Here is a 57,671-nt window from a genome sequence, read left to right on the forward strand (position 1 = left end):
AAAAATTACCATGCACCACTACCCTAATAACAAAGAACAAATAACCAAGAAAATTTAACACAAGAATAATTAAGCACAGCTAGTAAAGTGGGTTAGGTGAGAATAATTCTACAGTTATACACATTGACATACTCTCCGGTCTGAAGACACGGAGATTCCATTCATTTAATTGTTAATATCTGTACTTTATGTACTTGGAATCTGCTCTATGAAGCGATCACTCAACTAACAAATCACCTCACTCAAATCTCATTGTGTGAAGCTCTAGAAAAAAGGTGGAATGTGGTGTTGCATCCCCAAAAAAATTGGGATAAGATGTAATCATTGGCAGTTGTTCGCCCCTGCGCATGACTTTTTATTCAACTAAAAATCAGCAGGATTAACCTATAGATATATCGAAGCGGTCACTCAACTGACAAATCACCTCACCAAAATCTCATTGCGTGAAGCTCTAGAAAAAAGGTGGAATGTGGTGTTGCATCTCAAAAAAAATTGGGATAAGATGTAATCATTGGTAGTTGTTCGCCCCTGCGCATGACTTTTTATTCAACTAAACAGCATTTCCACTCAGGGCAAACGCATCTAATTTGCTGACCCCTATATATAGTGTTTTAAAAATTAAATAAATACCATATATGGAAAGTATATTGTCAACAAGCGCAATAAACCATAGTTTATTGATAATTACCCCTAGTTTATTGACAAGATGCGTTTGCCGTGGCATTTCCACTCAATGATTATATATATGAAGTGATCGCTCAACTGACAAATCACCTCACCAAAATCTCATTGTGTGAAGCTCTAGAAAAAAAGGTGGGATTTGGTGTTGCATCTCAAAAAAAATTGGGATAAGATGTAAGCATTGGGAGTTGTTCGCCCCTGCGCATGACTTTTTATTCAACTAAACAGCATTTCCACTCAATGATTATATATATGAAGCGATCGCTCAACTAACAAATCACCTCACTCAAATCTCATTGTGTAAAGCTCTAGAAAAAAAGGTGGGATTTGGTGTTGCATCTCCAAAAAAATTGGGATAAGATGTAATCATTGGGAGTTGTTCGCCCCTACACATGACTTTTTATTCAACCAAAAATCAGCAGGATTAACCTATAGATATATCGAAGCGATCGCTCAACTAACAAATCTCATTGTGTGAAGCTCTAGAAAAAAAGGTGGGATTTGGTGTTGCATCCCCAAAAAAATTGGGATAAGATGTAATCATTGGGAGTTGTTCGCCCCTGCGCATGACTTTTTATTCAACTAAACAGCATTTCCACTCAATAGTTATATATATAAAGCGATCGCTCAACTGACAAATCACCTCACCCAAATCTCATTGTGTAAAGCTCTAGAAAAAAAGGTGGGATTTGGTGTTGCATCCCCAAAAAAATTGGGATAAGATGTAATCATTAGGAGTTGTTCGCCCCTACACATGACTTTTTATTCAACTAAACAGCATTTCCGATAAATATGCAATTTATTGACCAAGCAGAAATTCAAGTAGAAGCTGGTAAAGGTGGTGATGGTATGGTTGCCTTTCGCCGAGAAAAATATGTGCCTGCCGGAGGCCCATCTGGTGGTAATGGTGGCCGTGGAGGCTCTGTGATTTTAGTGGCGGTTGAAAATCTTCAAACTTTGCTCGATTTTAGATTTCAGCGTATTTTTAAAGCAGAAAATGGTAAGCGTGGCGGTCCAAAAAATATGACTGGCGCTTCAGGGAGCGATCGCTTAATTGAAGTACCCCCTGGTACGATGGTTTATGATGCGGAAACTGAGGAATTATTGGGAGATTTGGTTAAACCCGGACAAAGTTTTTGTGTTGCAAAAGGTGGCAAAGGTGGGTTAGGAAATAAACATTTTCTCAGCAATAGTAACCGTGCTCCTGAATATGCTTTGCCTGGGTTGGAGGGTGAAACGCGAATGTTAAGATTGGAGTTGAAACTGTTAGCTGAAGTGGGAATTATTGGGTTACCAAATGCGGGAAAATCTACTTTAATTGCTGCTCTTTCTGCTGCCCGTCCGAAAATTGCTGATTATCCTTTTACTACTTTAGTACCAAATTTAGGTGTTGTGAGAAAACCGACGGGAGATGGTACTGTTTTTGCTGATATTCCAGGATTAATAGAAGGTGCTTCTGCTGGTTTGGGTTTGGGGCATGAATTTTTAAGGCATATTGAACGAACTAAATTATTGTTGCATTTGGTCGATCTTACAGATATTAATCCGGTGGAAAATTATCAGACTATTCAAAATGAGTTGAAAGTTTATGGGCGAAATTTGGAAGATAAAAAGCAAATTTTAGCTTTGAATAAGGTTGATGCTGTAGATTTAGAAAGTTTAGAAATGCAGGAGTTGGTGAGTAGGTTTAGGGAGATTAGTAGGGGAAAAGTTTTCTTGATTTCTGCTGTTGCGGGTGTTGGTTTGAAAGAGTTGATGGAAGAAGTTTGGCAGGTTTTGGAATTGGAGGAAAGTTTTGTTCAATAATTAATAATTAATCATTATATCTTCTGAAAATAGCTAATGTAGGTTGAGTTGAGCGACAGTGTTAGCGCAGCTTATCCGTTAATACCAATTTCATAAAATATTGCTACAGTCTCAACACGGGCAACAGGCAACAGCTCCGGAAAGCAACAGGGAAAGAAAAACTGGATAAAAAAGGGGAAAAAATGCTTAACTTTGAAATTTGATGGATATATACAATTTTTAATTGTAGCAATAAATCACAAATTAAGATGTAACTACCTTTTTTGAATTTGGTAAAGATCAACCCAACTTGATACGGTCTCGGGGTCTCCCGTTATAATCTGCGATTTAACGGGAGGGGAATTGCCGAGCTGTAAATTAAAAGGGTTTCGATTGCTGTTCAAATGCAGCACTAAAAAATAGTCATTAATCATTGTTTAAAAAATTCTATTGGTACAATAGTTTTTGGTTGGAATCAAGGTCAGAAAAATCAAACAGTTTCTGTACCTAAATTTTATAGAAAATCACAATCTAATTTAGCAAGAAAGCAAAAAAAAGTATCTAGAAAAGAAATTGGATCAAACAACTGGAGGGCAGCACAAAATAGAATAGCTAGATTACATCAACATATTGCTAGACAAAGAGAAGATTTCCATGTGCATTACTGCTCATAAATTAGTTAAAGAATATGACTTAATTGCTGTGGAAGACCTAAACATTAGAGATTTAGCAAAAAATACTAAACTATCAAAATCAATTTATGATGCAGGTAAATAATGAATAATGAATAATTAATAATTAATAATTAATAATTAATAATATCAAAGTCAGTTGGCTTCACAGTAGTATAGTTTTGTCAATCGTCATACAGTCGGTAAGAGCAAAAGGCCATTTACCCCTACAATATAGACTCTTATCTTTAAAGATTAAATGACACCGATACTACCGGATTTGATATGATTCTTTAATTATTAATTATTAACTATTAATTATTAATTATTTAAGGTGTTCATGTAAGTAGGGGCGAATGGCCATTCGCCCCTACATCCTCACAATACATCACATGCATTGTAGTAATTGTGGTCAAAAAGTATCTAAAACTTTATCAGTTAGAATTAATTCTTGCCCTAAATGTCAAACAGTTTTGGATAGGGACGAGAATGCAGCAATTAACATTTTAAATAAAGCATTAAACGAGGTGGGTATCATCTTGTCTGCTTGTGGAGGCTATGAGATTAATCAGCCTGTGTTCGCGCAGCGTTGCGCCAGCACTCGCAAGAAACTTCTTTGTTTGAGAAACTCCCGTTATAATCGCTCTTATTTAACGGGAGAGAACTTCACTCTATAGCATATTACAGTTATATTGTTTCTGTATTATTGCGTATAGGGAAATAGTAGTTTATAGAATTTTATTTTTTGATTGACAATTAAATCAACTGGTTTGTGCCAGTTGACTTTTCAGAATGGTTTGATGCGATCGCGAAACCGGAGGAAAAATTTTAATGGCAGTATTTTCCGTCTAAAGCTTTGGTTTGGTCTTTTCCAGTTCGCACTACACCTAACAAAGTGGAAATAATTACGCATCTTTTGGGTTTGTCTAGGTTTTCATGCTTTATAGCAATACGCCCTTTTGCTTGGATGCTAGTTTGTGTACATTGGTTAGTTGGTTTATAAACTGGGCAACCTTTGTAATTGAAAAGGGCACGGTAGATGGGGTCTGTTTTGTTGGTAGTAACTGTATTGGTGTCAGGTTTAACTATCCGGAGGGTAGTTTCATATTTGCCTTTGTCATTCTTCTCGTTGTCGTCTATCTCAATACCAAGTTCTAGATATTTCCAACTTGAGGTTGGCAGGTCATTGGGAGCGATCGCTGGTTTATGTAGCGCATACCTAATGACGGGTTGCCCAATAATATTGGTGGTTTCTTGGAAACTTGCCTGCCAAGCAGTTTTATCTCGTATGGCATTGCGACGAGCTGCAAACATAGCTTGATATATTCTGTCAGTGGAGGTGCGGAGACGGTAGTTATTGATGAATGCTAGCCATCCGGGAGCAGCGATCGCGGCAATAATACCAATAATTAGTACGACTAATGTTAATTCTGTGAGGCTATATCCTGCTTCTTTTTGCTTAAGTGATTTTTCTGATGAATTTTTTGCAGCAATTTTAGTAATAGTTGATTTTACGGAGTTTAATGTTTTTACGTTCATTTCAACCCTTATTTACTGTTTTTAAATATTTTTATCTCTATTTACCATTTTAACAATTTACAATTTAACGTCAAACATGATGATATTTTTTTGCATAAAAAAATTGCCCTGTCGTTAACCTGGGGTTGCTTTGACAGAGCAGTTATTTTATGGTAAGCATAGGCTTAAATTAGATTATGGGCAATCATCTCCTTCTGCTGTTCTCATTCCACCTAAGAGGGTTTGTACAATTACGCATCGTTTGAGTCCATCATCTGGTGTGGAAACTTTGACAATGAAAGGCACATTATTTTGACTCACTGTACCTAAATAGTCAAATGTAACGTTTGGGGTGGCATTAAACGCAGTACAATTTTCATCTGTACATACACCCGAAACTAACGCGACCATTCCTGATTTAATTTCCCCATTGGCAGTTAAGTTATATTCAATGCCATCTACTTCTGGTGGATCTAGCGCTGGATCTATAGGAGGAGTTGTACTAGGATCGTAAAATATTACCTCAACACTTTGCTTTTTCAACTTGGCTTGATTTTGTGCTTTCTGTAAAGCTTGCAATACCTGACTATTCACAGTACGAGTACGTTGTCTAGTAATAAAAGCTTCCCAGGAAGGAGCAGCGATCGCAGATAAAATACCTATTATTAACATGACAATTATTACTTCTAAAATAGTAAATCCTTTATTTGATTTATTATTCTGAGTGCCTACTTGTCTTAAATAAGCTTGCTTAATTTTTAACCCTATAGGAATTTTCATAATTAACAACCTGCTTTTATTTAAACAGTTAAAGTTTACGTTTTTTATTTTTAGTACAATAACCTTAAATGATATTATTCTCCTAAACCACTCTGTTTTCCTACCTGAGCAGTTATTTCTGGACAATAAGGTGATACATCATTGCAATCTACGGTATCAAATTGTCCAGACAGGCGACGCTTTGCATTACCTTCTACTGTTATTTGTGCTAAATCATTGTTGTTACTTACTGAATCTACCGTAAAATTTTCAATGTAGTTAACTAAAACTTCTGGGTTTTTAGTAATAGCTCCATTAGGTGTCCATGCCAGGTAATTTGATGAATCAAACTGAACAAAGCCGTTATCTGGAACACCATCATCACCAGCAACATAACTTCCAGAAATATCTTTTACCCCATCCTGTATTTGAAGTCTAGTGATTCTTGTTGGGCAACCTGTTCCTGCTTTTTGAGCTGGTTGACACCAGATAGAAGTAGGGTCAGTTTCTGTTCTTTCATAGTATGCGACCAATGCTAAAACATAACCATCATCTGCACCATCAGCACAGTCACCTGTTGAGCAAATTGCATCTTCAACTAATTCTCGTTTCCAAAATACAAGTACAGGAAATTGACCATTAGATACAAGATTACTAGCAAAAGCTGCGAAGTCTCCATCAGTTGGGTCATAAATATAGATTGCCTGACTTATATCTTCTTCTATATAACTAATTGCTGCTTGCATATCTTGCTCAGAATTAGTTTTTGCTTCTTCTCGAACATCAGTATTGAGTATATTGACGACAAAACTCAATAAAGGAACGGTAATTATTACTGCCATAATTGTTCCTATTAATAGCTCGATCATAGTAAAGCCACTAATAGTTTTTTCAGCAGACGAATTACGCCTTAACTCACTTTTTAGTAGTAATTTGAGTAAAATTTTCATGCTCACATTTTTCCTTATTATTCACCATGTTTGATTTGTTCATTTTTTTTATCAGAGATTATTCACACGGGTTGTTTGTCGCTCCTGACTCACTAGCTATACGATCGCACAAATTTTGAAATGAGCTTTGTGTAGGAGAGATTTCTGTTGTCAACTGTAAAACTGGTAACCTACGATTACCAATAGCGTTAGTAATAGTTGATTGTTGAGTTCTAGTAGGGCATAATGCCGTTGGATTTTCAAGTGCCGGACCACAAAGGGTTATTTCCTGAAAAGCATCTGCTCTATAAACTCTGACACCTAAAGCATAACCTAATGAAGCATCATTGGAATTTGGATGTCTTCGCATTCCTTGAACTACCATATCAGTCAAACTATCATTAGTACAATTTCCATCTCCATCTCCATCTACACAATATAAATCGTTATATATGGCAGGAGCTGGAATAGTACAGTATTGATTGTCGTTGCAAGTCAAACCTCCACTATTTGGAGCAGGAGCGTCTTCAAGCTCGACTACAATCAAATTAGGTGTATTACTTGCTATATCGTTTCTTACCCAATCAATATAACTTTTGGCTGCTTGAGTCGCTAGCTCCACTCGTCGTGCTTGAACGCGAGTCCCAACGGATAAAGCAATAACGGGGGCAACTGCACTCATTAACACAGCTACCACAATCATTGCCACCAAGGATTCTATAATGGTGTAGCCACTTTGGTCAGACTCTTGCAATATGACTTTTGTAACTGCATCGTCTATTTTGTGCTTCAAGCTTTTATTGTGCATCATCTGTATTACCTCACTACTAAACTTAGTTAAATATTAGGATTTGCTGGATAGTTTGCAGTTGTATCATTTTCACACCATGTACCTTGACGTTGGCTTTGATCTAACGCAAAATTTGTGTAAGTTTCATTGGGTCCACCTCCTGTATTATTTGTATCACCTGCTTGGGCAGCACATAATAATGTTTGAATCCATAAATCATCACGACTAACTTCTCGGAAAAATTCATCCGGGTCGCTTACTGGTGGGGAAGTAAACCTTTGAGCAAATAGGTCAGGACTTTGGGATAGAATGCCTACATCAAAACCCCAAGCACGATTAGCAAATCTGTAGAATGGTGCCCTTCCAGCAGCATTGTTTGTTCTGTAAACCCATGTTCCTGCTTGAGATGTGCCGTTTAAGTAATCGTTAGTGTTATATAAGAACCCAATATCTTGATTAGGGTCAGCCGCTTGGAATGGTGCAGTAGCATATTTACTGTCTCCACTTTGAATGAAGTTGCCAGCAATACTAATTGTTTTTCCACCTCCATCTCGCCATTGTTCTATTAAACGGACAAAGTTGTGTAAACCCGCTCCACTTTCTGCTGGGTTTGGTCTGGAGGGAGTTATTCCGGAGACAAACCCCACGTTATAGGTTGTGGTATTGGCAGTAACATTTTGTAACCATTCATCGTAAATGTATCCAGCATTGCCATTGAACGGGTTATTGCCTGGATTATTCCTTGGTAGGTGAATCTGCAACATTGGTGACAGCATTGGTTGTCCCAGAGGATTTACATTCCCTGTTGCCGGGTCTATGGGCATTTCTTTGATGAATAGTCGTTGATTATTAGTATATCTGACATCAGTGGTGGGATTGGTGTTATTGTTAGTTGTGTGAAACCATAACGCACCATTTACACCTGCTGGTACATTACCACTGCTGTAGGGAAGTTTTTGAATAGTGGTACCTCCTGAAATCACCAGAGGCACTAACTCATTTGCTGTAGTTACTGGTGTCGTATCATCATCTTGTAGTAATTCATTAGAACCGTTGCGCCAGAAAGCTACACGACGTGCATATCTTTCTAACCCTGGAGCAGCAGCTTGAGCTGTTGTACCCGACAAAAGGTTCACAGTAGATGATATACTTGATGCCTTATCTCTTGCGTCGTCACTATCTCTGAATATTCCATCCGCGTTACCATCAATCATTACGTCCCAATCACCATCTCCACATTCCGAAACAGGTAACTTAGTACAAACCTCCATCAAATATTCAGGAAAATTATTTGCCCGTCGCTGAATAGGAGTAACACCATTAGTTAGATAAGAATTCCGGTCTGCAACTGCCGGAAATTGAGTACCCCAATCTGCGCTTGTAACAAAGTTGTTATACCAGAAACCATTATTCAAACGTAATTCCACCAGTTTCCTTTCTGTTGGTTGTCCAGGTTCCCAAATAATATTACCCGCATTATTTCTGAGGTCAAAATCTCCTTGATTACGGAAGCCATCCTTAAAATCATTGGAAATAACAGTCATAGCATCAGCAATTACAGTTGCAGTTCTCCATCTGTCACCACCACCACAACCAGGTTCGCTGTTACGGCAAGCAAAATTATTATTAAGACCTGAAGCACCGCGAGTGTAGAAGTTGTTCCAAAAAATTCCAGGATCGGTATTCAGCGCAGCATTAAATTCCTCGCCTCCAGTATGCAAATTGAAACCACCATTTCCGTCTGCTCTCAAATAAGCAGGTAGGTTTGTCACCAGAATCAATCCCTTTTCTACATACCGATAATCGTTACCACTGCCACGGTCTAAGTAAGAGCCATTAATTAATCTAATCCCATTAGGTTTAGCAGAAGGGTCGAGAATAAAATCAGTCGGACTTGTAGACTCATTTGTACTCGTGGGATTATTTGGGTCCATGGCATCACTTAGATCCGGCAAAGCATCATCCCGCGTTGCATAGATAATGCCACTGTTAGGCAGCAGATATTCTTGATCGTTATCAGGACCAGCACCTGTTCCCGTGCCAACAGTTAGCGTCCTCATCAATTCTAAGTCCAAGTCTGTGACCCGAAGTTCCTGCGGTTGGCGGTGTTCTAATGGCAAAGTATAAGTACCTGTGTTTACCTTATCATTACCGCTAGGAGTGTAAGTTCCTCGTAAATCTGCTATTGTATCGGCTGCATATATTTGACTCTCATCAACAGTAGCAGTATCAGGATCATCTTCAAGTCGGTTGAGAGACTTAACTTCTCGCCCATCTAGAAATGTTGTTTCCTTAATAGTTCCATGAGTGATGCTGAAACCACCTGAATTCTCGTTTGGTGGACCGATAGTTCCATCCAAAATTGCTAAGGAACAAACAGCACTATCAATTGCTCCATAATCAGCGAAAGTAAGGTCTTCACCTCCATCGATATGTTCTAGGGCTGTCCGCAAAGGCTGATTTACTAAGCGACCATTAGGAAAAACCATACTTGCTTGTCTGTCGAGAATGTCTCTATCAATAGTTCTTCCAGGGAAAGGATAAACAACACCATTGTTTGACAGACCATCATTTGAACCTATGACTGGAGTTGGTGTTGTACCGTCAGCTAGGATATTGATAATCCCATCACCATCAGTATCAATTCCCCCGCTAACGTCTGGTAAACCAGTTTGATTTCTTGCTGTGAGTGGGGTACTTGGGTCGTAATAGCTACTAACACAGTGACTAGGCTCCTGATCCACCTGTAATTCACCAGGTTCTGCATCTGAATTTAGATAGTGATAGACAACAGTTGCCCGCATTTGTAGGTCGCCTTTTAAGTCAGTATTAGCAGGATCTGCTGTATCAAAGTTAGGAACACCATCTTCATTTGTATCTTCCCACATTGGCATAGAATCAGGCCACACAACTTGTTCCGTTGCGGTTCCTATCGCTGCAGGAATAGTCAAACCTTGAGCAGTTAAGTTTGCCACTGTAGGGGGGGCAGGTAAGAATGACTTTTCATCTGCAGTTACAGTACCATTATCATCTTCACGTTGACCTGTACCACTTGCTAATGGTTCGCCATCTATATATATTCCAGCACCAGTGATGATTCTTACCCCACCGGTAGCAGAGCCAGTACTAGGTTGTTTGGCTGCTTCTTTTTCCCAGAAACCATCCCTATTTGTAGAACCTAAGTCTGGTAAATTTGTTACTTGACTTTGACGAGTACGAATTGTACCTGAGTCACTACCATCAGGGTTTAACCAGTTAACATTAGGTACGATAGTTTGTTCATCGTCCTGAGTTTGGAAGTTGCTTCCATCAAACCATCTTTCTGGTAGACCATTACCAACAACTACGCGATCGCCTATAAAATTTTCTTCACCATCTAATTGCTCTGGGTCTGTTGCAGCAAGTTGCTGTAGAGTGAAATTATCCTCATAAACTTCCATCCAACTATCATCATTTGGTGTGAACGAAGAAGTATCTAAAACAGGAGGAGTTCCAAGAGGATCGGCTCCAAAAGCAACTTCTGCGTATGGTACTTTACGAATTCTCTCTTTAAAGTATAGTTCTATCTCTTCCTTCAAAATATCCTCTGGAGATGCTGTTTCTGATGGGTCACTAATACGACTTGTGTAATTATCTGCCACTTGTTGCGGAGCATTGACAACACTTCCACTAAGAAAAGTCTCGGCCTCATCCACCAGTGTACCTATCCGGCGATTATAAGCATCTACATTGTTGCCTACGTCCCTACCCCCTGTAGAATTGGTACTCTTGTTTGTGCCATTAATTCCATCATTAGCATTACCTTGACCTGCAGGAGCTGCGTCTTCTAGAAATCTGTGAACTTCTACTTTTCCACCATCTGTATCATTAACAATATCGTTGTTAGCAACGTTACCAGCCACAATAATCTTGCTATTTTCTTCCAAATAATAACAAGATTGAGGATCGCTAACTTGGTAGAATTTAATATTACCAGTGGTAAAACCAGGTCCCGCCACCAATAAATTACTATTTGTAAATACCCTACCGTTCAAGTTAAAGTTACTAACGTTACTTAACTCTATATCTCCTTCAAACCATACAGCATTGTTATTTAAAGGAATTCGGTTCCTATCTTGTTGCAGTTCTAAAGCAGAAAAGCCAGACCTACCAACTTCATAGTTTAGCCCTAAAGCTGTAGCTTGCTGTGCAGTCAGAGGAACATTAACAGTGTAGACAAAAAAGCTTTTTTTAATTACCCCTTCACCAGTATACTTATACCAGTCGCCACTAGCTTCTGGAGCTGCTGCACAAGCAGGGTTAATTCCTCCATCCAATGTTTGAGGTAAGGATCTTGCTTCTAGGGGGTTTCTTATCCGTGATTGCTGAACACCTTGAGTTGGTGGGTTCCGAAATAAAATAGCATATAGAGTAAAGGTGTCATATTGACCATCATTGTCTGTATCTACAGGAAATCGCCATGCTGTTCTGACATCTTCATTATCGTCAATTATCGCATCACTAGATTCCTCTGCTGTAAAACCTGCTGTGCCATCAAAATCATAAGCAAGTTTGAGACGTGTTTCATCGGCAAAATTGTATCTTGTTTGCTTCAGAGCGTTATACAAGTCTAAATCTTCTGGAGTTGTCCTTGGCAGTGTAGAGTCAGCAAATAAAGCATCTATTTTAGCCCGCGCTCTGTCAATTGCAGGTAAAGCTGCCTCCAAAGTAGTTCTGTTGACAACATTAGTCCGAGCGACTTCTGCACGGTCAAAAGACCGAAGCAAGATTGCAATACTTAGTAGAACTACTACTAACAGCACCATTGTTACTGTAGGTAATACAAATCCTCCTACACCAGATAATTGAGACTGAGTAGGATGGCTTCGAGCCTTAGATTTTCGCAATAATATAAGTCTAATTAATTCTCTAGTAATAGTTTTAGAGTATTGACTAATTCGTTTAAATAAACGAATGACTGCCCTGAATAATTTATTACTTAACATAATATTTATACCTTCCAACACCAATAAAAAAGGAGTTGTAGACTATGGGGGTAGAGATTTTTCTTTCCCACGTCCATCATAACAGACCAAACAAAATCACTAATGTCTTAAATTAAAAGTCAATCGTCTTGAATAACTTTTTCAAAAGCTTACCATTATTTAGTATTCCCAATATTTCCAGAAGATTAATCAGATTAGTCAAATTTTCTACAAGGTATTTTCAAATCAATATTTATACTGACCAAAACAAACAGTGGTTATTTGCTATAAACGGCCTTGTGACCATAGTAAAAATCCCAATAATGCTTTACGGCTTGAGAGTTCAGCACTAGAGTAATAATTAACTCGTTCTACTGGTAAATTTGGTGGTGGAAGTATTTGATTAAAAACTTGTTCATCAAACAACTCTTTTACCAGAAAACGGTTTGGTTCAACTTGTTTTCTAATTTCTCTATGACCGGCATTTTCAATATCAAAAATTCTTTGGAAATAGCGTCTTTCATATCCTAGTTTATACTGGAATCTTCTCCATTTTTTTTGTAACTTAAATAGTAAGGATAACTGTTGACGAATTGAACTTGTTAAAAGTGGCTCAGTGTCATAATATGTACCCCGGTCTAGAGGTAATTTAGCCAGTTCAGGAAAGCGAGTACATAAAAGTTGATTTTGAGCGCGTCGCTTAATAATTGTTGAAGGAGGAAAAGCTGCAGTAGTTTCAATCAGTTCTTTATCTAAAATTGGCAGAATAGGCCATGCACCAAAGCAAGCTTGCCATCCTGTTGAGCCAACATGAAATCTTTGTCGGTTGTAGAAATCAAAAAATAATGCCTGTTTAAACTTTTGTGTTGAATAACCTTGGTATTTTTCTTTGACTGCATCTAATATTTCATCTACTAAATTACCAAATATTTCTGGTCGTAATAACTTTTTCAAAGTTTCTGGTAGAAAACCCCAACTATTAACTCCGCGTTGAAAGAATTTTTCAAAAGAAATGTTGGGGTCATCAATTTTGTATGAAGCTTTAGCCCCCATTAATAATTCTATAGAATTACCAATAACTACCCTAGAGCCGTAATTATTTAAGTAGGGATAAATATCCCAATTCATTACCCAGTTACAACCATTTGCTAGGTGTTCCCACTTGACTATTTTTTCAAAACCACCAGGATACTTTTCTAGAGGAATAGTAACAGGATGATGTTCAAAAATAAGATGACGAGCAACAGCTTTTGCACATTGCATTTCTAAATCACCAACAACTCCTAGAGTGAGGGCAACGGTATCAACTTTTTGTCGATGGAGAAACCCGGCCAAAATTCGTGAATCAAGTCCCCCAGAAAGCAGAATATTATGTTTAGCCCCATCTAAGCTTTGAGTATGAAGCGCTCGATCAATAACATTTTCTAAAAGTTCAAGGTGTTCTGGGAATGAAAGTTCACTGTAGGGATAGTCTTTACTGCAATCTCCTATTTGATGCTGTTTAATTTCTTGAGCAGCAGAGTCTACTTGCCAACTTAATAAATGACCTGCACTTAGCCGTCTAACATTTTGCCACAAAGTCTGTCCATCAAAAATATTGTTCAGTAGCAAAATACCCACCAACCCAGCAGGATTAAATTTTGCTTCAAATAGAGGATGGTATCTAAAAAGTTCCTGGCTAGACCCTACAAGGGCAACATCTCCATGAGTAAAATAATAAACTGGGAAAACTCCCTGCAAATCAGCTCCTACTCTCATGCCAAGACCGGGCTCATAAACTATAGCTGCATAAAATCCATCGAAAATGGGAGGTTGGGTTGGAAGACTTGTCCATTGGTTTCTCAGCTGTTTAGCATCAATTATCGTTGATGAATCTTGAGGAATAGCTTGCCCCCAAATAATCCCTGCACCTTCTTCATCGCTAACAACACTTATAGGAGCTTTAGCATTAGCAGCCCAAATGGCATGGAAGTTTTCTGTGCTACAAGAGTTAGTAATTAAACCTTCGACCGGAGGTATGAGTGTTTCTACAGTTTTGATAAACAGCGATCGCCTTTCTGGATCTGGATCTACGACAACTAAAAAATTAGCCATATTAGTTACTTTATTACTTTCATCAAATTTCGTTTAATTGGAAATTATCCCAGGGTTTTTGGAGCAACCAACGCCACACTTGCCAGTAAAACAAAAGTTCCTGCTCATAAGAAAACTTGCCTGGGTTACTGTTAGTAAAATCTTGAATAAGTCTAACTTGGTCAGAGTTAAGATCGGGATGACCAATATCTACCCGACCAATAACCTGACCCAAAAACTGAGAAGGCTGAAAAAAACTTTGGTGGGGTGGCACTCCTAAAATTTTCAGCAACCCACGTCCTATTTTCCCTTTTCCTAAAGCTAACTGAAGTTTGTAGGCGTTCATAAATATTTCATGCCACAGAGAAAAAGCTTGAGGAGATACTAATTTACCCCCAGAAACAAATGGTACGGTTAACATTTTTGGGAAGTGTTGCTGAAATATCTGCTTATATAGTCTAAACTCGGTCTTAACTTCAAAGGGTAAAGCAGCAGCGATCGCCCAGAAATCTTTTGTTAGTCCAGGGGTAAAAGTTGGGACAATATTGAAATATATTTGTAGAGGGTTTGGTGCAATACGGTTACGAGTACGGTTGCGGATAATAAATTCAGACACTCCAAAACCATCATCACTATACTGAGACTTTTCTGCCTCTAACTTCTCTAAAAATTCTGTCTGGATCTGCTTTGCCAAGGATGGGGCAAAAATTTTATGAATTGCCTGCCATTGAGGAGAATTAGGTGGCATTGCCAGAGTAGCCAAGTATTCAGAAAAACCTCCTCTTGGTTGTTTTCCCACAGGTACAAGTATTGCTCCGGGATAACACCCCTCCCACACAGCACCCATATTAGGCTCCAAATGCTGCAATACCTGAGAAATAAATAAAAACAAGCTTGGTGTCGCCACCTCATTCATCACTAGATAATCCAAATAAGCCTGAGACGAGAAAAAATCTGGGTCTGAAGATATCCTCTTGACCGACGCTCTCACCTTCTTCGCCACCCACTCCGCATAAATACCATCAGCACCAAAAAATTCGTCCTCATGGGTCAGAATAACTGTCCGAGCATCAATACCCATCTTATAGAGTAAGGCCAACAATAACCGAGAATCAAATCCACCACTCAATAATATTGTGCCTGGTTGCTGATAAGCCAGATAACCTTTGATATTCTGTTCCAATAGCTCAATTATCTGTCCCGTATCTACATCGGCCAAAGTTTTTTCGGGTTGGGGTTGAGGCCAATGCCAATAATTCTTTTCTTCCAGGCGATCGCTACTATGGTCATAAATCAAAATCGCACCGGGAGGCACACGCTTAACTTTATCAAGAGTAGTATCATTGCCCAGAGTATGACCAAAGGTGACAAAAGCACCCCAGGCACCAGGGTTCATTTCTAAATCTATTAATCCACTAGCAGCGATCGCTTTAATTTCACTGGCCACTAACAATTTGCCAGAGACCCTGGCCATATACAAAGGCTGCATCCCCAGAATATCTGTGACGATGGCTAATTTACTTGCTTTTTGGTCCCAATATAAAGCTACAAAAGCTCCATCAAATTCTGTCAATGCTTCAGCAGCAGTCTGATAATCTAACTCGACAATTTGATTTAATTTTTGTTCTAAATTCCCATTAGTAATAATAGGTATTCCGGCAATAATTAATTGATTATTAGTAGTACTTGTTCGGTGTAGATAAATATTACCAGTAGTTCCTGTGGCAGTGGTGATTTTTGCCATAAAACCACCAGAAACTTTGAATATTTCTGACTTATTTAACTGCGCCCTGATTTGAGCATCAGCCATCGATTTTATTGTCTGTTGCTGACAATTTTCTCCAAAAATTCCTGCTAGTTTCATTGATTAAAGTTCTACCAAACTACGAGTATAAAGTAGTTTACCTTGGGGTGTTCTAGGTACTTCCTCTACCTGATGCCATTTTATCTCACATTTTTCACCCATAACCTGTTTAACTTTATCACAAATTTCTGCCATTTCACTCTCTACAGGCTGACCGATAGGCACATAATAAATGTCTATTTTTTCAAAGTCTGTTTGTAATACTTGAAATTCATCTATCCAGTTTCTGAAATAAAATTGACGAGTAAAATATCCCCCATCTACTAGGGTTCCTTCTCTGGTAATAAAATGGTCTTTAATTCTACCAGTAATTTTTTCTAAAGTAGGTAATTTACTACCACAATTACAAGGTTTACCTAAAATTCCTGTATCGCCAATTTCATAACGAATTAAAGGCATAGAATAATTATGTAAAGTTGTGATTAAAATTCTGCCTTCTTCCCCTGGTTGTACGGGTTTATTATTTTTATCAACAACTTCTAAGTGATTATTAAAATTAAAAATGTGGATTTTTCCTTTTGCACATTCACCAGCGATCGCTCCTACTTCTCTAGAACCATAAAAATCGTAAATTTTGCAGTTAAAAACATCTTCTATTAGTTCTCGCATGAATTGTCGTAAAGTTTCAGCAGAAGTATGTATTCTTTTTGGGCTGTGAATTGATAAATTATTTTCTTTAACAAATTTGGCTAACTGATATAGGGAACCTGCATAGGATTTAATTAATTTTGGTTTTTTCTGATTAATTACCTCTACATATTCATGCAAGTCCTCTTTTGTCATCTTGAAAGAATTTAAAAATGTTGTCTGAGGCTGAATTATAGTTAATAATTTTTGTCTAGTTGTCAAATTCTTTTTCTGAGTTTGCTGCTGAATATCTGTTTGAGAACCCCACAAAATAACTTGAGAAGTAACCACTGCTTCAATATCTAAAAATTGGCGATAAAAAAATAGTTCTGTAGCTTCTCGCCATTCCTCATATTCAGCATCTTGAATTACTTGTAATGGTTTTCCTGTTGAGCCACCGGAACTATTAAAATAATAACCACGACTTGCCAATTCATCTGACTTGAGATTGTCAAAATTTTCCCGAATAATTGATTTAGTTAAAATCGGCAATTCAGAAAAGTTAGAACTATTGTAGCTGTGACTAGAGATTAAATTTTTGTAGTAGGGAATATGTGCTGTGGCATATTCTAGTAATGCAGATAAATAACTATTTGTTCTTGCTGGAGAATCATTAATTATTTGCTCATACAAAACTTCCCTTAAACTTAGATTTTTAGAGGTTAATTTTCTATAAATTTTGCGTGCCGAAACATAGACTTGACTAGGAATATCCATCATAAAAAAAGAATATTTAAAAAACAGAAAAATTTCCGCAAAATATAGTGTTTCTCAAGTCAGAGATTGAATGTATCAGTCGAAGGAAAGGTTAAGACAGATCGACAGCTTAAAACTCAGACAACGTAAGATTTTTCCTTCTTCCTTCTTCCTTCTTCCTTCTTCCTTCTTCCTTCTTCCTTCTTCCTTCTTCCTTCTTCCTTCTGCTATATAGCCTAAGTTAAGCCTAAAAATTCGAGATATTGTTGAGCAACATTTTCTACTTTAAATTGTTCCAGCCAAGCTGAATTGACTTGCCGAGAATTACCTGATAGTATTTCTAAAATCGCCTTTGCTATGGCCTCATCATCTCCAACTTGTACAAGGGAACCATATTTACCACCATCGAGAATTTCTTCAGGGCCACAAGGACAATTAGTAGAAACTACAGGAGTTCCTAAAGCTAATGCTTCTATCAATACATTTGGTAAGCCTTCCCAGAGAGAAGATAGTACAAATACTGCTGCTTTTTTGAGGTAGGGATAAGGGTTATCAGCAAATCCTGGTAAAGCCACATCATTTTCTATATCTAGTTCCTTAATTAAGGCTTGAAGTTGTACTTTTTCACGACCCTTACCCAAAATCATCAAGCGACATGGCTTTGTCTGACGCACTTTAGCAAAAGCTTTGATTAGAGTTGAAAAGTTTTTTTGTGGATCTAATCTCCCGACCCCAAGCACTACAGGTGGCTGTCCTAGCTGAAACCAAGGATGGTCTAAAGTTTGTTGCGATTTTTCAAATATAGCAGGAGTAATAGTGGGGTTGTAAATAACTTTGATGCGTTTTGGAGAAATACCAGTAATATTAGCTAAATCTTGAGCTACGCCGTTAGAGTTTGCGAGAATGCCATCTGCCAGAGGGTATAAAAGTTTTGTACTAATAGTTGACCACTTTTCACTACTGGGTTCATTTCCAGCGTGCATAGATAAAGCATTACGTTCTGAAACTATTACTCGCGTATTTACAAAAGCCAGACGTTTTGCCAAAATAGCTATTTCATTGGGATAATGCAAAAAGGAAAGCAAAACTTTTGGGCGCTCCTGCCGTAGATAACGCACTAACTTGGGAAGACCTGCTAAAGTTTTTTTAGTCTTAAGGTCAATAGTACTCACTTCTGGCGGTACTTCTGATAAATATGGCCCTTCTGCCATATTCATCACTAAATCTACTTTTACCCCTTGTTTAATAAAAGCTGGCATTAAATTTACGAGTACACGCTCTGCACCACCACCATATAAGAAGCGGATATGTATAGCTAAATGGGTTTGAGTTGTGGACATACTTGAGCCTCTACTGCTGAGAGAACGATTTGTATTTTTTCATCATAACTTGCTTGCTTCTTGTCACCCTTTTTAAATAATAAAAAGGACTAAGCAAACTTCCCCATAAAAATTCAAATTTGAATGCTGCAATTAAGTTTTTTTTCACCTGAAACCTGTACTCAATTAAAAGTAATAAAATTCGCTTAATATTTCCTAGTATAGTCTTCAGAAAAATCAAGGGTTTCTCCCAATTTGTAGCATTAATCATTCGTAGTTGAAAAGTTGCTAAACCTATCCCTTTTGCTAAAGGAATTAGATATTCTTTTTCTAGGCGGTACTTGGGAATTTTATGGTGAATACACATAGTTGGATTGTAGCAAATTTTCCACCCTCCTTTATGTAAATAAAGTAAAGCCTCATAGTCTTCACCCGCAACGATTGAATTTCCAACTCTTCCTATCAAAGCTAACCGAGTAGGGACATTTTCAGACCATGCTTGCTTTCTAACTACTAATCCGGCACCAGGAGGAAGTCTTAATTTTTCTGCTTCAAATAAAAAGGTTTCAGAACCATGTTCTCTAATAGCTAAAAAAGCTTGAATCGTATCAAATTTTTCTGGTGGATTGACTTCAAAATCCCCTATTATTCTACCACTATATGCACCTGCTGTTTGATGTTCTTGACCAAATTTAACAACTTCAATCACCCAATCTGGTTCTGGCAAGTTATCATCGTCAAGAAAACCGATAAAATTACCATTAGCTTCTTCAATTGCTTTTTGTCTAGCAAATGCTAACCCTTGCTCTGGTTCAAAACAATATCTCAGTGGTATGTTATCTGGCCACTCAGAACGAAAACTATTAACAACTTGAGTAAGACTATCGCTGCTATTATTATCAACGACAATTACTTCCCAAGAAATATTCTCTGTATTAATTTGCGATCGTAACTTCTCTAATACTAAAGGCAGTCTATTCGCCCCATTATAGGTTGGTATAGCAACAGTAAAATCTAGCATTATTTTTCCTAGTATACTATTTCTATTTAAACCTAATCCACCATTGAATATAGGTATCAATATCCTTATAACTATACCAAATATCGGGATGTTGGTGATTACTTCAAAAAGTGAGGTTACCACATCAGTACTATTACGAATAAAGTGAATAAACCTTGCATCTTTGAAATAGGTATTTTTTCAGTAAATTATATCAAAATCAGGCCTAGATTAAGGATCAAGCAAAATCTTAAATATTTTGAATAACTTTCTTTTTGAGAATGGTGGATAGGTACAGTACTAGCAAAAAATGAATTAGAATATTTTGGTTATTCCCTCAAGTGCTATTAACAATTAAAGATAATATTTCATAACTTTAGACTAATGTAAATATAACCTTGATATTACCTAGTCTTTTTCCCTTTGTTTGGAAAAATGGTATATATAATTATAGCAAAGTTTTAAATTGAGTGATTTATGGCTATTAACAAGTCACTAATAGCAGATCCTTTTCTGCTTGTGTACGATTCTAGATCCGGTTCCACTTTCCTCTCCAATTTACTCGTTAAGTCTGCACCGATTGCTATAGCACCAGAAAGTGATTTTATCAGCACTATTATCCAGAATTACCGTAAGAAAATAATTACAGACAAACAAGATTTAGAAAACATTTTAGAAATTACATTTAGCGACAGGAAATTTAGTGATTGGCATCTGGAGCGTGATGAAATATCTAAGTATATTCAGCTTGATTCTCCTACATCAATACGCGATTTTATTTTACTAATTTGTACCTTATATAAGGAGAAAAATTTTCCAGACTCTGAAGTATTTGGTCTTAAGAAATCAACTTATTTAAAACTACATCGAACAATAAATGAATTCTTTCCTCAGTTTAAGTTTATTAGTATTGTTAGAGATGGTAGAGCTGTCTTTAACTCCAAAAAAAATAGTATATACTCTGTAACTGGTAAACCTTTTGAAACCAACCCCTACTCAGCAGCATTAGAATGGTCGAAAATTCTCAAATTAATTAGAGAAGTCGATCAGAATTATCCTGGACGGATGGCTATTGTCCAATATGAACAGATGATTCAGGAACCAGAAGCAACTATAAACACCTTATGTCAATTTATAGGAGTCAAAAGTTCTGAAACTAATAATCAATATTCTATTCCCGATCGCTATGGCAAAGATTTGCATAAAAATGTCAATCAAGAACCTTTGACTTCTCGTATTGAGGCATGGCAGCAAGATTTATCAGATAGAGAAATTTTGGCTTTTGAAGTAGTTTCTCATCAAGATTTACTTCTGGAAAGCTACGATCTGCTCCATTCCAGAGTAGTTGTTACTACGGTAGGTTTCTTCTGGAAAATAGTTCATACTATAAAAGTTCGTCTCAAAAGGTTTTTAATTTGGACAGGCGTTAGGCAATATTAATTATACAACTTGGAGAAATTAATATGACTACCCTCGAGTCACTAATGTACATTTCTGCGGGGAATTTACCTTCCTTGTGGGCGAATACTGTACAGACAGCAAAAATGTCTCAAGCCTTTGCTCAAAAACTTAAGCATTTTGAACTGGTGACCAGTGGCGATATCTCTGCGACTTTCAGAGGAATGGATAAAGATTTTCAAGCCTGGTATAACTTGGAAAGACCTTATAATCTAGTTCGTCTGCCTCTGCACATTCAAGTAAATTATCCTTTTTCTAAATCTTATAGAAACTACTCATATTTTAGACTTGCAACTCTATATGCTTGTTGGAAGTGTCCCTCCTTGGTTTATACTCGTACCCCAGAGATTGTAAATTTAATGACAAAATTTGGGATTCCTGTAGTATGGGAATGGCATGAACCAATACAGCCTAATTCTTCATTAGCACCACTCCTCACCTCTAACTATTTAATTGGCTTTGTCACCTTGTCACCCTATTTAATGGACTCTTTAATCCAATCTAAAATAAGTCCCAATAAAGTGTTTATTAGTCCTAGTGCTGCAGATATTAGCAGTTTTTTACCTGCTCAAAGTAAGGCAGCAGCTCGCCAGAAACTAGGGTTGCCACAAGATGCAAAAATTGCTTTATATTCTGGGCATTTATATAATTATAAAGGAATTCCTACTATCTTAGAAATTGCTCAACTTTTACCCGAATGTCAGTTTCTGTTGGTGGGTGGCTGGCAAAAAGATGTTGAGAGAGTGCGTTTGTCTTGTCAAGAGAGGCATTTAACAAATATCCAATTAACAGGTCATGTCGCCCAGTCTGAACTTGCAACATATTTATATGCCTCTGATATTTTTTTATTACCAACAAGTCAAACTTGGGAACTGGCTCAAACCACATCACCACTTAAATTATTTGATTACATGGCCACGAAAAGGCCGATCGTTGCATCAGCTCTCCCAACGATAATGCAAACAGTGGAAGATGGAGAAACGGCACTTCTAGTTAAATCAGATGAACCCAAGGCGTGGAAAGAAGCGATCGCTAAATTATTAAAAGATCGAACCTTGAGCGAACGTCTTGCTCAGAATGCTTTTCAAAAAGTTCAAACTTTGACTTGGGACAAACGTGCCGATGAAATTTTAAAGTTTGCAGCACATCAGTTACAAGGGGTTGACTCGCAAAATTTTCAACCTAGAATTAATCTGATTCGTCATACAATTAAAGATGTATATGGGAAACTAACTACTAAGTTCAAAGTAAATCCATAAATATCTGTTTAGCCGTTTTTCCTACCACATCCCAATTTAATCGTTGTTGATATTCTTTAAATGATGACATTGCTAATTTTTGATATCTAGGATAATCACTAATTCGGGAAATTATATAATCACAATATTCTTGAATTTCTGCATCTAAAGCAAAAGTTTTACCATTAATATCTTCTTTAATTACAGTTGGAATACCTGCAATATCTTTAGTCAAACAAGGCACTCCAAAAGCATTAGCTTCTATCAAAACATTAGGAGCACAATCTTCTCTAGTTGGCAAAATCATAAAATGAGAATCAGCTACTAATTGCCTCATTTTTGACTCTCCTTCTGGTTTAGACTTATCAATATATCCCACTATATTAATAAAATCTGGTAAAGGTTTAATCGGAGGTTGACAGCCAATAATTGTTAGTTCAGCATTGAAACCCATTTCATTTAACTGTTTAACAACTGCAACTGCAATATCTCCACCTTTTCTATGCCAATCTATGCCAGAAAATATTAACTTACAAGGTTTTTCTTTTCTTGATTTAACAATATTTTCTATCTCTTCAACAGTTCTTCCTGGCTGAAGTTCAATATTAGCGCCCCTAGGAATTACATGAATTTTCGACTCATTAACTTTGTAATGTTTAACAGCATTTTCAGCAGCCCAATCTGAAGTAAATATCAAAAGTTTACATTTATCAATTGCTGCTTTTTCATAATTATAAATATTTCTTCTAGTTTCTTGAGGAATATTTTTTAAATAAGGATAAAAATCAATTAATTCTGCGACTACAGTATCTACCCACAGAACTATTGGCTGCTTACATTCTAAATAAGCAATAGGATTTGCTCCTTCCACTGCTAAGACGATATCTGAATTTAACTTAGACAATTTTTGAGATATTTGACGGGCATATTCTTTACATACTATCAAGCTAGCCCAACTATAATAATCCTTCTTAAATAAGTAACGATAGAACAGCCATTTACTCTTAGTTAACCAACCATACTTTTTTTCAAGTGGACCTACATAATCTAAAGTTATTCCTTGATTTTCTAAGGTTTTTGCTATGTAGCTATTGGAGCCATAATTCCCACGTTTATGTTTAGACCAACTAGCAGAATTTTTTGTATCATAAGTAGTAACATAAGCAATTTTCATATATTAATCTTGCCGTATTTTTTTTCAGTACAAATATTTTTCAACCATTTAAAATAAAAATTTCTAATAATTTGATTTAATGATTTTCTGAATGACTTAAAATCAATTAATAACTGCACTTTTCTATGATTTTAATATCTTTAGATAAAACTCTGTATTGAATTGCACTTTTTTTTCACTCCAAACTAGGGCGATAACTCTTTGAAAATTTAGACCGGGGACGATAAACTAGATTACGACTAGTCAAATAAATACAGCCGTTACGACTAATCGGTACAGTTTAAACAGGGGATAAATTCACTTCCTATAGATAGATTCATATTTTTACTCTTGTGTCCGATCATCCTTTGATAATTTTTGATAAAATTCTATAGTCAGCAGACTTAAATTTTGCCATCCTAACTTTTCTAGATTAGCCTGTGGCGATCGCCCTTCTTTGACTGCCCACTCTAACCCAGATTCTAAAATCTCTTTTGTTAGGTCTCTTGGATACAGCTTTACCCAATCTTGCCCCACCTGTTCCTGCAACTCTGCCATTGCTCCCTTATTAGGCACTAATATAGGACAATCAAAAGAAAGGGCCAACAATGCACTCCCTGAATTTAAAATCTCTTGAAACGGTAATATTACTAAATCTGCAGTCTGAAAATATTCTTGTAACTTCTCATCCGGTACAAACTCAAACTTTAATTTGACCCTAGAATAATTTTCTGCAACTTGAGATATCTGAGTACCAATTTCTGGAACTTCTAGTTTACCTGCCACTAATAATATCCAATTAGCAGGAGCTAATTCTCGAAAAACTTGGACTAAATGAGGTACATTTTTATAGTAGTCGATATAACCAAGAAATAAAAGTACATGGGAGTCAAAAGGAACATCTAAATTTGTTTTAGCTACCTCACAATTTATATTATTGGGGTAGACCTCTCGATAATGACCATGAGGGATAACTGCGTGGGGGCGATCGCTCAATCTAGGAAAAGTTGCATCTGCTAACTCTTTACTTACTTGGCAATGACTAATGAACCCATCTACCCGCTTGATGAACTCTGACTGAAACCAGTTTGCCAACTTAGGATGCAATAGGTTGTGGGGATATTGGTCGTGAATTGTCCAAATAACTTTTGTTCCTCTAGCCCTAACCCAGTCTATAGCAAAGAGCATAGTTACAGCCCGCAAACCGGCTAAAAGTAGATTTGGATGACGGACGATAGTTTCTGTAGGCCAGTGAAGGTGAAAAATATCATAGTATTGGCGTAGCAGTTGGCCAAAAGAAAATTCTGTAACTGTTAGCCCTTGCTGCACCACCTGAGAATATAATAGCCAGTTATAGGGGTTTTTATACTTAGTTTTAAATGCTGGCCAAGCAATAATTTTCATCAAAATTACCGACAATCAATACCACTGAAACCTATTTGAGATTTTACTACTGAAGTATAGTCTGATTCAACTTTATTCAAATAGCCATTTCTCCACAAATAGAAAGGACTTTTCAAACTATTGATATATAATTCCAACTCACAAGCTGCCACTACATCTGTTCGTAACTTCAAACCATATTTGAGTAAATGACGGATAATTTTCCGACTATCATTTGCAGTATAAGCTAAAAAAGCCAATGGTTTTAACCATGGTTTAACTCCTAACATTCGAGTAACATAACGACTCAAACCAATACCACGGAAAAATTTAATTAGATAATCTTTTTGTGTTCGATGTTGAGGAATTTTGTGAATTACTTCCATTGCTGGATTATACCAAATTTCCCAGCCTGCTTTTTGAATATAACTAATAGTTTCTGTATCTTCACCTGTTAACATTGAACCTGGTACTCTACCACTTAATATGCATTGCTCTGGAACACTTTCTAACCATGCTTCCCGACGAACTACTAATCCAGCGGAAGGAGGTATTACCTTAATTGCAGGCTGATATAATAATGGTTCCTCTCCTCTTTCTGTGATGGCAAAAAATGATTTAATTCGGTCAAAATTAGGTGGTAGTTCTCCAGAAAAATCTCCATGAATTTGACTAGCATAAGCTCCTGCTTTTGGATATTTTTGAGCAAATTCATAAGCTGCTGCCACCCAATTATGTGCAGGAATATTATCATCATCTAGGAAACCAATTAAAGGAGAATTTGCTACTTTTACTGCTTTTTTTCTGGCGAATCCTGCACCTTGTTGTGCTTCATAACAGTATTTTAATGGGATTTTATCCGACCAGTTTTCTTGATATCTACTAATTATTTTTTTTGTATTGTCTGTGCTTTTATTATCTACAACAATAATTTCCCAAGATAGTCCTTCTACTCCGATTTGAGCACGTAATTTGTCTAGAACTAATGGTAATCGTTCAGCTCCGTTATAAGTAGGAATTGCGATAGTAAAGTTAGTCATAATAATTTACTTTTTTTATAAACCTTGCTATGTTAATATATAGCTAATATTTTCCTAATTAAGCAACGATATAACGATATTGTTTCGTAACTTACTGATATATTACCAAATTTTCTACGGAAAAATACGGATTTAGAGGTTGGTTTATACAAACTAATCTAAAAACCTAATTACTTAATCAGTAGACCCTCGCTGAAAATTTTATACTCAGACTCCTTGAATTCGTAGGCTTAAACAAAACCATCAAATTAATAAATACAGCTCCAGCAAAAAGAATCAGGAAAAAATCAGAAAAAAATAAATAAATAGCCCTGTGCTACAGTTGATGATAACAGGGCTAAATAAGAGTAGTATGAAGAAAAATATATCAGCACTTATTCAAGTTAATGCCAGTGGCCTTGGCCATAGCTTGTATACCTTTGTTTTCTAAAGTTTTAATTGCTTTAGTCGATAATCGCAGTTTCACCCAACGATTACCTTGAGGCCACCAAACTCTTTTCCATTGGAGATTTACTTGCTGTAACTTGTGGGTGCGGATATGGGAGTGGGAAACTGCATAGGCATTATTAGCTTTCTTTCCAGTCAATTGACATTTACGACCCATGATTTGTCTACCTAGATTTTTTTTACATTTTGCCATCAGAAGGCCAGCACAATAATCTATGATTTAGTGTCTGGATGAATGATGGATATATAATTATGGTTTCCTACAGAATGCTCCGCAAACGATGCCACAATTATATACAAATATTTATAGCTTATTTAGTATACATTATGGATCGAGTTAGTTTTAATAGTAATCATCGTCAAAATTAGGTCAGTGCAAAAAATACCAGTTTGAACGGCTGGATGGAAACGACTCGACGGATTTTAATCCGTAGTCAAAAAAAATGTGTGATCATCAGGGAACATAGAGACACAAAACCCTCTCAAGCATGGTAAAAGCCCAATATCTAATGGACGCTTCAGTTAAATGGTAGTATGCTGAAAAGGTAGCTTGGTATACCAATTACAGTCTGTTTCCAGCTGTTAGACAGCAGGTTGTAACGAGGGAGCGAGTCAATCAATCAACAACTGAAAAAGTAGCCTCAATGGTCTTTGACCGGAGAGAATAGTGGCCATTGGCACCGTAAGCGTGAGCTACTGCTACTAAATTAAAGTCAGTTAATGCTCAAGTTTTACAACAAACTTTAAAAACTTTAGATAGAGAATTTTTTGACATGAAATCTTTAGGTAAAGGATTTCCCTGATTCGTGCGACGTCGTAAGTCGCTTGTTTTACAGCGCTTTTCATATGAGTGAACCACAAAAGTGTAATATCATGTCCGGATGATAGCGTGATGATTAAGCATTTCTAGTTTGAGGCCACAGCGTGAAAACAGGTTAACCCCCGAACAAATTCCTGCTGCTCCATAATTTTCTGGCAGCGATAGACCAGCAGATGTTCGAGCTTCATCTAAGTTTTCTGGTGAGTGGTTAGCGTTCGCGGAGCGTTGCGTCAGCAGTATCGCTTCATTAGTTAAAGGCCACAAACGTTCTGCCGGTTGTCGTTCAGGTGAATGAGGCAGAAAAAATAGGTCAATACCTTCGGGTAATACCAGCTTATTAGTAGTATGCCATCCTGCAATGAACCCAATGGAATTACGTCGATTAATGCTCCCTTGAATTTGGCCAATGTCGTAGAGCAAAAATTCAAAAAAACCATATTGCCTGTGCCATGCTGGCGAGTGAACAATTTAAAAGGTAAAGCCAAGAAAATGGGAAAAACTATTGATCAAATCAAACAGGAATTATGATCAAATTATTTAACTTCCCGCCAGGGAAGTCACGCGCTCTCCCGTTGGCGGAGCCTAGCGGTAGCTATTAGGGGAGCGGAGGGATGGTCAAGCCAGGGCCAATAGTCGGATACCTCCACAAATAAAACCTTCCTATACCCTTGACAAGCTAGGAGGTATGCATGTTATCTTCAAGGTTAACATAGGAGGAGGACATCACCTCACACGCGCGCAGCGGTCATTTTTTTCATAATGTAAGAATCCCGCGTTGTCGCGCTATGCGCAACGTCGGGAGCATGTCAATCAATGAACTCAAATATGCAGCAATAAAATTCAGCGTAGTTTGAATTTTATTGCTGATACATGAAGTGAAAAATTAACTTTTTTTTAGGAAGATTTGATAATGCTAAAAACTTGGAGGCGATCACTATCATAGATCGAGCGATCGCCTAGATTAGTTGTTGCTATATATACTGTATTTGCGTAAGTCCTGTTCAAGTTAATTTGATCAAATTACTTTTTCAGTTAACTGAGTCAAGACCTGATTAGACCTTTCGACAAATTCTTTCATACCCTCAGCATCAAAACCTTTTTGTGCCATTAAAGCTAAATCATAAACATGATGGCAGATTTGTTTGGCTAATTCTGCTGAAGGAGATTCTCCACTACCCTGAATAATACTACCTTGACTGAGATTGGCCAGATTCTGAATTAGTGGGTGAGCTGTATTTACCACTAAAACATGGTCTTCTGGAAATTCTGCTTTTTCCTGCTGCAACATAGCAGTCATATCTCTCAATCTTCGCATGGCCTCTGGCAACAATACCATTGCTGGTGGGGTAGTTTTGGCATCTTCTGATTTTAATGCTTGGGCCTTGACATTGATCTTGGGTTTATTCAGCGCTTTTTCAAATAATTCTTTAATTTGTTCGCTGCGAGTTTTATTGGTAGCTGGATCGACTATTTCAGATTGATTTTCTTGGTCGATTAATGTCTCATCTAAATCAGAATCTACTCGAGAAAATTTAACATCTTGATATTCTCTTTCTAGAAAACTAATAAAGTGAGTATCGATGAAAGAGTCGAGGAATAAAACTTCTAATCCTTGGTTTTTGTGCAGTTCTACATAAGTTGCTTGGGAAGCAGGTTCAGTACAATAATAGACACGGTTTTCATGGCGTTCTTTATTACGTTCTAAATATTCTTTGAGAGTGGTGTAATAAAAACCTTGTTCATCAGTGTTTTTAGCATCAGAATTTTCTGGAGTTACTTCTTGCCAAACATCTTCTCCTTCTGCTTGTACTTCTACTGCCGGTTTTGCTTCAGTTTCAGTTGTTTCGGTTTGATTAAATTTGGCTGTAGTGCGGAAAATTATGATATCTTCTACTTGCTTTTTAAACTTATCGTCATTCAAGGCACCAAACTTAACAAATGTACCTACATCTTGCCAACAACTGATATATTTATCTTTTTCATCGCGATAAATTTCTTTCAGGCGATCGCCTACTTTTTTTGCTATATAATCGGCGATTCTTCTAACAGTTCGATTACTTAATAGGGAACTACGAGAGACGTTGAGAGGAATATCTGTACTATCAATTACTCCTCGTAAAGGCATTAAAAATTTAGGAATAATTTCTTCACAATGGTCGGTGACAAATACTTGATTACAGAATAGTTTGATATTACCTTGAGTGACATCTACATCTGGCTTTAGTTTAGGAAAATAAAGAATTCCATTAACAATAAAAGGATAGTCAGTATTGAGATGCACCCATAATAGAGGCTCTTCTTGGAAAGGATAAAGATGACGATATAGTTCTAGATAGTCTTCTTGAGTAACATTTTGAGTAGATTCTCGCCAGATTGCTTTGTGTTTATTTACTACTTCATCTTCAAATTTTATTGCTACTGGCATAAAATCACAGTAGGTTTTAATCAACTGTTTAATGCGAGTAGTTTCAAGATATTCTTGTTCTTCATCTTGGAGAGTTAAGGTAATAGTTGTACCTCTTTCTGTGCGGGGAGAATCTGATATTTCAAATTCTGGAGAACCGTCACAACTCCAATGAACAGCTTCTGCACCTTCTTGATAGGAAAGGGTATCAATTTCTACTTTTTTAGCCACCATAAAGGAGGAGTAAAAGCCCAAACCAAAGTGACCAATAATTGCGTCCTCATCACCCCCTTTATATTTTTCTATGAATTCTTCAGCACTGGAAAAAGCAACTTGATTAATATATTTTTTAATCTCATCGGCGGTCATCCCTATTCCATTATCAGTAATGGAGAGAGTTTGATTTTCTTTGTCTATTTTAATTTCTATTTCTGGATTAGTAACATCACCACTATATTCTCCAGTTCGAGCCACCATTTTAAGTTTAGCAATGGCATCTACACCATTAGAAACTAATTCTCTTAAGAAAATTTCATGGTCAGTATAGAGAGATTTTTTGATAATTGGAAATATATTTTCAGTATGGATACTGATTTTACCTTTCTCTAGGGTTGTACTCATAATCTTTATCTATTTTATCTATGGGAATTAATTTTACTTGAGCATTTAGGTAGTTATCCAGGTTCGTTATCTCTTGATAGATATAAAATCAGAGAAATATTCTGGCCATTCACATCTAGACTTACTGCTCAATACTATTTAATGATTGTGATTTATTGAGTCTTTTTTTTAAACAGGGATTGCACCAAACATCTGATTCGGATTTCACTACCTAAGCGGTTTTAATATAATACCAAGGGCGATAAAATCATATCGTAATAGTAACCGTAAAGAAGTAGGAAAAAGAAATAAACAAAAACAGAGAGAAACAATAATATATTAATTCTATATATTATAAAAAGTAGGACTATTAAAGAGTTTCCTAATTGAGGAAGGCATTCATGCAACAGATAATTGCCAGGATGTGTAATTATCTGTTGCATAGTTACTTATACCAAGCATGACAAACGTTTGCTACAAACAGGTGATACCAAATCGGGCTATCATGCATAACGTTTTTCATAACTTTGCTTTTTCCATTTTTTATTATTTTTGATAATAGTTCTCAGAATACTGACTTTTTAAAGATTCAATATCCAGCTTATGAAATTGAATCCATTCTTGAATCTTAGAATCACTAATTTCATCAAGCTGATAATCTTTAAACTCTTTAAAAAAAGACTTTACGTGATCTCTCAAAAGTTTGAGTTTTCCTTTTCTCATAATCTCAACATGATGAGTAAAGTTTCCTTGATGGGAAACATCTTTTGTTGGAATAATTAATATCCTTTTTACTTGGTCTGTTTTGTATTCTTTGTCAAACCAACCGCAGTGGTTATTCATCTGACCTGTTTCAGTTTTGGTTATTTCGTTGCGTGAGTCTTCAACTTTACTTTTACACTCAAAGATAAAATAATCATTCTGAGAAATACACCAAAGATTATCCGGACCTGTGTTAAATTCCTTTTCCTCTTTTTTCCCAAACACCAAACCACCATCTAAACAATTAATTACCACAATATCCCCACCAACAAACTTATTCTCTAAAATCAAATTTGCCAGAGGATTTTCTCCAGTTGCCAAGTTGGTTTACCTCATATAAAAAATTATCATATTTTTCTTCATTAACACTTTTGCCTATTGACATCCTCCCGGCATCAAATCAGAGTAACGCAATGCGGGATTCCCATCCATCAAAACAACCGAAGTTGCTTAAACTCAGGGCGGGTTGACACATCGTTGGAATCTGCTGATTTAGAACCAGCCTTACGTCTCCTCCGTGTCCGATAAATAATCGACCGTTGACCCTCGGCGACTACTTCAAAAATTGAGAGCTGTACAGGTGTTTCCAATACTTCAGCCTTAATAGTTTCAACTTTGGTTATCCGTTGAGTTACTGTTTCAATTATTGGAGTATTCAGAATATTTACAGCAGCATTGATATCACGGTCGTGGAATGTTCCACAATTAAGACAAGTCCACTCACGTTTGCGCAGCATTCCGCAGGAAACATTTAGTTCCTTCTTACCACCTTTAAACCCACAATGAGAACATTTTCTAGTAGTAGGTTCCCAACGATTAATTACTCTAAACTCTTTACCATATTTATCACATTTAGATTCAGTTAATGTTCTGAATTGTCTCCAACCTAGATCGTTAATAGCTTTAGCTAATTTATGATTACGTTTGCGAAGCATTCCGTAGGAAACCATGCCAGAAACATTCAAATCTTCTAACACAATAGTGTCGTATTTACTGACTAAATTAGTTGAGAGTTTATGAAGAAAATCAGTTCTAATTTCTTGGATTTTTGCATGTTTGCGCAGCATTCCGTAGGAAAGTTTAGCTACTCTAACCCGTGCCTTTTCTCGACGTTTACTACCTACTTCAGTACGAGCAAACTTACGTTGAAACTTAGCTAACTTTTTGAATTTTTTCTGGAGTGGTTTTGGTGCATTAATCTTGTCTCCATTGCTCAAAGTTGCAAATGTAGAAATGCCTAAATCAATGCCAATTGAATTATTAGTTTTAGGCATAAATTCCGAATTAGTTTCCACTACAAAGCTAGCAAAATATCTATTAGCTGAATCTTTGATAATAGTTACAGAAGTAGGCTGACTAGCTAATGGCCTTGACCAAACTATTTTAATTTTACCTACTTTTGGTAGATAGATTTTATCTTGACAAACTTTGTAATTAGCCCCGACAAATCTTGCAGCTTGTCTAGATTTTCTAGATTTAAACTTAGGAGGCTTGGCCTTGATACTTTTACGTTTACCTTTACAACTATCAAAGAAATTCTTATATGCCTGGTCTAAATCTTTGAGAGACTGTTGTAGTGGAGTAGAAGCTACATCTTTTAACCAAATTAATTCTTTCTTGGCGCTTGTTATGAACTGTTTAGTTAGATCGGTATATGAAGGTTTTTTATCCCCTTTAGCGTACAATTTATTGCAGTGAGCTAATGACTGATTCCAAACATATCGGCAACACCCAAATAGTTGATTTAATTTGGTTGTTTGAATATGATTAGGGTAGATTCTGTATTTATATCTAGCTTTCAATGTTTTAGACTTATGACTAACACTAAACCAAGATCAATACTATTATAGCAGCAGAGGTTGGCATTCATCCCGGCACCAAATTAAAATTATGGTTCGGGTCTTCTGCCAACATTAAGATAATTTTGACTGGCGAGCTAGAAGCTCGCACTCTTATCAAATTATTTTTTTACTAATTCTAATTCCTCTTTTTTCCCAAACACTAAACCACCATCTACACAATCAATTACCACAACATCCCCACCAACAAACTTATTCTCTAAAATCAAATTTGCCAGAGGATTTTCTAATTCTTTTTGAATTGCTCGTTTCAAAGGTCGCGCTCCATAAACAGGGTCATATCCCACTTCAGCAATGTGGTCTAAAGTCGCAGCAGTTAATGTCAAACTAATCTTTTGTTCTCCTAATAATCGTTCAATTCTCTTCACTTGAATCTCCACAATTTGCCGTAATTCACTCTTCCTTAAAGTATGGAACAATATAATCTCATCCACCCTGTTTAAAAACTCCGGTCGAAAATGTTTTCGCAACCCTCCCATCACCCGTTTATACATCTCCTCATACTTAGAATCATCCCCCGCCACATCCAAAATATACTCACCACCAATATTACTCGTCATTACAATCACAGTATTACTAAAATCAACTACCCGCCCCTGAGAATCAGTAATCCTACCATCATCCAATACCTGCAACAATATATTAAATACATCCGGGTGTGCCTTCTCAACTTCATCAAACAGCAGCACAGAATAAGGATGTCGCCTCACTGCCTCCGATAACTGACCCCCTTGGTCATAACCAACATATCCAGGCGGTGCCCCTACTAACCTAGAAACGGCGTGTTTCTCCATATATTCAGACATATCAATCCGCACCAAAGCATCATCCCGGTCAAACAAAAACTGTGCCAAAGCTCGCGCCAATTCTGTTTTACCGACTCCAGTTGGACCCAAAAACATAAACGAACCAATGGGTCGCCCTGGGTCTTTCATCCCTGCTCTAGCACGTCTAATAGCTGCCGCCACAGCTTCCACAGCTTCCGACTGCCCAATTACCCGTTGATGTAAATGTTTTTCCAACTGTAGTAACTTCTGGCGTTCCGACTCCAATAAACGATTTACCGGAATACCAGTCCACTTAGCAACGATAGTTGCAATATCAGCATCCGTAACTTGTTCCCGGAGAAGAGACGAACCTTGAGCTTGAACCTTTAATAATTCTGCTTCCTTAGCTTCGCGATCGCGATGTACAGTTTCGAGTTGGCCATATTTTAATTGAGCTGCGGTATTCAGGTCATAAGCTCGTTCTGCTTGTTCTATTTGTACTTTTAATTTATCCTCTTCTGCTTTGAGAGAATTAATTGTATTTAACAATTCTTTTTCCCCAGACCATTTAGAGGAAAATTTTTCCTGCTTTTGCTTCAAGACATTAATTTCATTTGTGATGCGTTGCAATGCTGGAGAAACTTTCGCAGGTAGGGTAGGTTCAGAATTTTGATCTTTTTTGCTGCTTTGCAACTCTCCCTCGATGGAAAGTTTCTCCATTTCCAACTGCATAATGCGTCTGTCAATAGCTTCTAGTTCTTCAGGTTTAGAAGTAATTTCCATTTTTAGTTGAGCAGCAGCTTCATCTACCAAGTCGATCGCCTTATCTGGCAAAAAGCGGTCCGAAATATAACGGTTAGAAAGAGTTGCAGCAGCTACCAAAGCAGCATCAGTAATTTTTACCCCGTGGTGAGTTTCGTAACGGTCTTTTAACCCTCGTAAAATAGAAATAGTATCCTCTACACTTGGTTGACCAACCTCTACTTTTTGAAACCGACGTTCCAGAGCAGCATCTTTTTCTATATGTTTGCGATATTCATCAATAGTTGTTGCACCAATACAACGCAATTCTCCACGAGCAAGCATTGGTTTGAGGAGATTACCTGCATCTACACCCGAACCCGTACCGCCACTAGAACCTGCACCAACAACAGTATGTAGTTCGTCGATAAATAGAACAATTTGACCGTCAGAGTTGGTTACTTCTCGCAAAACCGATCTGAGTCTTTCTTCAAATTCCCCTCTAAACTTTGCCCCTGCAATGAGACTTCCCATGTCAAGACCAATAAGTTGTCGTTCTTTGAGAGATTCTGGTACATCACCATTAACAATGCGTTGAGCTAAACCTTCAGCGATCGCCGTTTTTCCAACTCCTGGTTCTCCAATAAGTACAGGATTATTTTTTGTCCGACGGGATAAACAACTAACCACGCGCCGAATTTCTTCATCTCTACCAATAACAGGGTCAAGTTTGCCTGCTTTAGCTAACTCTGTCAGGTCGCGCCCATATTTTGCCAAAGCGTCATAACTAGCTTCTGGGTTTTGGTCTTCGACCTTGGTACTACCACGAACTGCTTTAATTGCTGCTTCTAGTTGTTCAAATTCAACTTTGGGTGAGGTTTGGAGGCGCTCAAAACCAGGGCGAGTTGGTAGTTGGGGAGTACCTCCACTGAGGAGTTTATTGCCAAGACGTTTGTCTTGGTAAAAGGCGAGTAGGAGATGTTCGACGGCAATAAATTTGTCTTCCCATTGTTCTCTTGCTTCATCAGCTAGGTCTAGAAAAATTTCCAGACTACGTCCTAGATAGAGATGTTCGATGCTACCCACTTTGGGTTGGCGTTTAGCGAAAGAGTCTATTTGTTGGAGTAGATTTTCTGATTCTATACCAACGCGGTTTAAAATTTTGTTGCCTGTCCCCTGTTGTTCTAAAAGAGCAATGATTAGATGTTCTACTTCTAGTTGTTGGTTTTGGTAACGTCGGGCAACATCCTGGGATTTTACTATAGCATCCCAGGCTTGTTCTGTAAATTTGCTTGGGTCGGTTGGCTGCATTTGGACTATTTTAAATGTTTTCCTATAAAACTATTTATAGGGTAGTTGACATCTCCAGGGGTTGAAACACCCTGGATTCCGTGGTTAATCCACCGCAAATGGGATGAATCCACATTTGCTTAAAGCCTGTCAACAGACTTCTAAACTCCTCGACATAGACCGAAATCTAGCTGTGAGTCTACTTTTTTTAGCTTTCACGAGTGGTTTTACTCAATATGTTGGAGCAATCTTCTCGCTGCTCTAGCTGCCTGCTTGCTTTGAGCCGTCGTAAGAAATTAATTCCCCGTCTCCTGTCCGCCGGAATTTCACCGCACTAGCTAGAGGTCATGGCGACAAACCTTGTTCTTACTTGCTATTTCTAGTATACCAGACTTTTACGCCGCTTTATTACCCGCGCGTCGTTATTCAACCAGGGGATAAATCTTCCGGGAACTTTCCTCCCGCCATTTTTTATGTTTAACCTTGCTGTCTTTAAAGTCAAGAATGAAGTTGACATTCTCTCCCCTTATAATCTTTGATTTAATATAGAATCCGGTTATATACTATATGTTGATAATTCTATAATTACTTCAATATTTAATCTCCCCCGCTCCCCCACTCCCCTACTCCCCTGCTCCCAACTATACAATAACTATTCAACCGGATTCTATATAACGGGAGATTCCCAAACTGCGCCGATGCGAGGTTTACTGCTTGAGTGGGACTTATCTAGATTTAAAACAACCCCCGACATTACGCCAACAGGCGTTGCTGAATGGTAATGATTTTTAGATTAAGTATCAACGCAAAACATAAGTTTTTCAATTTTACCTTCAGCTACTTACCATTACATTTCAGCAATGCCGAAAATTGTTTAGGGTCATAAGACAGGTCGTGGCCAATCGTTGACTATCCATAAGCAATTTTCCTTTCTGCCTTCTACCTTCTTCAATGAGTGCTAGCTGCAACTTCTTTTTCTGAATTGCTACTACGAGAGCTTAATTGAATTAGTTCGACTTTATAGCCATTTGGGTCTTCAATGAAGGCAATAACTGTGGAACCATGTTTCATTGGCCCTGGTTCTCTGGTCACTTTTCCTCCCTGTGCTTTTATTTGTTCGCAAGTGCCATAAATATCATCAACGCCCAAAGCAATATGGCCATAAGCATCACCCAAGTCGTATCGATCTTGGCCCCAGTTATATGTTAATTCGAGTACTGTGTGGTCTGACTCATCGCCATAACCAACAAAGGCTAGAGTAAATTCACCACCTGGATAGTCTTTTTGGCGCAATAGTTTCATACCGAGGACATCGCAGTAGAATTTGAGAGATTCTTCTAGGTTTTTGACTCGCAGCATTGTGTGTAGTAGTCGCATGGTCTACTCCTTATTCCTTGACTATATCTATCTTTTATTGTGAGGCAATTTGGTCAATTTTGGGAGTCAATGTTGCTTTACTGGTAAATATTTGACATCTCCAGAAAAGAGGCAACAGGCAACAGGCAACAGGGAGAAATAATTGATTTGATTTTTAATTTTTATCGAATAATTAAGGTAAAAATCCTCTCCTTTAAAGGAAAAACAAGAAAAAATTTTCCTTTTATTCAATCCTCTTCCTTATTAGGGAGAGGTAATTATCAATTATCAATTATCAATTATCCATGATTAAACAGATGTCTATTAGTACTCACAGAACTTACGCATAAATACCATATCTAGTAGGATATAACTGCCGTTAAACTTTTAACACGAAATGTTTTTGGAGGCTTACTCAAATCCCCGTTACAAATTGAGCTTAATTTTCTAGTTTTATTCCTTCCACTTTATAGAATTTAAGACTTGTGCGATGTAAGTATTCAGATAGCTCGCATTCAGCTTTTAGCTGTTTCATAAATTATGAATATACACTTGTTTTGGTCAAGGTTAGTTGTTTTTTCAATACTTTGAATTATCCTTAAACTTCTGAATACTAATTCCTGCTATAAAGGCAGTGAATTAATAGCTGATAGCTGATAGCTGACTGCTGAATGCTTACTGTGCGATCGCCGTCTTACTTTTAAGTCATATTACTAAAATAAATACGATTTATATCTTACTCAAATGTGACAATCGTCAGATTGTAATCAATATTCAATCGTAGTTATCTTGACTAACTATGATACACTAATTTTTCTAATTTAGACTTTTTTTTAATCAAAGCAAGATCGATTTTTTTTACTCCTTCTAATGATATTAATGACTTGAATTGTTTAACTAAATTTTCCCAATTATTTAATATTGAAATAGAATTAGATTTCTGAATTTTTTCAACATAAAATTGTGCCCAAAACTTGGGGACATACTTTTGCTTTCTAGCCTTGATTCGTTTTCTCCATTTAGTAAAATCTGATTTTCTTGGTTTTTCTACCCCCAAAACAGGTGGCATATCGGCATAACTCACAAACCTGCTTTTACCTTTTCCTACCACATGGATCACGTATTTCCAACAGTTTATTTTGTAGATATTATCTGATTTAATTCCTAAATGAAATGCTAATGCGTCTCTAGTTACAAATCTACCCAATGGATGAGCAGAAGTAGATTGATTTTTGATGATTCTTTTCATAAAATCTACCTTAAGTTTATATATATTTTTTTTGGCCGTATTTGTTTATTTATGTGTCTATAATTCTATCTTAAATAATACTTGGCTATTTTGTCAACATATAATAGTAAGCTAATTTTTTACAAAAATAAATTAATTATAATTGCCCATTGTTAGGATAAATTATGGACAATAATTCTTCCAATATTATAGAATAGAAAAACTCAATAATAGAGCCTGATGAAGTATGTCTAGCAACCATCAAATTCGCAACGTACAGCAGTCAGAATTCAAGACAAATTTTGTCATAAGAATTATTTTGGTACACTATTTGTTGCTATTTGTCAGTTATTTCTGTCACTAAAAAAATAGAGGACAGCGACGCGACCCAGCGTCGGCAACAGATACAAGCAGTGTGAACTAGGCGTTTTGCGCTTTGCAAAATATGATATTAGGTAGGGTTAGGGCTTGCTGATTAAATCTAAAATCATTGACAGATAAAGCTTTTAGAATTTGTAGGGCTGGAAAAAGTGCCAGAAGTGAGGTCAAAAATGTTCAAAAAGTTAGCATAAAAGGCTCACTAGGACAGAAAAATTAAAAGACTATTTTTCCGACTACCTCCTCTATAAATCCTATTCTTCCTGACTTACAGCGGTTTTCATTTGGGTAGACTACAGTAGGGACGTTCCATGGAACGTCCCTACAAGGTTTGATGTGTGAAGATGTGGTTCATCAATTTGAAAAGCGCTGTATGACACCTGACTTATGACTCCTACCCTCAGCAAAAGACTTGTATAAGCAAGCCCTAGTGCCGCTACGCGGAAGTCACCAAGTCAGAAGTCAGAAGTCAGAAGTATTGATTGGTAAGGCTTTTAGGATTTTGTAACTGGTCAGTTATTTCCGCCATTCTGCACTAGGTAAATTTTTGTCAAAATTTAGAATATTTTTGAGTAAAATGTAAAAATAGATACAGAAATAAAAAAATATTTTTATAACAGGGTCTAAATAATATGAAACTAAATAATGACTATCAGTGTAATCGACAAGAGCTTCCTACTATTAATATGATGATGGGGGAAGCAGTGGAGGAAGACAGGGGACAACATAGAGGCCAAGGGTGGACTTATCCTTACGTTAAACATATTCCCATACCTCAGCATCCTTCTAAAAAGCTGTGTTGCGCTAGAGATGATGAGTTAGCTCAGGAAAAACAAACTATTAATGTTGTTCAAATAGTAAAAGAAAAACAGGTTGAACCAAAAAATATATCTCAGGTATGTACAACAAATATATGCGATATATTACAATGGCGACGCTTAATAGCTAAAGCTAAAGGAGATGAAAGGTTATTAAGTTTATTAGAGGTTGAGTGGCGAGATAAATCTTGTGGATAGAGTTATGATTTTTTATTTTTAGGATATGCTTCTTGAAGATAAATTAGTCGATTCTGAAAGTAGTGAGAATTATTTTAGAAGCGGAACTCAAAATATTGTAACTATAGGACTTCAACAATTAATAATGAATAATGAATAATTACCTCTCCTTGAAAGAAGAGGATTGACAAATTCATGAAAATTTTTCTTCACAGGAGTCGATTGGATATGGCTCCTTTGACCTCGCCATCCCTCGACCGCTTATTATCCCCTTAAAAGGGGAGGCGCATACCCACAATTTTTCGGTAAATCTGAATTATCAAAATAATATGGGTCGCACAACCCCCCCCCTTTTAAGGCGAAATATTTATGGAGCGGGGCTCAAATCCCCGTTACAAAAATAACTTCTGACTCACAGGAGTGCGCATTCCCTCTCTTGGTCAGCGTTCCGCAAGCGAGCTGGCGTCGTCGCGGGGTCGCACCGCTTCTGACTTCTGACTTCTGACTTCGTTAATAAGTGGCGATCATAGTTAATTCTAGTTCAGTGTAATTAATATTTTTTTTGGGGTTAATTATTAGGAGAGAATAACAGAATCAGCTTTTCAGGCAATGAAGAAATACAAGTTTCAGCTTAGGGACTAGCAAAAAAATAGACTACCAGCTAATCTATAGAGTAGAGATTGCTTCGGCTAGCTTAACTATTCCCGATTGAGGTTGAGTCTAATATCAGCGCCTCGCAATGACAGCCACGAGCCTTTTTCTACACTAATAATTGGTACTTTATTAAGTTGCAAATCCCTTATCTCAAATTTACATTAATTATTAAAATATAGTATTACGTCTTTTTTTGAGTACTGGACCGAAACAGCTAAAATGGTGTGTTGGATGGGGAGATGGGGAGATGGGGAGATGGAGAGATGGGGAGATAAAGACACCTAGAAACAAAAATAAGAGTGCACAGTTTTAGCTGTGTCAGTCTAGTGTCTAATTGTATAAGTTTAAGTTAATATATTTATTAGAAGAATGAAAAAAGCCTAAACTCACCTAAACTCAAACGAAGTAAACTCAAAAATAATATTACTAATTTTTGCAACTAGACACTAGTACAATAAATTTGGGTTGTAAGGGAACAGGGAACAGGGGTGCGACCACGCTGGGTGCGGCAGAGGCAAGCCGTCGGAACCAGGTTAGGTTTAGTCGCCATGGGAGTGCCAACCAAGAGAGGGAATGACTACTCCTGTGAGGGAACAGAGAATGTCAAGAGCGTATTTGCGTAGCGTTATATATTTGACATCCTCCCCGGCCTAAAGGCACGGGGATTCCTACTGAGCCGTAGCTCCTCGGCGGGTTGACGCTTCACAGGGTGCTGCTTCCTTGGCGGTAGTCTAACGCTTCCCTCCACGTCCGTTTAGAGTTTCCAAGTGCCCCTCGGCAACTAATAAAACTGTACCACATATTCAATTCACTTGCACATAAAATAAAAAGTCGCCCTACAAGGGCGAGGCTTTAAACCCAATTTTTCGGTAAAAATATCTTTGTAGTGCCACTCTTCAAGAATAGAGAATCCTTAAGAGTGGCACAGATTTGTTAAGTAAAAGTCTGAAGACTACTGGATAATACCGAAATAGTAGCCTGCAACAAGCAAGTTGATGGCCAACAGTACTAAAGCCCAACTTGCACGAAAAGAATATTTCATCTAAATTTATTCTCCATATTTATATTGGGATCAAGAGAATATTATCATGCAATTGATTCAATATCATACAAACATCTAAAGATATAGAACTTCAGGGAAGATCAATAAACTCCTTCGAGCAGGGGACTGGAAGATCCGGTCTGAAAATATAAAGGGGAAGCGCTTTCCTTATTATTGGAATCCTCAACTCTTCTATTGCTTCACAATATTAACGTTACACAGGATGTATTTTGAGGAATTTATCTGTTCTCTTTTCCCTTCTTGATTTAAATATTTTCTCCAGCATGATAAGAACTACGTACTAGAGGGCCAGAACGCACATGAGAAAAACTCATTTGTTGAGCGATCGCTCCAAGGTCCTCAAACTCTTCTGGTGTCCAATATTTTTGTACAGGCAAATGGGCTAGAGAAGGTCGCATATATTGGCCCAAAGTAATGCGATCGCATCCTACTCTTCTCAAATCTGCCATTGCCTCAACTATTTCAGTTTTCGTTTCTCCATGTCCCAACATTAGCCCTGACTTAGTAGGAATATTAGAGTTTAACTCCTTAACAATCCTTAGTAAATCAAGGGATCGCTCATATTTTGCCCCACGGCGCACAGGGCCTTGTAACCGTCGTACTGTTTCAATATTATGGTTATAGCAAGCAGGTTCAGCATCTATAACTATCTTTATCCGCTGCTTTTGCCTTTCAGCTAGAGAAACAGATAACTTCTCAACCCCAAGTCTATCTTGACCACCCCAAAAATCAGCAGTCAAAACCTCAATCTTCGCTCCTGGGTTCCGTTGTCTAATAGCTGTCATTGTTGCGACAAACCAACTAGCACCGCCATCTGGCAAATCATCCCTAGCAACAGAAGTCAATACCACATACTCCAAACCTAACAATTCCACAGCCTCAGCTACTTTTTCTGGTTCCTCTGGGTCTAAAGGCATCGGAGCATGACCCTTATCCACTTGACAAAAAGCACAAGACCGTGTACAAGTAGGACCCATCAATAAAAAAGTAGCTGTCTTCTGGGCATAACATTCGCCTCGGTTAGGACAGCGACCTTCTTCACAGATGGTATGGAGCTGACGCTGCTTTATAATTTTCTGTACAGTAGAAATATCACTAGCTTTTCCCAAAGAAGGACGCAGCCACTTTGGCATACTCTGAATTTGGGCTTTCATCTCAGCAGTATTGACCTGAGTTGATATTGATTGACCATTTTTTGTAGCCATAAAAAGTTAAAAATAACAATTTTGTGCGCTTTTATATTAGAACAGATAAATGTAGAAGCCATGATTTAGCGATCTTTATGGCTGATTATAGGAATATAGATAAGATTAATTTGAAAACACTAACTCATAACTGGAGGAGCTAGTCGTGGCAGGACACAAAATTTTAGTTATTGATGATAGTAAAGTTATTAGGGTAAGAGTCAAAGAAATGCTTCCCAAAGGAAACTTTAATGTTATAGAGGCAAAGGACGGCCAAGAGGGACTGAAATTTATTATTAAGGAACGCCCTAACTTAATTATGTTGGACTTTCTACTACCAAAAGTTACGGGTTGGGAAGTGTTCCAAAAAATTCAATCCCAGCCTCAACTAAAGAAGATTCCATTGGTATTAATGTCAGGTCGTAAAGAAGAGGTAACAGATAAAATTCCTGAACCTTTTGAGAAACATTTTTTTGCTTTTCTAGAAAAACCTTTTGAGAAAAAAGAATTAACTGCAGCCATTAAATCTGCCTTTGATTTGGCCAAAAAACGCCCGAGTGAGCAAATGGAAGTTGCTGCTTTGGGGGGAAGTTCTGGCGATATTCAAGCGTTGCAAGCTCAAGTTAAGAAAATGCAAGCTGAAATTGCAGCTTTGAAAAAACAAATGGCTCAACTTGTGACTATTATCAAACAAAAGTTGAAGTAGTAAAATCAGTCATTAAACATTGGTTATTGATTATTCTGATATTTTTTTTCCCCTGGAATATTGATATATTCTGGGGATAATATCAAATCCGGTTGAACAACCTCACTTCAATTTAATAGTCAGTAGTCAGCAGAGGCAAACGGCCGTTTGCTGGTGCAGAGCTTCCGCTAACGCTCGTACAAGAATGATACACCCTGAAACGTTTAGTATTGCTAGAAATTTTACTATTCCCTATTGCCTATTCCATATTCCCTATTCTCTATGGGTATAAATTGGAGCTATGTGCAATTAAACGGACTTGATATAATTTATTAAGATTAGAGTTGTCGCTAAATAGAGGAAAAAATCGCTCGAACCTAGACAGAGCAATAATTCTAACCATTTTGAATTTATAATATCTAGAATCCTTACAGAACAAGGTTTTTGGGGATTTTTTAAGTTATAAAGCGACAAGTCTATTAAACATATCCGATAATCAAAAATAAAGTCAATTATCATTTTCTTTGTGGGTTTAATACCCCACCGTCAACGGGGGTGTTCAAAATTACTTGGGGGAGCGTAGACGCGGAGCGGCAGGTCGTTGACTATCCCCATGTAATTTTCCTCCTGTCTCCTGTCTCCTGTCTCCTGTCTCCTTCTTCAATGCACAGAAATTATCAATTATTTCCCCCTACTACCTACTCTCTCTTTTCTGGAGATATTTATTGGTCTGTACTTCAATAATTTGACTAATTTTTTCTCCCCAAATACCGGCGTTGCACAGTGACAAATGATTTTAGATTTTTGATGGAATTGGATTTTGGATTAGTCAATTGCTAGAATGATTAATATTAGGTTTTTTTTAGCCAAAGTCTAAACTAATTTTTGGCAATATCATTCCATAATGTGCAACCCCCAAATACCAGTTTGAAAAAAGAATATTATAAATACAACATGCGTTATGCTGCTAAATTATTTTAATATATATTTTGACTAAAAGAAAAGATTTGATTCCTCCTGACTACTGGCTACTGTACGTCGCCAATCCGACGGTTCCCCTAACTTACTACTAAAAACACCTTAAGCATTTGTAGCAAACATTTATAAAAATGGTATAACTCTTTGACTCAAAGAAAAACAAATTATGGTATTAGATTCAGAATTTCTTACTCAACTAAAAGCTGCTACACCTAGACTATTTGATTTACTCGCAGGTTTTTCTCAAGTTGAGGTTTTAGTGGTGGGAGATTTAACCCTAGATGAATTTATGACTGGTCAGGTGGAGCGCATTTCTCGTGAAGCACCTGTATTAATTCTGCGTCACGAAACTACGGAGCAAGTACCTGGTGGGGGAGCTAATGCGGTTTATAATTTTGCTAAGTTGGGCGCTCAAGTTAAGGTTGTAGGTTTGTTAGGAAAAGATGAGCAAGGTAAAGCACTGCGTCATATTTTTGAAACAGCTAAAGTTGATACTGCTGGAATTTTAGTCGATCCAAATCGCCCGACGGTAACTAAAACTAGAATTTCTGGTCATGCTCGTCAGTCTGTAACTCAACAAATTGTTAGGATAGATCGAAAATCTGACGATCTGCCAGAAGTTGATTTGCAATTGCAATTGGCAGAGTATATTCAACGACAAATTGCTACGGTAGATGCAGTAATTTGCTCAGACTATGGAGATGGTGTTTTGACGACACCAGTGATAGAGGCGGCTATATCTCATCCACAAAGAACTATAGTAGATACTCAGAAAGATTTACAACGTTACAAGGGTGCTACTCTATTTACTCCTAATCTTCCTGAAGCGGAGAAAGCAGTAGGATATGCTATTACTAATTCTGATACTCTATATCAGGCAGGGTCTGACTTATTGAGGTTAACAGATGCAGAGCAAATTTTGATTACTCGTGGCGACGAGGGGATGAGTTTGTTTGACCGCGTAAATACTTCTAATTATCCTTCACCTTCTTTTATTCTTTCTGGTACTGGTGATACTCCGATTTACTGTTGGCATATTCCAGCTTTTAACCGGACAGATGTTTTTGATGTTACTGGTGCTGGTGATACGGTTGTTGCTGCTTTGACTTTGGCTTTGAGTATGGGTGCTTCTAGTTGGGAGGCTTCTGTTTTAGGAAATTTGGCTGCTAGTCTGGTGGTGCGTATATTTGGCACTGCAACTACGACGGTTAATGAACTTAGGGAGGCTTTACAAGCACTGGTTAGTTAGGCTCAAGTTACTCTATTGTGAGGCTTGGATGAAGGTGACGATATAGCTGCCACACTTGCTACGCCAACGCAAAATCACCTCTATAGAGGAATGAACTAGAATTGTACTTTGTAAGTTTCCAGCTTACAATCAGTAATCATATCATGTCTGGTAGTATAGTTAGTGGGACTTATATAGAATCCGGGTAATTAGTTATCGTATTACTGAGGAGTAACGAGTAAGGAGTAACGAGTAAGGAGTAACGAGTAAGGAGTAACGAGTAATATCAAATCCAGTTGAATACTTAATTGTATTGTTGGGGGAGATGGGGAGATGGGGAGATGGGGAGATTGAATAATGAACATATACTATATAACCGGATTCTATATTACAGCGGTTTTCATTCCGCTAACGCCCCTACAGGGTTTTGGTTATGACAAAGATTTAATGGTTGTGCCTGTGCGAAAGTGTGGGAATGGTCATATAACTATTGTCCCTTAATACTTTTAATTCTTATGGAATATCCTCTATGTGGCCATCACAAAACTCGGGTATCATGGAAAGACGAGCAAAGGAAGTCAACGATATTATTGTCCTGAATGCTTGCAAACTTTTCCTTCGGAATGTTGCGCAAACAGTTACACCTTCGACACTCTATACTATCGTAGACAGGTTCAGCCTGAACAAATGCGGATGGTTTTGCAAGCTCATGTCGAGGGTAGTAGTTTAAGAGGAATTAGTCGAGAGCGTGAATCTGGCCTATAATACAGTAGTCAGTGTGGTGAGAGCAGCCTCTCAAAAAGGACAGATGATTCATAATGCCAATGTAGAAAATATCCAAACCTCACAGATTAGTAGTGATGAGTTTTGGTCATTTGTTCAAAAAAAGTGAGTGCTAATTGGTGGGGTCTCCCCAGAATGTAAGACGCACTCAAGACACAAAAAAACTGTCAGACAAATGAATTGATAGAAGGTGACTGTGGGATTGGTATGACCCAAGCTTGATCAAGTGGGCTAATTCTCACAGCAAGAGTTGGTAAACATACAGACCAGTTCATAGAAGAAGTTATCGTTAACACGGAAGGTAAAACAGACTGTAAACAATGGCATAGGGATGACTGGGGAGGATCTGAGCGAGTTCTCCCTCCAGAGGTAAATCATATTATAGGCAAGGAGCAAACGCAGCAGTTATATCATGTCCGGTTGAATAGTTATAAATAAAAATGGAGGAGTAATGAGTTATGAGTTATGAGTAATGAGTTATGAGGAGGGAATTTTAAGCTATAAATGAAGAGAAAGTTTTTTGATCACGCTCTGATCCGGACATGATATAATATCATGTTCCCCCTCCGGGGGAGCTACGCTAACGGTTGAATACTTATAAATAAATTTTGTGAGTCCTCAGGAGTCAACCCACCCCTAACCCCTCCCCTCCTGGGAGGGTAAGTCAGGAGTCAGGAGGAAAAAAAGGAGAAAAAAAGGAGAAAAATAGGAAATATTGGAGAATAGTATTGATAATTTCAGTATTTCTTTGGTACCGTCAGTCCTTAAATTTTATTTATAACTGACCCGTCCGAACATGATATTAGAGAGAAGCAATGGAATTTTCCGCCAGCAAACAGGTCGATGGCATCGCACCCCAGAATAAATTTGGGAAAGTCTGGGAACAAACTGAGATAACGGTAAGGTTAGTGGTTAGTTATTTCAATTGGATTTGGGTTCATAGTCGCAAGGAAAATACTGCTGCACAAAGAGCAGGGGTGGCGATCGCACCCTGGAGTGGGAATGATCTATTTACCGAAAAATTCTGGGTATGCGCCTCCCCTTTTAAGGGGATAAAAAAAGAGAATATTTCAGATTTCAAGCCTCCTTATTGCAGAGGTACTGATAACTGATAACTGATAACTGATAACTGAAATGACCTATCCCACACTTTGCACTCTGCACTACCAATTAATCATCATAACCCCCAGAGTTCTAATTTACTCTAGGGGTTATGGTGATGTTAAAATTTTCCCGAGTCAAAATATTACTATTGCTTGACTTATATCATGTCCGCTTAATTAGTGATAATACAGTTTTTAAGTGGTAGGTGGTAGGTGTAAATTTAAGAGGGAAGACTTGATAGGAGTAGAAATTTGGGATATTTCTTCAACATTGAGAGGAAAACATTTTTATTATACTCAGGACTTACGCAAAGACACTACATATAGCGCCTACTAATTTAGGCGATCGCTATGATTTTTTAAGCTATCGCCTAGCCTTGCTGATTCTATTCAATTCCATAAAAACTTAAACAACTGTCATTTTAATTGTCGGATATTTGAGTTCAGATACGCTTATATTTGGATAATAATTGATGTTTCAATTGATATATAGTTTTTCCCAGAATATTTGCTATTTTTTTCAAATGATTCCAGACTAACATCGCACAAGCAATATGATTTATTTGAATTTTTGCACGACGAAATTTGCAAAATTCAAGTCCTGTGAATTGCTTAATTTATCTGTGAAATTATTCTATTTTCCATCTAGTTTGTGACTCAAATTCTACGTCATCTGTAGAAGATTGCTTCAAGTCATTAGTGACAATATATTCTGTTCTGTTGGAGGAAACAGTAGCCCAAAACAATTTCACTGTCTTGAGTGCGTCTTACATTCTGAGGAAACCTCAGAATTACGCACTCGCTTTTTTGTCTCGTGGAAACCCCTTAATCTTGATAATTTTTCCCGTTCTTAATTCCGACTTACGACCTGTTAATTCTTCCAGTTTTTGATATTTTTTTACACCCCCAGTATCATCTACTAAACGATTAAAACGATTAATTTTTAACGGAAAATAGTAAGTTTTACCTAAATTATCTATTAAGGCCATGAGTCTTTTTGTTGCATACCTGCTATCCATTCATACTTTTTTTACTGGTATTTTCTTCTTGTTTGCCACATCAATCATCATTTCTGTTACATTATCTATTTTACTTTTTTCATCACTTTCTGGGTTATAAATACGATAATCTATTATCCATAATCGTTCTATTTGGGGATTAAAGTATAAGCAATTAACTATTCTTATTCCACGTACCACCTTATGTTCGTTACCACTATACTGACGCCGGACAATCTCAATTTTTTGAGAATATTTTTTATTAATAACTGTATCATCAAAAATTAAATAACCATCTTCAGTCTTTACAATTTCCTTCCGTACATTCTGCCACAAAATTTATGTTCCGTGTTTCAACACTGTTCAAATAACGATTAATTTGATCGTGGCTAACTTTTTCCAGATGCTCTGCAAGATTTGTGAGAGTGTAATTTTCCTGACTACTTATTAAATACTGACAATATTTTATATAGTTAAAGTCCATTAAAAATATTCAGAAAGAATTAATTTTATAGTTAATTAGTATACCATATAATTTACATAAATATCAATCAAATTTTTCAGTTGATAATAATTTTTTTGTGGTTCAGGCGATCGCCAAGGGGAACCTAGTTTTAGATCGCTAATGTACAGAGAGCCTTAAAGATTAACACTATATGTAGTGCCCTTGCGTAAGTCCTGATACTTAATCATCTGGACATGATATTACTGCTGATCGGTCTTTATGCCATCTCTAGCTTGCATTTCCGTCATCTCATCCATAGAATACAGTTTAACTGATAACCATGCTCCCAAAAGAATATTAATCCAACTCTTCCTCCCCAATATCCCTAATTGGAGCAGGTGCATCTAAAGGCGATCGCAACTCTCCCACCATCTCTTGTATTTCTAATGGTGGAGGAACTGTCATCCGAGACACTACCAAAGTCACAACAAAATTCAATAACATTCCTACTGTACCGATACCCTGATCGGACAAACCCAAAAACCATGTCGGCATTCCATAGAATCTTACACCAATGATATAGATACTTGTAAACACCAAACCTACTATCATACCACTTATTGCTCCTTCCCGGTTAGTGCGTTTGTCAAACACTCCCAAAATAATTGCTGGAAAAAAAGTAGCAGCAGCGACACCAACTCCCAAAGTTGCTATCTCAATCACAAAACCAGGGGGGTTAATGCCGAAATAACCAGCAAAGGCGATCGCCAATACTACCATTATTCTGCCCAACATTAATCTTTGTGACTCTGATGCTTCTGGGTTAATGAGGCGGTAATAAATATCGTGGGCAATGACACTAGAAATTACTAATAACAAACCCGATGCTGTAGACAAAGCAGCAGCTAATCCTCCTGCTGCCACTAATGCTATTACCCAAGGAGCTAGTTTTGCTACTTCTGGAGTAGAGAGAGTAATAATATCCGGGTCAAGAATGATTTCATTAGTCTCTGTATCTGGGGTAAATTGCAAACGACCGTCGTTATTTTTATCGGTGAATTCTAACAAACCTGTATTTTGCCATTTTGTCGCCCAGTCTAACTGTTGCACCTCCTCTATAGTTTTGTTGTGTAAATTATCAATTAAGTTGTATCGCGCAGAAGCAGCTAAAGCAGGAACAGTTGTGGAAAAAATAGCAATAAATAATAACGCCCAAGCTACAGAATATCTAGCTGCTGTCACATTAGGCACAGTATAGAACCGAACAATAACGTGGGGTAAACTAGCAAGACCCACCATGCCGGAAATAGTTATGAATAGAACATCCAACATAGTTTTTTGGGTGAAGGCAGCAGTATATTCTGGAAAACCTAAGTCAACCTGAACTTGATTCAGTTTTTCGACAATATCGCCAAAGGTAAAAGCTAATTCTGGAACCGGAATATTTGTCAGAATATTACAAATGGCAATAGCTGGTGTTAAGTAAGCAACAATAAGTATAAAGTATTGGGCAACTTGAGTCCAAGTAATGCCTTTCATTCCTCCTAATATCGCGAAGAAGGCAACTATAACCATACCGATGACTACACCAACTTCAATGGGGACTTGCAAAAATCGACTGAAGACAATACCAACACCCCGCATTTGTCCGACAACAAAAGTTATGGATATAATGAGGGCAGCAATAACCGCAACGATACGAGCAATATTAGAGTAGTAGCGATCGCCTATAAAATCTGGTAAGGTATATTTGCCAAACTTACGCAGATATGGGGCAAGGAGCAATCCCAAGAGTATGTAACCTCCTGTTGCTGCTGCTACATAATAAGAACCATCATAACCTAAAATTGACACTGCTCCTGCTATAGAAATAAATGAAACTGCAGACATAAAGTCCGCTGCTGTGGCAGCACCATTAGCAATTGCAGGAACACCTCGATCAGCGACGAAAAATCCTTTACTATCCTGGACTCGCGATCGCCATCCAATGTATAGGTAGAGCATCAAGGAAATTGTTACGAAGATAAATGTCCAAGTTTCTGTGGAAGAAGGAAGAAGCAAGAAGGAAGAGGGAAGAAGGGAAAGGGAAGAGGGAATAAACATTTAACAAAAAGTAAAAGAAATAAGAAGAGTAGGGACGTTCCATGGAACGTTCCTACAACATATTACAGCATATTAAGAAAGCGTCTCAATCCAGTAGGTTGCGTTAGCGTTTGCCTAGCTCTCCATTTGAGCTTTGCTTTACTCTCTCTGTAATATTCCCTGACTACAGGTGGCACACTGTAAAGATTTTCTTGTTTTTCGATGAGGGAACGCCGACACAAAGATTGTAATGTTAAGTTTTATTTTACCCCACATTTCCAAATAATTCCCAACATTTTCCAACAGTTCCCGATATTCATTCGGGTCATCGCCTGGAAAATTCCCGATAGTAAGTAGGCTTGTTGGTATCGGCAAAATAAAAAATTTGTGTTAACATAGAGGCCAACGAAACCGGAAAAGAGATGTGGGAGAGGTTGTTCAGAGGTGTAGTTGCTGCTGCCTATCTATTATGTGTCTATTACGGTGGAGTGAATTAAATTGAAAACTCATATAAATGACCAAATACTTACCTGGAAAAAAAATCTTCTTTGGACATCTTGTAGATGGAATTAGGGATATTTTTTGGGTAACTTGATCGGCAATAATTTCAGCCGAAACTATGGGGACAAATAATGAAAACTTAATTGAGTATCGAGATCATATTCAACAACAAATGCAAATGGCTCAAATGCAATTACAAGCTGTAATGCAACAAAGAGCCTGAGAAGTTCAAGCCGAACAAAGTAATCGTAATCCAATCTAATAAGTCAATTTTTCGAGTTCAACTATGACAAGTAACCTAAATAATTCTCTTAACGCTCTTACTGATGAGCTTAAACGTCATCGCCGCCGAGCCAGCAATTACGGTAGTTCCGATGATTCATCAAATTACTCTCAGGAAGCCGATGGCTATTATGAACATGATTACGACGATTGTGAAGACCTCGACAACGATGGTATCTGCGATGATTCTGACGATGATTTTGATGGTGACGACGACTGTGATTGTGATTGACTAGGAGCAATAATTATGGCATTTCCGTTGGTTTTCGCTGCGATTGGTGGCTTTATTACGATGACTGCTAGTAGAGTTATTTCTGTCGTTGCAGGAAGAAAATTAGCAGAAAAATCAAGACCAAAACCAGTCATTGCACCTCTTAAAAAAGATGAACGATCGCGTAAAGCTGAAGCTGATTATTTTCGAGCTAAAAGTGAACGTGAGCAAGAGTTAGTTAATATCCAAGCCGATCTTGCCAAAATGCGAGAAGTAGAGGTTTTAGCTAATATTGAAATTGCCAAAGCTGAAGCTGAAAGAGAAGAGCGAACCCTGGTAATTTCAGAGAAAAATTTACAACTCAGAAAACAAGAATTAGAGTTAGCAAAAACTCGATTAAAACAGGATATAAAGCTCGCTGAAGGTCAAAGACAACAAGCAGAAAAAGCTTTACAACTAAGAGAAAGAGAACTTGAGTTAATGGCTGAAGACTTGAACGAAAGGCGTAAACTCAGTTATCTCAATCTTGAGCTTCAGCGTGAACAGGAAGCTAATCAAATCGCTCTCAAACTAACTGAAATTCAATCCAATTGGGATCGAGAAAATTGGGCAGGAATTATCAGTCGTGAGGAAATGCAAAGATTATTAATTGAAGCACAGAAACAACATCGTTTAGTGATGATGATTTCGCCTCCTGATATTAGTGATTGTCCAGAATTTAATACTAATCTGCAAAAAGAAGTCAGAAGCGAAGTAAAGGAGTTTCTGGAGCAACATTATCCTCTAAATAATGATACTTGTCCGGTGGAATATTACGGTAAATTTTTCAAAACTGCCATCTTTGATGCGGAGGTAAAACAATTAGAATCAGACTTATCCCCAGTTCCCACAGTGGTAATTTACAGTGATATTACTGACCATAAAATTTATTTTCATGTCACGTTTTGGGGATTAGAAAATCCCTTATCACTAACATTACCTTGGCACTGGAAAGCTGAACAACAAAAATTAATTGAACAGGGATTAACTTCCGAAGATAGTATGATTACTATTCGGCAATCAATCATCAAAATTCATCAATTATTGGCTGCTTTTTTAGCTGATTTGTACTATCTGAATATTAATCCATTACATCAACCCCGTTTACTAGAAATGGAAACGGATATTCCTCCAGAATGGATGCAAACTAATTTAGGGATACTTAAAGAAATTCAACAACAGAAATTAGCTGAGTATCAACAAGAGTTAGAAAAACCCAAGTTTGAACCCATCCAAAGATTTGTCTATTAATCTAAACAAGGAGTAAAAAATTATGTCTAATAATCCTTTGCAAAATCTCAAAATGCTGTTTCAAAATCGTCCTGAAGTTCTCAGAATGTTAGATGCAAGAGAACTTGATTTATCAGGTTTAGAATCTGAGGCTTATATTCGAGAGCAAAAGAAAAGAAAATTGTACCCTGAACCTGTTAATTTTTATGCAACAGGTCGTACAGGAGCAGGTAAAACATCACTGGGGAATACCTTATTGGATACGGGAACAGGCAAACCTCCTATGGAATCTCATGGTCATCAAGATTGTACCAGTAGCGTTCAGTATTTTCAACTTGCTAGTAATTTACGCTATTTTGACTTACCTGGTGCAGGAAGTAATGAAGAGTTTGAGAATATCAATCGTGCGGCATTAGTAATTGAACAAATTACAGATGAAGACGAAGAAATATCCCCTGTTAGTCAATTTAAGGTTTTAGATTTCTCTGAATATGAAACTAAAGGAATTAAGGAAGAAGTTGTTGGGGTTGACAACTGGCAATCTAGTAACAATCAAAAATTTGTTAGTGCTGATATTATTCTCTATGTAGTTGCTCCTCATATGCTGTTTACTCGTGATGATAAACGGTATTTGAGAGCATTACTAAAGTCTCAAACACAACACCATCGAAATCAGAATATTATCTTTGCTCTCAATATCCACCGAACTCCAGATGGTCAATTAAAACCCACACCACAAAATCTGGCAGATGCTCGTAAAATTATTACGGAAATTTATCAGAAGTTTTACCCTAACACAATTCCTCCTATCGTTGAAATAGACTCTTTAACCGGGACAGGAATTAGTCAGATTACCGAGTTCATTTGTCAGATTTTGCCATCAGAAAAAATTGGCAATATGCAGCAGGTACTCAAAGATGAGTTAAAAGAATTTGCTAAGAAAGAACGCAGTTACCGTTATCGGCAAACCTTAATTTATATTGCTAGTCGTTTAGCAACTGAACGAGTAGATACACCTTTCGGTAAAGGGATTTTGAATGAAGCTTATGCTGCGGTTTGTGATTACGGGATTAGTGTATTTTTAGAAGAAGATGCTCGTGCTGAAATGGAAAAGGAACTTTATCAATTAGTAGATGAGTTGGCGTCTCAAACTAAAACATCTCGTGCTAAAGCCATTGAAACAATGGTTGATGTTGTTAAGTACAAAAAAGAATCGGAAGAAATAATTGCAGGTTGGGATAAGGTATATGAAGATGTAGAAGTGCCAGATGTTGAAATAGATTATCGAGAAAAAACACAATCAAGAGTTGAAACTGTTGATGCTGGGCGATCTCCAGGTCGCATTGCTGGGGGTGCTGCGGTTGGTGGATTAGCAGGCGCAGGAGCAACTGCTCTTGGTTTAGCTGGTGCTGCTGCGGCTGGTATAGCAACAGGTGGACTAGCACTGTTACCTATTTTGGGTACTATGATGGCTGGTGGTGCATTAGCAGGTGGTGCAATGGGGGGGAAGAAGCAAAAAAAACAAATTACTGTCAATGAGGATGTTATAGAACCTGTAGTCAAAAAAGTTACCAAAATAGAAAAGCGTTTAGATGATATGAAACCCCGTAAAGAAAAGATATTTAAAGACGTTCCCTACACGGTTCAAAAACTCAAAAAAGTTGGTGAAAAATTTATTCAAGGTGGTTATCCTGTTGTTGAAAACTTATTAGCTATTGGTTTAGGAATTGAAAGTGCTAATTCCTCTGCTGATTTGCAAAATAATTTTAACTTTGAAGATGCAGTTAAGTTAGGTCAACAACAAATACAAGCTACTTTGAGTCGTTATCGAGACAAAATCAATCAATTAGCAGAAAGTAACGATCCTGATGTAGCAGAAGCACAAATCATCAAAATTTTAGAAGGTTCTTTGATCAAATAATCTTTTATTAAATGGGGTAGCTAATACCTACTCCATTTCAAAAAAAAATATTTACTTGAATAAATTTTTTCAATTATCCATAATGCCATAAAAACTAACGCCATGATTACTCTAAACATAGATGAGATTCAAAACAATTTATCAGAATTTATCAAACTGATTCAAGAAGGTAATAGCTTAATCATTACTCAAGCAGATCAACCTATTGCTGAAATTAAACCAATACCAACAAAAACACCTCAAAAAGAACGCCGCCCTATTGGTTTATGTGAAGGTGAATTTATTGTACCTGATGATTTTAACGAACCCCTTCCTGAAGAAATTATTGACCTATTTACCAATCCATGAACATACTCTTAGATACTCATATTTTTCTGTGGTTTATTACTAATAATAAACGACTAGCAGACAAATATTATGATGCTATTAGTAATCAAGATAACGAGATTTATCTCAGTGTAGTTTCTGTTTGGGAAGCAACAATTAAATATCAATTAGGAAAATTACCATTACCAGAATCTCCTGAAATTTACCTTCCCCAACAACGTGAAATACATCTAATTTATAGCTTATCTATTGCTGAAACTACGATTACTCAATTAGCTAAATTACCGCCCTTACATAATGATCCTTTTGATCGTCTTTTACTCTGTCAATCTTTAGAGCATGATTTAATCATCATTACAGAAGATCAAGCCATTCTCTCCTATCCAATGGTAAAGTTTTTCTAAAAATTAGGTAATATACTATGTATTTCCAACTCAATCCACCCTCTATATCTCAAATTCGTGCTAGTTTTATCATTGATAAATTAGCAAATTATCCACAAAATCTCAGCACCATTAATATTTTTGCTACTGGAAGAACTCACAGTGGTAAAACAACATTAGGAAATCGTTTATTAGGAATTGATTATTTTCTCTCAACTGGTCGTCAAGATTGTACCAAAGAAATTAACTTAATTGAATTTCCTATTGGTTTAAAATATTTTGATCTTCCTGGGGTATGTAGTGATGATTTCTTAGAAAATTATAATCGTGTTGCTTTAAATGTTAATCAAGTTGAGGATTTTCCCTTTGTCTCAGAAGTTAGTTTATTTAGATACAGAAAAGAGCAATCTCCTTCTGAACAAACTTTAACTATTAGTCACTATCAAAGCCTCAATTTTCAACCTGATTTAATTTACTATTTGATTGCTCCAGACAAACAGTTTGCAAGAGGAGACCGAAAATACTTAAGAGACTTGTTAAAATGTCATCAAAATATTATTTACGTCTTTAATATGTTTGTTAATAAACAAACAGGAATGAGTTATTTTGCTACTGAAGCTAATATTCAAGATGTAGCTACCCAAATTTTTAAAGTTCACCGTGATATTTTAGGAGAAGCTTCTCAACCTATGATTGTCGGTGTGAATTGTTTAACAGGAGAAGGAATCTCAGAATTATTACATCAATCTCAACAGATATTATCAGGTCAAAAAGGGATAATTTTCCAAGAATTAATTAACTATCAACAACAAAAAACACCGGATGAATATGTAAGTCAAGTTAAACGAGAATTAGTCAGAATATATGCTCATGCTGCTTGTGAAAGAGCGACAGGTACAAATACCTGCGATCAACCTTTACATAAAATTTGTTACACCCTATTTGATTTTTTGGTAAGTCTTCCTATTCAATCTGAACAAGCGGATAATTCCATTGCTCAACAAGTCAATGCTATTGTTCAGCAAATATTAGCTAATCCAATAGAACAAAATCAATCTGAATCTTTAGAGGATAAAATGGAGTATGTTCATCGAGCAGTTAACTATATTTTAAATGAAAGCATTGACTCATTTAATGAATTAATTAAAACCTATCTTTCTGACGTGCAACAACAAGGATACGAGTTCAGGAATCAAGAGTTAGAAGAATGGGAAAAAGATAAAGAATCTTACGGTGAACAACTGGAGTCAAAGTGGAATCTAATTTTATCAAAAATTGAAGATGTTAATCAGATTAATAATTCCATTGAATCACTAGATGGAGAAATCGAGAATATGAGACGAAAACTTAATTCTCGTATAGAAACTCATCAGGCTAATTATGTTAACCTTTTATCCCGTCGTCAGACTTTAAACTCTCGTTGTGAAAGATGGAAAGATCGACTAGATCGATATAATGCTAATATTCACAGAATTAATCGTAGTTCTGCAAGACTAACTCATGAAGCTAGAAAATCTATCGATCAAGAAAGTGATTATTTAGATAGAGAACAAAACTCAATTCAATCAGAATATAGTTATATTGGTTCTTTAGTGGAAGATTGGCAAGAAGAAGATGAACATATTGACGAAAAAAGAACAAAGTTAAATAATAAAATTAACAAATTTAATCAAAAAATTGGCAAGCGTGATGGTCTTAGAAGGTCAACTCAAGAACTCATAAAAGAACGTAATCTATTCGGTAAAAATGCTCAAGATGAGATAAATTTTTGGATTGAATTTATCAAATTTTTTAATCTTGAATTAGAAGCTCTTGATGAAACAATTAATGCTAGAATTGAAGAAATGAACGGTCATATTCAAGAAATAAGAAATCGTCTAACTATCAATTATTTTGAGCAATTTGTTTCTCCAGAAGATGCAATTAACGAACTACAAGAAGTTGTTAATCGTTGTCTTGATGAGTTGAGTGTGTTTGAA

40 protein-coding genes and 4 pseudogenes (1 of these 44 only partly in view) are annotated in these 57,671 nt (G+C 37.0%); 19 read left to right on the forward strand and 25 right to left on the reverse strand.

Annotated elements, in window-relative coordinates:
* Positions 1 to 717: 717 nt before the first annotated feature.
* The 5 genes from F6K23_RS17165 (at position 718) to F6K23_RS17180 (ending at position 3,814) form a co-directional block, all read left to right on the forward strand.
* Positions 718 to 852: a hypothetical protein gene (locus tag F6K23_RS17165; protein ID WP_293157898.1), complete on the forward strand. Its 135-nt coding sequence runs from the start codon at positions 718 to 720 to the stop codon at positions 850 to 852.
* Between the two features lie 621 nt (positions 853 to 1,473).
* Positions 1,474 to 2,487, forward strand: coding sequence for a GTPase ObgE (obgE, locus tag F6K23_RS17170; protein WP_293157901.1), 1,014 nt, complete (start codon positions 1,474 to 1,476; stop codon positions 2,485 to 2,487).
* Positions 2,488 to 2,924: 437 nt separating this feature from the next.
* Positions 2,925 to 3,140: a transposase gene (locus tag F6K23_RS41880; protein WP_367267734.1), complete on the forward strand. Its 216-nt coding sequence runs from the start codon at positions 2,925 to 2,927 to the stop codon at positions 3,138 to 3,140.
* Positions 3,121 to 3,243 carry a hypothetical protein gene (locus tag F6K23_RS17175; RefSeq protein ID WP_293157904.1) on the forward strand — a complete coding sequence of 41 codons (123 nt, stop codon included), beginning with the start codon at positions 3,121 to 3,123 and terminating at the stop codon, positions 3,241 to 3,243. Before F6K23_RS41880 ends, F6K23_RS17175 begins: the two co-directional genes overlap by 20 nt.
* Positions 3,244 to 3,493: 250 nt before the next feature.
* On the forward strand, positions 3,494 to 3,814 hold the full coding sequence (locus F6K23_RS17180) for a zinc ribbon domain-containing protein (protein ID WP_293157907.1): 321 nt from the start codon (positions 3,494 to 3,496) through the stop codon (positions 3,812 to 3,814).
* Positions 3,815 to 3,965: 151 nt separating this feature from the next.
* Here the strand turns inward: F6K23_RS17180 and F6K23_RS17185 are convergent, their stop codons facing one another.
* From F6K23_RS17185 to hpsE (F6K23_RS17230), 10 genes are all read right to left on the reverse strand, one after another.
* A complete protein-coding gene (locus F6K23_RS17185; RefSeq protein WP_293157911.1) occupies positions 3,966 to 4,676 on the reverse strand; it encodes a Tfp pilus assembly protein FimT/FimU in 711 nt (236 codons plus the stop codon).
* Positions 4,677 to 4,850: 174 nt separating this feature from the next.
* On the reverse strand, positions 4,851 to 5,435 hold the full coding sequence (locus tag F6K23_RS17190; protein WP_293157914.1) for a type II secretion system protein: 585 nt from the start codon (positions 5,433 to 5,435) through the stop codon (positions 4,851 to 4,853).
* Positions 5,436 to 5,509: 74 nt separating this feature from the next.
* The gene (locus F6K23_RS17195) at positions 5,510 to 6,364 is read right to left on the reverse strand and encodes a hypothetical protein (protein ID WP_293157917.1); all 855 of its coding nucleotides are present in this window, start codon (positions 6,362 to 6,364) and stop codon (positions 5,510 to 5,512) included.
* A 58-nt stretch (positions 6,365 to 6,422) separates the two neighbouring features.
* Complete coding sequence (hpsB, locus tag F6K23_RS17200; protein ID WP_293157920.1) at positions 6,423 to 7,154, reverse strand: hormogonium polysaccharide secretion pseudopilin HpsB; 732 nt, start codon at positions 7,152 to 7,154, stop codon at positions 6,423 to 6,425.
* Between the two features lie 26 nt (positions 7,155 to 7,180).
* Positions 7,181 to 12,118 (reverse strand): hormogonium polysaccharide biosynthesis protein HpsA, encoded by a 4,938-nt coding sequence (gene hpsA / locus F6K23_RS17205; RefSeq protein ID WP_293157923.1) that lies wholly within the window; start codon positions 12,116 to 12,118, stop codon positions 7,181 to 7,183.
* 264 nt (positions 12,119 to 12,382) lie between these two features.
* Positions 12,383 to 14,191, reverse strand: a complete 1,809-nt coding sequence (locus F6K23_RS17210; protein WP_293157926.1) for an asparagine synthase-related protein — start codon at positions 14,189 to 14,191, stop codon at positions 12,383 to 12,385.
* Positions 14,192 to 14,213: 22 nt separating this feature from the next.
* A complete protein-coding gene (locus F6K23_RS17215; RefSeq protein ID WP_293157929.1) occupies positions 14,214 to 16,034 on the reverse strand; it encodes a hypothetical protein in 1,821 nt (606 codons plus the stop codon).
* 3 nt (positions 16,035 to 16,037) lie between these two features.
* Complete coding sequence (locus F6K23_RS17220; protein WP_293157932.1) at positions 16,038 to 17,381, reverse strand: phenylacetate--CoA ligase family protein; 1,344 nt, start codon at positions 17,379 to 17,381, stop codon at positions 16,038 to 16,040.
* Positions 17,382 to 17,593: 212 nt separating this feature from the next.
* Positions 17,594 to 18,697, reverse strand: a complete 1,104-nt coding sequence (locus tag F6K23_RS17225; RefSeq protein ID WP_293157935.1) for a glycosyltransferase — start codon at positions 18,695 to 18,697, stop codon at positions 17,594 to 17,596.
* A 10-nt stretch (positions 18,698 to 18,707) separates the two neighbouring features.
* Positions 18,708 to 19,697, reverse strand: coding sequence for a hormogonium polysaccharide biosynthesis glycosyltransferase HpsE (gene hpsE, locus F6K23_RS17230; protein WP_367267732.1), 990 nt, complete (start codon positions 19,695 to 19,697; stop codon positions 18,708 to 18,710).
* Between the two features lie 498 nt (positions 19,698 to 20,195).
* On the opposite strand from hpsE (F6K23_RS17230), the gene F6K23_RS17235 reads away from it, so the two are divergent.
* Both F6K23_RS17235 and F6K23_RS17240 read left to right on the forward strand, forming a co-directional pair.
* Positions 20,196 to 21,116, forward strand: a complete 921-nt coding sequence (locus tag F6K23_RS17235; RefSeq protein WP_293157938.1) for a sulfotransferase — start codon at positions 20,196 to 20,198, stop codon at positions 21,114 to 21,116.
* A gap of 23 nt (positions 21,117 to 21,139) precedes the next feature.
* Positions 21,140 to 22,393, forward strand: a complete 1,254-nt coding sequence (locus F6K23_RS17240) for a glycosyltransferase (protein ID WP_293157941.1) — start codon at positions 21,140 to 21,142, stop codon at positions 22,391 to 22,393.
* On the opposite strand, the gene F6K23_RS17245 is transcribed toward F6K23_RS17240, so the two are convergent.
* The 11 genes and pseudogenes from F6K23_RS17245 to F6K23_RS17295 form a co-directional block, all read right to left on the reverse strand.
* Entirely contained in the window at positions 22,377 to 23,546 is a 1,170-nt protein-coding gene (locus F6K23_RS17245; RefSeq protein ID WP_293157944.1) for a glycosyltransferase family 4 protein, read from the reverse strand. The two genes, F6K23_RS17240 and F6K23_RS17245, sit on opposite strands and share 17 nt — an antisense overlap.
* A 324-nt stretch (positions 23,547 to 23,870) precedes the next feature.
* Positions 23,871 to 24,929 carry a glycosyltransferase gene (locus tag F6K23_RS17250; protein WP_293157947.1) on the reverse strand — a complete coding sequence of 353 codons (1,059 nt, stop codon included), beginning with the start codon at positions 24,927 to 24,929 and terminating at the stop codon, positions 23,871 to 23,873.
* A 5-nt stretch (positions 24,930 to 24,934) separates the two neighbouring features.
* On the reverse strand, positions 24,935 to 25,948 hold the full coding sequence (gene hpsE, locus F6K23_RS17255) for a hormogonium polysaccharide biosynthesis glycosyltransferase HpsE (RefSeq protein ID WP_293157950.1): 1,014 nt from the start codon (positions 25,946 to 25,948) through the stop codon (positions 24,935 to 24,937).
* A 367-nt stretch (positions 25,949 to 26,315) separates the two neighbouring features.
* Positions 26,316 to 26,552, reverse strand: coding sequence for a 50S ribosomal protein L28 (gene rpmB, locus F6K23_RS17260; RefSeq protein WP_293158056.1), 237 nt, complete (start codon positions 26,550 to 26,552; stop codon positions 26,316 to 26,318).
* A 749-nt stretch (positions 26,553 to 27,301) separates the two neighbouring features.
* Positions 27,302 to 27,572: pseudogene (locus tag F6K23_RS17265) on the reverse strand (hypothetical protein); the annotation flags it as partial.
* Positions 27,573 to 28,230: 658 nt separating this feature from the next.
* On the reverse strand, positions 28,231 to 30,240 hold the full coding sequence (htpG, locus tag F6K23_RS17270) for a molecular chaperone HtpG (RefSeq protein ID WP_293157953.1): 2,010 nt from the start codon (positions 30,238 to 30,240) through the stop codon (positions 28,231 to 28,233).
* Positions 30,241 to 30,765: 525 nt separating this feature from the next.
* Positions 30,766 to 31,302, reverse strand: coding sequence for a hypothetical protein (locus tag F6K23_RS17275; RefSeq protein ID WP_293157956.1), 537 nt, complete (start codon positions 31,300 to 31,302; stop codon positions 30,766 to 30,768).
* Between the two features lie 110 nt (positions 31,303 to 31,412).
* The gene (locus tag F6K23_RS17280; protein ID WP_293157959.1) at positions 31,413 to 32,783 is read right to left on the reverse strand and encodes an RNA-guided endonuclease TnpB family protein; all 1,371 of its coding nucleotides are present in this window, start codon (positions 32,781 to 32,783) and stop codon (positions 31,413 to 31,415) included.
* 158 nt (positions 32,784 to 32,941) lie between these two features.
* Positions 32,942 to 35,659, reverse strand: a complete 2,718-nt coding sequence (gene clpB, locus F6K23_RS17285) for an ATP-dependent chaperone ClpB (RefSeq protein WP_293157962.1) — start codon at positions 35,657 to 35,659, stop codon at positions 32,942 to 32,944.
* A gap of 927 nt (positions 35,660 to 36,586) precedes the next feature.
* On the reverse strand, positions 36,587 to 37,015 hold the full coding sequence (gloA, locus tag F6K23_RS17290; RefSeq protein ID WP_293157965.1) for a lactoylglutathione lyase: 429 nt from the start codon (positions 37,013 to 37,015) through the stop codon (positions 36,587 to 36,589).
* Positions 37,016 to 37,787: 772 nt separating this feature from the next.
* Positions 37,788 to 38,243 carry a hypothetical protein gene (locus tag F6K23_RS17295; protein WP_293157967.1) on the reverse strand — a complete coding sequence of 152 codons (456 nt, stop codon included), beginning with the start codon at positions 38,241 to 38,243 and terminating at the stop codon, positions 37,788 to 37,790.
* Positions 38,244 to 39,232: 989 nt separating this feature from the next.
* Here F6K23_RS17295 and F6K23_RS17300 point away from each other — a divergent pair.
* Positions 39,233 to 39,616 carry a hypothetical protein gene (locus F6K23_RS17300; protein ID WP_293157970.1) on the forward strand — a complete coding sequence of 128 codons (384 nt, stop codon included), beginning with the start codon at positions 39,233 to 39,235 and terminating at the stop codon, positions 39,614 to 39,616.
* Positions 39,617 to 41,201: 1,585 nt separating this feature from the next.
* Here F6K23_RS17300 and psaX read toward each other — a convergent pair.
* Entirely contained in the window at positions 41,202 to 41,291 is a 90-nt protein-coding gene (psaX, locus tag F6K23_RS17305; RefSeq protein WP_293157973.1) for a photosystem I protein PsaX, read from the reverse strand.
* 266 nt (positions 41,292 to 41,557) lie between these two features.
* Complete coding sequence (lipA, locus tag F6K23_RS17310) at positions 41,558 to 42,517, reverse strand: lipoyl synthase (RefSeq protein WP_293157976.1); 960 nt, start codon at positions 42,515 to 42,517, stop codon at positions 41,558 to 41,560.
* Between the two features lie 145 nt (positions 42,518 to 42,662).
* Between lipA and F6K23_RS17315 the strand changes: the two genes are divergently transcribed.
* The 5 genes and pseudogenes from F6K23_RS17315 to F6K23_RS17335 all read left to right on the forward strand — a co-directional run.
* Positions 42,663 to 43,202 carry a PleD family two-component system response regulator gene (locus tag F6K23_RS17315; protein WP_293157979.1) on the forward strand — a complete coding sequence of 180 codons (540 nt, stop codon included), beginning with the start codon at positions 42,663 to 42,665 and terminating at the stop codon, positions 43,200 to 43,202.
* Between the two features lie 1,123 nt (positions 43,203 to 44,325).
* Complete coding sequence (locus tag F6K23_RS17320; RefSeq protein ID WP_293157982.1) at positions 44,326 to 45,408, forward strand: bifunctional heptose 7-phosphate kinase/heptose 1-phosphate adenyltransferase; 1,083 nt, start codon at positions 44,326 to 44,328, stop codon at positions 45,406 to 45,408.
* Between the two features lie 287 nt (positions 45,409 to 45,695).
* Complete coding sequence (locus F6K23_RS17325) at positions 45,696 to 45,824, forward strand: hypothetical protein (RefSeq protein ID WP_293157985.1); 129 nt, start codon at positions 45,696 to 45,698, stop codon at positions 45,822 to 45,824.
* Between the two features lie 78 nt (positions 45,825 to 45,902).
* Positions 45,903 to 46,578: pseudogene (locus tag F6K23_RS42875) on the forward strand (hypothetical protein); the annotation flags it as partial.
* A 394-nt stretch (positions 46,579 to 46,972) separates the two neighbouring features.
* Positions 46,973 to 47,180: pseudogene (locus F6K23_RS17335) on the forward strand (IS1 family transposase); the annotation flags it as partial.
* A 499-nt stretch (positions 47,181 to 47,679) separates the two neighbouring features.
* Here F6K23_RS17335 and F6K23_RS17340 read toward each other — a convergent pair.
* Both F6K23_RS17340 and F6K23_RS17345 read right to left on the reverse strand, forming a co-directional pair.
* Positions 47,680 to 48,755, reverse strand: a pseudogene (locus F6K23_RS17340) (transposase).
* 318 nt (positions 48,756 to 49,073) lie between these two features.
* Positions 49,074 to 50,819, reverse strand: coding sequence for a sodium:solute symporter family protein (locus F6K23_RS17345; protein ID WP_293157991.1), 1,746 nt, complete (start codon positions 50,817 to 50,819; stop codon positions 49,074 to 49,076).
* A gap of 766 nt (positions 50,820 to 51,585) precedes the next feature.
* Here F6K23_RS17345 and F6K23_RS17350 point away from each other — a divergent pair.
* From F6K23_RS17350 to F6K23_RS17375, 6 genes are all read left to right on the forward strand, one after another.
* Entirely contained in the window at positions 51,586 to 51,813 is a 228-nt protein-coding gene (locus F6K23_RS17350; protein WP_293157994.1) for a hypothetical protein, read from the forward strand.
* A 15-nt stretch (positions 51,814 to 51,828) separates the two neighbouring features.
* Positions 51,829 to 53,082 carry a hypothetical protein gene (locus F6K23_RS17355; RefSeq protein WP_293157997.1) on the forward strand — a complete coding sequence of 418 codons (1,254 nt, stop codon included), beginning with the start codon at positions 51,829 to 51,831 and terminating at the stop codon, positions 53,080 to 53,082.
* A gap of 22 nt (positions 53,083 to 53,104) precedes the next feature.
* On the forward strand, positions 53,105 to 54,982 hold the full coding sequence (locus tag F6K23_RS17360) for a GTPase (RefSeq protein WP_293158000.1): 1,878 nt from the start codon (positions 53,105 to 53,107) through the stop codon (positions 54,980 to 54,982).
* A gap of 102 nt (positions 54,983 to 55,084) precedes the next feature.
* Positions 55,085 to 55,330 (forward strand): type II toxin-antitoxin system Phd/YefM family antitoxin, encoded by a 246-nt coding sequence (locus tag F6K23_RS17365; protein WP_293158003.1) that lies wholly within the window; start codon positions 55,085 to 55,087, stop codon positions 55,328 to 55,330.
* On the forward strand, positions 55,327 to 55,713 hold the full coding sequence (locus tag F6K23_RS17370; protein ID WP_293158006.1) for a type II toxin-antitoxin system VapC family toxin: 387 nt from the start codon (positions 55,327 to 55,329) through the stop codon (positions 55,711 to 55,713). Before F6K23_RS17365 ends, F6K23_RS17370 begins: the two co-directional genes overlap by 4 nt.
* A 17-nt stretch (positions 55,714 to 55,730) precedes the next feature.
* Positions 55,731 to 57,671, forward strand: partial view of a hypothetical protein gene (locus tag F6K23_RS17375; RefSeq protein WP_293158009.1) — the 5' portion only. It continues 378 nt past the right edge of the window; only the first 1,941 of its 2,319 coding nucleotides appear in the window; the start codon lies at positions 55,731 to 55,733; its stop codon lies beyond the right edge, outside the window.

Origin of the sequence: Okeania sp. SIO2C9 (assembly GCF_010672455.1) — a bacterium.
GTDB lineage: Bacteria > Cyanobacteriota > Cyanobacteriia > Cyanobacteriales > Microcoleaceae > Okeania.

Bases quoted from the DNA above. Each gene is read 5' to 3' on its own strand.
- obgE (WP_293157901.1), top strand. From the start codon at position 1,474: ATGCAATTTATTGACCAAGCAGAAATTCAAGTAGAAGCTGGTAAAGGT.
- F6K23_RS17175 (WP_293157904.1), top strand. From the start codon at position 3,121: ATGTGCATTACTGCTCATAAATTAGTTAAAGAATATGACTTAATTGCT.
- F6K23_RS17180 (WP_293157907.1), top strand. From the start codon at position 3,494: ATGGCCATTCGCCCCTACATCCTCACAATACATCACATGCATTGTAGT.
- F6K23_RS17185 (WP_293157911.1), bottom strand. From the start codon at position 4,676: ATGAACGTAAAAACATTAAACTCCGTAAAATCAACTATTACTAAAATT.
- F6K23_RS17190 (WP_293157914.1), bottom strand. From the start codon at position 5,435: ATGAAAATTCCTATAGGGTTAAAAATTAAGCAAGCTTATTTAAGACAA.
- F6K23_RS17195 (WP_293157917.1), bottom strand. From the start codon at position 6,364: ATGAAAATTTTACTCAAATTACTACTAAAAAGTGAGTTAAGGCGTAAT.
- hpsB (WP_293157920.1), bottom strand. From the start codon at position 7,154: ATGATGCACAATAAAAGCTTGAAGCACAAAATAGACGATGCAGTTACA.
- hpsA (WP_293157923.1), bottom strand. From the start codon at position 12,118: ATGTTAAGTAATAAATTATTCAGGGCAGTCATTCGTTTATTTAAACGA.
- F6K23_RS17210 (WP_293157926.1), bottom strand. From the start codon at position 14,191: ATGGCTAATTTTTTAGTTGTCGTAGATCCAGATCCAGAAAGGCGATCG.
- F6K23_RS17215 (WP_293157929.1), bottom strand. From the start codon at position 16,034: ATGAAACTAGCAGGAATTTTTGGAGAAAATTGTCAGCAACAGACAATA.
- F6K23_RS17220 (WP_293157932.1), bottom strand. From the start codon at position 17,381: ATGATGGATATTCCTAGTCAAGTCTATGTTTCGGCACGCAAAATTTAT.
- F6K23_RS17225 (WP_293157935.1), bottom strand. From the start codon at position 18,697: ATGTCCACAACTCAAACCCATTTAGCTATACATATCCGCTTCTTATAT.
- hpsE (WP_367267732.1), bottom strand. From the start codon at position 19,697: ATGCTAGATTTTACTGTTGCTATACCAACCTATAATGGGGCGAATAGA.
- F6K23_RS17240 (WP_293157941.1), top strand. From the start codon at position 21,140: ATGACTACCCTCGAGTCACTAATGTACATTTCTGCGGGGAATTTACCT.
- F6K23_RS17245 (WP_293157944.1), bottom strand. From the start codon at position 23,546: ATGAAAATTGCTTATGTTACTACTTATGATACAAAAAATTCTGCTAGT.
- F6K23_RS17250 (WP_293157947.1), bottom strand. From the start codon at position 24,929: ATGAAAATTATTGCTTGGCCAGCATTTAAAACTAAGTATAAAAACCCC.
- hpsE (WP_293157950.1), bottom strand. From the start codon at position 25,948: ATGACTAACTTTACTATCGCAATTCCTACTTATAACGGAGCTGAACGA.
- rpmB (WP_293158056.1), bottom strand. From the start codon at position 26,552: ATGGGTCGTAAATGTCAATTGACTGGAAAGAAAGCTAATAATGCCTAT.
- htpG (WP_293157953.1), bottom strand. From the start codon at position 30,240: ATGAGTACAACCCTAGAGAAAGGTAAAATCAGTATCCATACTGAAAAT.
- clpB (WP_293157962.1), bottom strand. From the start codon at position 35,659: ATGCAGCCAACCGACCCAAGCAAATTTACAGAACAAGCCTGGGATGCT.
- gloA (WP_293157965.1), bottom strand. From the start codon at position 37,015: ATGCGACTACTACACACAATGCTGCGAGTCAAAAACCTAGAAGAATCT.
- F6K23_RS17295 (WP_293157967.1), bottom strand. From the start codon at position 38,243: ATGAAAAGAATCATCAAAAATCAATCTACTTCTGCTCATCCATTGGGT.
- F6K23_RS17300 (WP_293157970.1), top strand. From the start codon at position 39,233: ATGAAACTAAATAATGACTATCAGTGTAATCGACAAGAGCTTCCTACT.
- psaX (WP_293157973.1), bottom strand. From the start codon at position 41,291: ATGAAATATTCTTTTCGTGCAAGTTGGGCTTTAGTACTGTTGGCCATC.
- lipA (WP_293157976.1), bottom strand. From the start codon at position 42,517: ATGGCTACAAAAAATGGTCAATCAATATCAACTCAGGTCAATACTGCT.
- F6K23_RS17320 (WP_293157982.1), top strand. From the start codon at position 44,326: ATGGTATTAGATTCAGAATTTCTTACTCAACTAAAAGCTGCTACACCT.
- F6K23_RS17345 (WP_293157991.1), bottom strand. From the start codon at position 50,819: ATGTTTATTCCCTCTTCCCTTTCCCTTCTTCCCTCTTCCTTCTTGCTT.
- F6K23_RS17350 (WP_293157994.1), top strand. From the start codon at position 51,586: ATGACAAGTAACCTAAATAATTCTCTTAACGCTCTTACTGATGAGCTT.
- F6K23_RS17355 (WP_293157997.1), top strand. From the start codon at position 51,829: ATGGCATTTCCGTTGGTTTTCGCTGCGATTGGTGGCTTTATTACGATG.
- F6K23_RS17360 (WP_293158000.1), top strand. From the start codon at position 53,105: ATGTCTAATAATCCTTTGCAAAATCTCAAAATGCTGTTTCAAAATCGT.
- F6K23_RS17365 (WP_293158003.1), top strand. From the start codon at position 55,085: ATGATTACTCTAAACATAGATGAGATTCAAAACAATTTATCAGAATTT.
- F6K23_RS17370 (WP_293158006.1), top strand. From the start codon at position 55,327: ATGAACATACTCTTAGATACTCATATTTTTCTGTGGTTTATTACTAAT.